The 57102-nt window shown below is 72.8% G+C and carries 49 protein-coding genes (1 of these 49 only partly in view); 30 read left to right on the forward strand and 19 right to left on the reverse strand.

Features of this window, described 5'->3' with window-relative positions:
• From ACFWI8_RS25085 to ACFWI8_RS25110, 6 genes are all read left to right on the forward strand, one after another.
• Positions 1-184 (forward strand): hypothetical protein (locus ACFWI8_RS25085; RefSeq protein ID WP_387095533.1); only part of this gene is annotated, 184 nt, incomplete at its 5' end.
• A gap of 335 nt (positions 185-519) precedes the next feature.
• Positions 520-1824, forward strand: a complete 1305-nt coding sequence (locus ACFWI8_RS25090; protein ID WP_387095536.1) for an extracellular solute-binding protein — start codon at positions 520-522, stop codon at positions 1822-1824.
• An 11-nt stretch (positions 1825-1835) separates the two neighbouring features.
• Positions 1836-2750: a carbohydrate ABC transporter permease gene (locus tag ACFWI8_RS25095; protein WP_387095539.1), complete on the forward strand. Its 915-nt coding sequence runs from the start codon at positions 1836-1838 to the stop codon at positions 2748-2750.
• Positions 2747-3658, forward strand: coding sequence for a carbohydrate ABC transporter permease (locus ACFWI8_RS25100; RefSeq protein ID WP_387095541.1), 912 nt, complete (start codon positions 2747-2749; stop codon positions 3656-3658). The genes ACFWI8_RS25095 and ACFWI8_RS25100 overlap by 4 nt, the downstream gene beginning before the upstream one ends.
• A gap of 49 nt (positions 3659-3707) precedes the next feature.
• Positions 3708-6080, forward strand: a complete 2373-nt coding sequence (locus tag ACFWI8_RS25105) for a glycoside hydrolase family 3 N-terminal domain-containing protein (RefSeq protein ID WP_387095544.1) — start codon at positions 3708-3710, stop codon at positions 6078-6080.
• A gap of 41 nt (positions 6081-6121) precedes the next feature.
• Positions 6122-7042: an oxidoreductase gene (locus ACFWI8_RS25110; protein WP_311602083.1), complete on the forward strand. Its 921-nt coding sequence runs from the start codon at positions 6122-6124 to the stop codon at positions 7040-7042.
• Positions 7043-7094: 52 nt separating this feature from the next.
• Here the strand turns inward: ACFWI8_RS25110 and ACFWI8_RS25115 are convergent, their stop codons facing one another.
• The 3 genes from ACFWI8_RS25115 to ACFWI8_RS25125 form a co-directional block, all read right to left on the reverse strand.
• Entirely contained in the window at positions 7095-7328 is a 234-nt protein-coding gene (locus tag ACFWI8_RS25115) for a hypothetical protein (RefSeq protein WP_387095547.1), read from the reverse strand.
• Positions 7283-7711: a hypothetical protein gene (locus ACFWI8_RS25120; protein WP_387095550.1), complete on the reverse strand. Its 429-nt coding sequence runs from the start codon at positions 7709-7711 to the stop codon at positions 7283-7285. The genes ACFWI8_RS25115 and ACFWI8_RS25120 overlap by 46 nt, the downstream gene beginning before the upstream one ends.
• Positions 7712-7915: 204 nt before the next feature.
• Positions 7916-8872, reverse strand: coding sequence for a Bug family tripartite tricarboxylate transporter substrate binding protein (locus ACFWI8_RS25125; protein WP_387095667.1), 957 nt, complete (start codon positions 8870-8872; stop codon positions 7916-7918).
• 113 nt (positions 8873-8985) lie between these two features.
• On the opposite strand from ACFWI8_RS25125, the gene ACFWI8_RS25130 reads away from it, so the two are divergent.
• Together ACFWI8_RS25130 and ACFWI8_RS25135 are read left to right on the forward strand one after the other, a co-directional pair.
• Positions 8986-10644 (forward strand): ATP-binding protein, encoded by a 1659-nt coding sequence (locus ACFWI8_RS25130; RefSeq protein ID WP_387095553.1) that lies wholly within the window; start codon positions 8986-8988, stop codon positions 10642-10644.
• The gene (locus ACFWI8_RS25135) at positions 10641-11342 is read left to right on the forward strand and encodes a response regulator (protein ID WP_387095556.1); all 702 of its coding nucleotides are present in this window, start codon (positions 10641-10643) and stop codon (positions 11340-11342) included. The genes ACFWI8_RS25130 and ACFWI8_RS25135 overlap by 4 nt, the downstream gene beginning before the upstream one ends.
• Before the next feature lie 10 nt (positions 11343-11352).
• Here ACFWI8_RS25135 and ACFWI8_RS25140 read toward each other — a convergent pair whose 3' ends face one another.
• Positions 11353-12318: an ArsR/SmtB family transcription factor gene (locus tag ACFWI8_RS25140; protein WP_387095558.1), complete on the reverse strand. Its 966-nt coding sequence runs from the start codon at positions 12316-12318 to the stop codon at positions 11353-11355.
• A gap of 459 nt (positions 12319-12777) precedes the next feature.
• Between ACFWI8_RS25140 and ACFWI8_RS25145 the strand changes: the two genes are divergently transcribed.
• The 6 genes from ACFWI8_RS25145 (at position 12778) to ACFWI8_RS25170 (ending at position 17195) form a co-directional block, all read left to right on the forward strand.
• A complete protein-coding gene (locus ACFWI8_RS25145) occupies positions 12778-13527 on the forward strand; it encodes a DUF4328 domain-containing protein (protein ID WP_387095561.1) in 750 nt (249 codons plus the stop codon).
• 68 nt (positions 13528-13595) lie between these two features.
• Positions 13596-14222 carry a DUF4178 domain-containing protein gene (locus ACFWI8_RS25150; protein ID WP_387095564.1) on the forward strand — a complete coding sequence of 209 codons (627 nt, stop codon included), beginning with the start codon at positions 13596-13598 and terminating at the stop codon, positions 14220-14222.
• Positions 14219-14725 (forward strand): DUF2617 family protein, encoded by a 507-nt coding sequence (locus ACFWI8_RS25155; RefSeq protein ID WP_387095567.1) that lies wholly within the window; start codon positions 14219-14221, stop codon positions 14723-14725. The genes ACFWI8_RS25150 and ACFWI8_RS25155 overlap by 4 nt, the downstream gene beginning before the upstream one ends.
• Positions 14722-15150 carry a DUF4247 domain-containing protein gene (locus ACFWI8_RS25160; RefSeq protein WP_387095569.1) on the forward strand — a complete coding sequence of 143 codons (429 nt, stop codon included), beginning with the start codon at positions 14722-14724 and terminating at the stop codon, positions 15148-15150. The genes ACFWI8_RS25155 and ACFWI8_RS25160 overlap by 4 nt, the downstream gene beginning before the upstream one ends.
• Before the next feature lie 63 nt (positions 15151-15213).
• On the forward strand, positions 15214-15651 hold the full coding sequence (locus ACFWI8_RS25165; RefSeq protein WP_387095572.1) for a DUF350 domain-containing protein: 438 nt from the start codon (positions 15214-15216) through the stop codon (positions 15649-15651).
• Positions 15648-17195, forward strand: a complete 1548-nt coding sequence (locus tag ACFWI8_RS25170) for a polyamine aminopropyltransferase (protein WP_387095575.1) — start codon at positions 15648-15650, stop codon at positions 17193-17195. Before ACFWI8_RS25165 ends, ACFWI8_RS25170 begins: the two co-directional genes overlap by 4 nt.
• Here the strand turns inward: ACFWI8_RS25170 and ACFWI8_RS25175 are convergent.
• Entirely contained in the window at positions 17192-17620 is a 429-nt protein-coding gene (locus tag ACFWI8_RS25175) for a winged helix-turn-helix transcriptional regulator (protein ID WP_387095578.1), read from the reverse strand. The genes ACFWI8_RS25170 and ACFWI8_RS25175 overlap by 4 nt on opposite strands.
• A gap of 101 nt (positions 17621-17721) precedes the next feature.
• Here ACFWI8_RS25175 and ACFWI8_RS25180 point away from each other — a divergent pair, with 101 nt between their 5' ends.
• From ACFWI8_RS25180 to ACFWI8_RS25190, 3 genes are all read left to right on the forward strand, one after another.
• The gene (locus ACFWI8_RS25180; RefSeq protein WP_387095581.1) at positions 17722-19170 is read left to right on the forward strand and encodes an MFS transporter; all 1449 of its coding nucleotides are present in this window, start codon (positions 17722-17724) and stop codon (positions 19168-19170) included.
• Positions 19171-19578: 408 nt separating this feature from the next.
• A complete protein-coding gene (locus ACFWI8_RS25185; protein ID WP_387095584.1) occupies positions 19579-20868 on the forward strand; it encodes an MFS transporter in 1290 nt (429 codons plus the stop codon).
• Entirely contained in the window at positions 20865-22001 is a 1137-nt protein-coding gene (locus ACFWI8_RS25190; RefSeq protein WP_387095587.1) for a mandelate racemase/muconate lactonizing enzyme family protein, read from the forward strand. The genes ACFWI8_RS25185 and ACFWI8_RS25190 overlap by 4 nt, the downstream gene beginning before the upstream one ends.
• Positions 22002-22074: 73 nt before the next feature.
• Here ACFWI8_RS25190 and ACFWI8_RS25195 read toward each other — a convergent pair whose 3' ends face one another.
• From ACFWI8_RS25195 to ACFWI8_RS25210, 4 genes are all read right to left on the reverse strand, one after another.
• Positions 22075-22329 carry a hypothetical protein gene (locus tag ACFWI8_RS25195; RefSeq protein WP_387095590.1) on the reverse strand — a complete coding sequence of 85 codons (255 nt, stop codon included), beginning with the start codon at positions 22327-22329 and terminating at the stop codon, positions 22075-22077.
• An 18-nt stretch (positions 22330-22347) separates the two neighbouring features.
• Positions 22348-26784 carry a DUF6531 domain-containing protein gene (locus ACFWI8_RS25200; RefSeq protein WP_387095593.1) on the reverse strand — a complete coding sequence of 1479 codons (4437 nt, stop codon included), beginning with the start codon at positions 26782-26784 and terminating at the stop codon, positions 22348-22350.
• A gap of 265 nt (positions 26785-27049) precedes the next feature.
• Positions 27050-29749 (reverse strand): pyruvate, phosphate dikinase, encoded by a 2700-nt coding sequence (gene ppdK, locus ACFWI8_RS25205; protein WP_387095671.1) that lies wholly within the window; start codon positions 29747-29749, stop codon positions 27050-27052.
• Between the two features lie 228 nt (positions 29750-29977).
• Positions 29978-31174: an ROK family protein gene (locus tag ACFWI8_RS25210; RefSeq protein ID WP_387095596.1), complete on the reverse strand. Its 1197-nt coding sequence runs from the start codon at positions 31172-31174 to the stop codon at positions 29978-29980.
• Between the two features lie 168 nt (positions 31175-31342).
• Between ACFWI8_RS25210 and ACFWI8_RS25215 the strand changes: the two genes are divergently transcribed.
• Complete coding sequence (locus ACFWI8_RS25215; RefSeq protein WP_387095599.1) at positions 31343-32713, forward strand: trehalase family glycosidase; 1371 nt, start codon at positions 31343-31345, stop codon at positions 32711-32713.
• 54 nt (positions 32714-32767) lie between these two features.
• On the forward strand, positions 32768-34717 hold the full coding sequence (locus ACFWI8_RS25220; protein ID WP_387095602.1) for a glycogen debranching N-terminal domain-containing protein: 1950 nt from the start codon (positions 32768-32770) through the stop codon (positions 34715-34717).
• 334 nt (positions 34718-35051) lie between these two features.
• Here ACFWI8_RS25220 and dusB read toward each other — a convergent pair whose 3' ends face one another.
• Both dusB and ACFWI8_RS25230 read right to left on the reverse strand, forming a co-directional pair.
• Positions 35052-36203, reverse strand: a complete 1152-nt coding sequence (gene dusB / locus ACFWI8_RS25225; protein WP_387095605.1) for a tRNA dihydrouridine synthase DusB — start codon at positions 36201-36203, stop codon at positions 35052-35054.
• Positions 36203-37105, reverse strand: coding sequence for a helix-turn-helix transcriptional regulator (locus tag ACFWI8_RS25230; RefSeq protein WP_387095608.1), 903 nt, complete (start codon positions 37103-37105; stop codon positions 36203-36205). The genes dusB and ACFWI8_RS25230 overlap by 1 nt, the downstream gene beginning before the upstream one ends.
• Positions 37106-37204: 99 nt before the next feature.
• Here ACFWI8_RS25230 and ACFWI8_RS25235 point away from each other — a divergent pair, with 99 nt between their 5' ends.
• The 4 genes from ACFWI8_RS25235 to ACFWI8_RS25250 are packed head-to-tail and all read left to right on the forward strand — an operon-like array spanning position 37205 to position 40988.
• Entirely contained in the window at positions 37205-38650 is a 1446-nt protein-coding gene (locus ACFWI8_RS25235; protein ID WP_387095611.1) for an MFS transporter, read from the forward strand.
• Between the two features lie 41 nt (positions 38651-38691).
• Positions 38692-39729, forward strand: coding sequence for an aldo/keto reductase (locus ACFWI8_RS25240; RefSeq protein ID WP_387095614.1), 1038 nt, complete (start codon positions 38692-38694; stop codon positions 39727-39729).
• Between the two features lie 35 nt (positions 39730-39764).
• A complete protein-coding gene (locus ACFWI8_RS25245; RefSeq protein ID WP_387095617.1) occupies positions 39765-40346 on the forward strand; it encodes a TetR family transcriptional regulator in 582 nt (193 codons plus the stop codon).
• Positions 40347-40397: 51 nt separating this feature from the next.
• The gene (locus tag ACFWI8_RS25250; protein WP_387095620.1) at positions 40398-40988 is read left to right on the forward strand and encodes a Uma2 family endonuclease; all 591 of its coding nucleotides are present in this window, start codon (positions 40398-40400) and stop codon (positions 40986-40988) included.
• Positions 40989-41045: 57 nt separating this feature from the next.
• Here the strand turns inward: ACFWI8_RS25250 and ACFWI8_RS25255 are convergent, their stop codons facing one another.
• Positions 41046-42428, reverse strand: coding sequence for a glycine--tRNA ligase (locus ACFWI8_RS25255; RefSeq protein ID WP_311602040.1), 1383 nt, complete (start codon positions 42426-42428; stop codon positions 41046-41048).
• Between the two features lie 179 nt (positions 42429-42607).
• Here ACFWI8_RS25255 and ACFWI8_RS25260 point away from each other — a divergent pair, with 179 nt between their 5' ends.
• The 4 genes from ACFWI8_RS25260 (at position 42608) to ACFWI8_RS25275 (ending at position 45803) form a co-directional block, all read left to right on the forward strand.
• A complete protein-coding gene (locus tag ACFWI8_RS25260; protein WP_387095624.1) occupies positions 42608-43621 on the forward strand; it encodes a metal ABC transporter substrate-binding protein in 1014 nt (337 codons plus the stop codon).
• A 14-nt stretch (positions 43622-43635) separates the two neighbouring features.
• On the forward strand, positions 43636-44409 hold the full coding sequence (locus tag ACFWI8_RS25265; RefSeq protein ID WP_387095627.1) for a metal ABC transporter ATP-binding protein: 774 nt from the start codon (positions 43636-43638) through the stop codon (positions 44407-44409).
• Positions 44409-45284, forward strand: a complete 876-nt coding sequence (locus ACFWI8_RS25270) for a metal ABC transporter permease (protein ID WP_387095630.1) — start codon at positions 44409-44411, stop codon at positions 45282-45284. The genes ACFWI8_RS25265 and ACFWI8_RS25270 overlap by 1 nt, the downstream gene beginning before the upstream one ends.
• Before the next feature lie 72 nt (positions 45285-45356).
• On the forward strand, positions 45357-45803 hold the full coding sequence (locus ACFWI8_RS25275; protein WP_311602035.1) for a Fur family transcriptional regulator: 447 nt from the start codon (positions 45357-45359) through the stop codon (positions 45801-45803).
• Between the two features lie 19 nt (positions 45804-45822).
• Here ACFWI8_RS25275 and ACFWI8_RS25280 read toward each other — a convergent pair whose 3' ends face one another.
• The 3 genes from ACFWI8_RS25280 to recO all read right to left on the reverse strand — a co-directional run bounded on the left by ACFWI8_RS25280 (position 45823) and on the right by recO (position 49115).
• Positions 45823-47355 carry a hypothetical protein gene (locus ACFWI8_RS25280; RefSeq protein ID WP_387095633.1) on the reverse strand — a complete coding sequence of 511 codons (1533 nt, stop codon included), beginning with the start codon at positions 47353-47355 and terminating at the stop codon, positions 45823-45825.
• A gap of 135 nt (positions 47356-47490) precedes the next feature.
• A complete protein-coding gene (locus ACFWI8_RS25285; protein ID WP_311602033.1) occupies positions 47491-48315 on the reverse strand; it encodes an isoprenyl transferase in 825 nt (274 codons plus the stop codon).
• A gap of 50 nt (positions 48316-48365) precedes the next feature.
• The gene (recO, locus tag ACFWI8_RS25290; RefSeq protein WP_387095636.1) at positions 48366-49115 is read right to left on the reverse strand and encodes a DNA repair protein RecO; all 750 of its coding nucleotides are present in this window, start codon (positions 49113-49115) and stop codon (positions 48366-48368) included.
• A 72-nt stretch (positions 49116-49187) separates the two neighbouring features.
• Between recO and ACFWI8_RS25295 the strand changes: the two genes are divergently transcribed.
• The 3 genes from ACFWI8_RS25295 to ACFWI8_RS25305 all read left to right on the forward strand — a co-directional run bounded on the left by ACFWI8_RS25295 (position 49188) and on the right by ACFWI8_RS25305 (position 53433).
• Complete coding sequence (locus ACFWI8_RS25295; protein WP_387095638.1) at positions 49188-50357, forward strand: PP2C family protein-serine/threonine phosphatase; 1170 nt, start codon at positions 49188-49190, stop codon at positions 50355-50357.
• 574 nt (positions 50358-50931) lie between these two features.
• Positions 50932-52692 (forward strand): 2-isopropylmalate synthase, encoded by a 1761-nt coding sequence (leuA, locus tag ACFWI8_RS25300; RefSeq protein WP_387095641.1) that lies wholly within the window; start codon positions 50932-50934, stop codon positions 52690-52692.
• Positions 52693-52821: 129 nt separating this feature from the next.
• Positions 52822-53433: a TerB family tellurite resistance protein gene (locus tag ACFWI8_RS25305; RefSeq protein ID WP_387095644.1), complete on the forward strand. Its 612-nt coding sequence runs from the start codon at positions 52822-52824 to the stop codon at positions 53431-53433.
• A 39-nt stretch (positions 53434-53472) separates the two neighbouring features.
• On the opposite strand, the gene era is transcribed toward ACFWI8_RS25305, so the two are convergent.
• From era to ACFWI8_RS25325, 4 genes are all read right to left on the reverse strand, one after another.
• The gene (era, locus tag ACFWI8_RS25310) at positions 53473-54441 is read right to left on the reverse strand and encodes a GTPase Era (RefSeq protein ID WP_387095647.1); all 969 of its coding nucleotides are present in this window, start codon (positions 54439-54441) and stop codon (positions 53473-53475) included.
• Positions 54438-54785 (reverse strand): cytidine deaminase, encoded by a 348-nt coding sequence (locus ACFWI8_RS25315; protein WP_387095650.1) that lies wholly within the window; start codon positions 54783-54785, stop codon positions 54438-54440. The genes era and ACFWI8_RS25315 overlap by 4 nt, the downstream gene beginning before the upstream one ends.
• Before the next feature lie 28 nt (positions 54786-54813).
• The gene (locus ACFWI8_RS25320) at positions 54814-55524 is read right to left on the reverse strand and encodes a hypothetical protein (RefSeq protein WP_387095653.1); all 711 of its coding nucleotides are present in this window, start codon (positions 55522-55524) and stop codon (positions 54814-54816) included.
• 527 nt (positions 55525-56051) lie between these two features.
• On the reverse strand, positions 56052-57102 hold the 3' portion of the coding sequence (locus ACFWI8_RS25325; protein WP_387095655.1) for a hemolysin family protein. It continues 284 nt past the right edge of the window; only the last 1051 of its 1335 coding nucleotides appear in the window; its start codon lies off the right edge, out of view — the gene reads right to left on this strand; it ends in the stop codon at positions 56052-56054.

Consider the following 57102-nt stretch of genomic DNA (forward strand, 5'->3'; position numbering starts at 1 on the left):
CCCGCCCTCCTGCGCGCTCCGCGCGGCGATGCCCGCCCGCGGTGGGTTCGCCACCGCGACGTGGCCGGCGGCTGCGCCGCCGGGCAAGTGCGGCGTGAGCTGTGCGCTGGCCGAGCGCGGCCCCGGCGGCTGCGCCGCCGGGTGGCGGCGCGGCCTGCCGGCGCGGCCGGGGGCGCGCGCCTGACGCTCCGCGGCGCGGCCGCCCAGCGCACCCACGCCCCACCGCGCCGCGCCGCGAGGCGCCCGGCCCCTTCGGGGCCCGCGCCCGCCAGGGCGCACACACCGCCCGAACCATCGGACACCCAACAAACAACCACCACAGGCTCCTTCGAGGCCTTCCGCCCGCCAGGGCGCACACACCGCCCGAACCGTCAGACACCCCACCAACAGCCACCACAGGCCCCTTCAGGGCGTTTCGCCCGCCAGGGCGCGAGGGCTTGACCGCATGCCCGGGGGGTCGTACGTTGCTTCGGCACTTGATCCGATAATTTTCGGCGAGTTTCCGGAAGGTGTGCGACGATGCAAAGCCTTAGCAGCCGGCGAATACGTCACCTCGCGGTCGTGGCGGCCGGCGTCCTGTCGATGAGCGCCCTGGCGGCCTGTGGGAGCAGTGGGCCGGCCGGGCGTGGTGGGGACGGTCTCGAGGTGTGGGTGTACCAGGACGGGTCGACCGTGATCCAGGAGGAGTTCGTCGAGCGCTTCAACGAGAGCTCCGACATCGACATCAACCTGACCCAGATCCCGGGTGAGAACTACCAGGACCGCATGCGCACCGCGATGGGCGGTTCCAACGCGCCGGACATCTTCTTCAACTGGGGCGGCGGCAGCATCTCCGACTTCGTCGAGCAGGACATGCTGGTCGACCTCACGGACATCATCGCCGAGGAGCCGGGGCTGAACGGCGCGTTCATCCCGTCGATCCTGGAGGCGGGCGGGATCGACGGGCGGATCTACGGGGTTCCGATGCGCGGCGTGCAGCCGGTGATCCTGTTCTACAACCAGACGCTGTTCGACGAGGCAGGCGTGGAGCCGCCCGCGTCCTGGGACGACCTGATGGGTCTGGTGGACACGTTCGCCGAGCGCGACGTCACCCCGGCCGTGCTGGCCGGCGGCGACCCGTGGACCGAGCTGATGTGGCTCGAGTACCTGCTGGACCGGGAGGGCGGCGCCGACGTGTTCGCGCGGATCCGTGGCGGCGACTCCGCAGCCTGGGGTGACCCGGCCGTGCTGGCGGCGGCCGAGCGGGTGACCGAGCTGGTGGACGCGGGGGCGTTCGGCAACAACTTCCGCTCGGTGCGGTACACCACGGACGGCGCCTCCACGTTCTTCGCCCAGGGCGAGGCGGCCATGCACCTGATGGGCTCCTGGGAGTACGCCAACCAGCTCGCGCAGCAGCCGGAGTTCACCGAGAACGACCTGGCCTTCGCCGCCTTCCCGGCCATCCCCGGTGGCGCCGGCGACCCCTCGGCCGTGGTCGGCAACCCGACGAACTACTGGTCGGTTCACTCCGACGTCGAGGGCGAACGCCTGGACGCGGCGGTCGAGTTCCTTTCGCTGATGGCCAGCGAGGAGTACGCGCAGGCGCTGATCGACAACGGCGACATCCCCACCACCGCCAACGCGGAGGCGCTGCTGGACAGCCACAGCAACCCGGAGTTCGCGCACTTCCAGTACGACATGGTCACCACTGCCTCGGACTTCACGCTCTCCTGGGACCAGGCGCTGCCGGCCTCGCAGTCCACGCCGATGATGGACAACATCGAGCAGCTCTTCGGCGGTGACCTGTCGGCGCAGGAGTTCGTCGACGCGATGCAGGACATCTAGGCGGTCGTCGAATGAGTCGCCAATCCGCGCGGGACTCCGCCGTCGTCCCGCACGCCGGTCGCCCAGGCCTCGCCTGGGCGATCCCGGGCGTGTTGTTCTTCCTCGTCTTCGCCGCCGCGCCCATGGTGCTGGTCGCCTACCTGTCGTTCACCGACTGGGACGGCCTGGCCAGCCCCTCGTGGATCGGCTTCGACAACTGGACCCGGCTGTGGAACGACGACGGCATGCGCAACGCCATCTGGCTGAGCGTGCTGCTGACCGTGTTCACCTGGGCCGTGCAGACCCCGATCGCGCTGCTGCTCGGCGTGTGGGCGGCCGGCCGGCAGCGCTACCGGGCCGTGCTGTCCGCGATCTTCTTCCTGCCGCTGCTGGCGTCCTCGGTGGCACTGGCGCTGCTGTGGCGCACGCTGTTCGACCCGAACCTCGGTCTGGCCGCGGACGTCGCCGAGTGGTTCGACCTGGAGACCGCCGACCTGCTCGGCTCGTCGCGCGGCGCGTTCATCGCCATCGTCTTCGTGGCCAGCTGGCAGTTCGTCCCGTTCCACACGCTGATCTACCAGGGCGGCGCCCGGCAGATCCCGCGTTCGCTCTACGACGCCGCGTCCATCGACGGAGCCGGCACCGTGCGGCAGTTCTTCTCCATCACGCTGCCGCAGCTGCGCAACACGATCATCACCTCGTCCGTGCTGATGGTGGTCGGCGCGCTGACCTACTTCGACACCGTGCTGATCCTCACCAACGGCGGTCCGGGCGACGCCACCAGGATCCTGCCCTTCCTGATGTACGAGGAGGGGTTCCGCACCTTCGAGCTGGGCTACGCCAGCGCCATCGCCGCCACCCTGGTGATCATCGCCACCGCCGTGTCGCTGCTGCTGGTGCGGCTGACCGGGTTCACCAGGATGCAGAGCACCAGGGAGGGGCTGTGACGCAGACCCACGCCGAGACCGTCGCCAAGCGGCGGCCCGAGCCGCACCGGGAGCCGCCCGCGGCGGGCCCGCGGCGCGCGCCGCGGCGGCGGCTGCCGAGGGCCAACTACCCGGCCGGCTTCGCCGCGTTGCTGTGGTTGGGCATCGTGGTGATCCCGCTGTACGTGCTGGTGATGTCCACCCTCCAGGACCGTGCCTCCTACCTGGAGAACGGGCCGCTCTCGCTGCCCACCAACCCGTCGCTGGACAGCTACCAGCGGGTCCTGGAGGGCGAGTTCCCGCGCTACCTCCTCAACACCCTGGTGGTGACGGTCTCCTGCGCCACGATCGCCGTCGTACTGTCGGTCACGGTCGCCTACACGGTGGTGCGCAACCGCTCCGCGATCTCCCGGCGGGCCTTCCAGCTCTTCCTGCTCGGTCTGGCCATCCCGTCCCAGGCCGTGATCATCCCGATCTACTGGATCATCACCAGGCTCGAGCTGTACGACACGCTGCTGGCCGTGATCCTGCCGACGGCCGCGTTCTCGCTGCCCGTCAGCGTGCTGATCCTGGTGGGCACGATGCGCGACATCGACGAGGAACTGTACGAGTCGATGGCACTGGACGGCGCCAGTCAGACCAGGATCCTGCTGCAGCTCGTGGTGCCGATGTCCCGGGCCGGGATCTCCACGGTCGGGGTGTTCTCGGCGCTCGGCGCGTGGAACGGCTTCCTGTTCCCGCTGATCCTCACCCAGTCCCAGGAGAACCGGGTGCTGACGCTCGGCCTCTACGACTACATCGGCGAGTACCGGGCGGACATCCCCGCCCTGCTCTCGGCCGTCGTGCTCTCCATCGTGCCGATCTTCACCGCGTACCTCTTCGCCCGACGGCAGTTGATCAACGGCCTGATGGGCGTCGGCGGCAAGTAACCCGCGCCGACCGCCGCCCAGCGGACCCGAGGGCTACAGAAGGAGCCTCATGCCCGAGCACAGCCACCACTCCGAACGCCCCTGGCAGGACCCGTCCCTGCCGGCCGAGGCCAGGGCGGCCGAGTTGCTCTCCCGAATGACCCTGGAGGAGAAACTCGCCCAACTGGTCGGCATCTGGCCCGACTCGGAGGAGACCACCGGAGAGGACGACGCCGACGTCGCCCCACGCCAGCACGAGATCAACTCCTCGACGCCCGACCCCCGTTCGGTCGTGGTGCACGGACTCGGGCACCTCACCCGGCCGTTCGGCACCGGCCCGGTCGACCCGACCGAGCGGGCGCGGACGTTGGCCGAGGACCAGCGCAGGATCGCGGCGAGCAACCGGTTCGGGGTACCGGCCATCGCGCACGAGGAGTGCCTGACCGGGTTCAACGCCTGGCAGGCCGCCATCTTCCCGACGCCCCTTGCCTGGGGCGCGTCGTTCGACCCCGAGTTGGTGGAGGAGGCGGCCCGGCTGATCGGGATCTCGATGCGGTCGGTCGGCGTCCATCAGGGGCTCTCCCCGGTGCTCGACGTGGTGCGCGACCCGCGCTGGGGCCGCACCGAGGAGTCGATCGGCGAGGACCCGTACCTGGTGGCCACCATCGGCGCCGGCTACGTGCGGGGCCTGGAGTCGAGTGGGATCGTCGCCACCCTCAAGCACTTCGCCGGCTACTCGGCCTCGCGCGGCGCCCGCAACCACGCGCCGGTCTCGATCGGGCCGCGCGAGCTGGCCGACGTGATCCTGCCGCCGTTCGAGATGGCGCTGCGCGAGGGCGGCGCCCGCTCCGTGATGGCCGCCTACAACGACCTGGACGGGGTGCCGGCGACCGCGGACCCGGAACTGCTGACCCGGCTGCTGCGCGAGGAGATGGGCTTCGACGGCGTCGTGGTCTCGGACTACTTCGGCGTCTCCTTCCTGGAGTTGAGCCACGGCGTGGCCGGCTCGTCGGCCGAGGCGGCGGCGTTGGCGCTGGCGGCCGGCGTCGACGTCGAGCTGCCCGCCGGGCGCTGCTACGGGGAACCGCTGTTGAAGGCGATCAGGTCGGGCGAGGTGGCCGAGGAGCTGGTGGACCGCTCGGTGCTGCGGGTGCTGACGCAGAAGGCGCAACTCGGCCTGCTCGACCACGACTGGTCGGGCGAGCCGTCCGCGCTCGCCGACGGCGCGGACCGGGTCGACCTGGACCCGCCGGCGATGCGGGCGGTGGCGCGGCGTCTCGCCGAGGAGTCGGTGGTGCTGCTGGCCAACGAGGGCGGCGCGCTGCCGCTGCCGCCCCGCGCGCGGATCGCGGTGCTCGGCCCGCTGGCCGACGACCCGGCGGCGATGCTCGGCTGCTACACCTTCCCCCGGCACGCCGGCGCCCAGCACCCCGGGCTGCCGCTGGGCGTCGAACTCCCCACGCTGCTCGACGGGTTGCGCGCGGAGCTGCCCGAGGCCGAGATCAGCCGCGTCGACTCGCCCGAGGAGGCGGCGGACGCCGAGGTGTGCGTGGTGGTGGTCGCCGACCGCTCGGGCCTCTTCGGGCGCGGCACGTCGGGCGAGGGCTGCGACGCCGCGGACCTCGAACTGCCGGACGGGCAGGGCGCCGTGGTGGACGCGGCGCTGGCCACCGGCGTGCCGGTGGTGCTGGTGCTGCTCACCGGCCGGCCGTACGCGCTCGGTCGCTGGGCCGACCGGCTCGCCGCCTGCGTCCAGGCGTTCTTCCCCGGCGAGGAGGGCGGCGGCGCGGTGGCCGGGGTGCTCTCGGGCCGGGTCGACCCGTCGGGCCGGCTGCCAGTGGGCGTGCCTGAGCACCCGGGCGGCCAGCCGTGGTCGTACCTGGCGCCGCCGCTCGGCCAGCCGGGCGAGGCGAGCTCCGTCGACCCGACACCCCGCTATCCCTTCGGGCACGGCCTGTCGTACACGGAGTTCGCGTGGGCCGACGCCACGGTCGACGCCGAGGCGGTGGCCACCGACGCCGGGGCCGAGGTGCGGCTGACCGTCACCAACACGGGCGAGCGCGCCGGCACCGAGGTCGTCCAGCTCTACCTGCACGACCCGGTGGCCAGGACCGCACGCCCGGTGAACCGGCTGATCGGCTACGCGCGGGTGGATCTCGCGCCGGGCCGGACGGCCGAGGTGCGGTTCGGCTTCCACCCCGACCTGGCCGCGTACACGGTGGCCCCCGGGCGGCGGATCGTGGACCCGGGGACGCTGGAACTGCGGCTGGCGGCGTCGAGCGCCGACATCAGGCACCGGCTGCCGTTGACGCTGACCGGTCCCGGTCGCGTCGTCGGCCGCGACCGGCGGCTGCGCTGCCCCGTCACCGTGACGCCGGTGGACGCGGGCGCGGACCCGAGCGGCCGGCCCGGCGGACAATCCGCGCACGTGACCGGGGGTTGACTCGTATCGCACGACACCGCGGCGCGGCCTACGCTTGACGCATGGGCTGGACCGTGCGCGACATCCCCGATCTCAAGGGCCGCACCGCGGTGGTCACCGGCGCCAACAGCGGGCTCGGCTTTGTCGTGGCGCGCGAGCTGGCGCGCCGCGGCGCCCGGGTGGTGCTGGCCTGCCGCAGCCAGCAGCGCGGCCAGGCGGCCCTGGAGCGACTGCTCGGCGAGGTCCCCGAGGCGCGGGCCGAACTGCGGCTGCTCGACCTGGCCGACCTCGCGTCGGTGCGGGCCTTCGCCGGCGACTGGGGCGAGCGGCGGCTCGACGTGCTGATCAACAACGCGGGCCTGATGGCCATCCCGTTCTCCCGGACGGCGGACGGCTTCGAGACCCAGTTCGGCGTCAACCACCTGGGCCACTTCGCGCTGACCGGGCTGCTGGCGCACCGGCTGCTCGAGACCCCGGGCGCGCGGGTCGTGGTCGTCTCCAGCCTGGCGCACCTGATGTCCAACATCGACCTGCGGGACCTCAACTCCGAGCGCCGGTACCGGCCCTGGATCGCGTACGCGCGGTCCAAGTCGGCCAACCTGCTGTTCACCCACGAGCTGGCGCGCCGGCTGCGCGGCCACGACGTGCTGGCGGCCGCCGTGCACCCCGGGTACGCGGCGACGGAGCTCCAGGCCAAGGGACCGCGGCTGGCCGGCAGCGCCTTCCAGGAGCGGGCGGCGGGGCTGCTCAACCGGCTGGTCGCGGCCCCGCCCGAGGTGGGCGCCACCCCGCTGCTGTACGCCGCGACCGCGCCGCGCGTCGCGCCGGACTCGTTCACCGGGCCGAGCGTCCTGGGCGCCCGCACCCTGCGCGGCGGCCCGGGCGGGCCCTGGCGGGCGGCCTGGACCAGGAACGACGCGATGGGCGAGCGGCTGTGGGCCGCCTCCGAGGAGCTGACGGGCATCCGTTTCGAGATCCCCTAGCGGGTTCGGAGATCCGGCCGTCAGTCGGGGACGACCTCCACGCGCTCGCCGTTCACGAGGTACGTCGGGAGGTACGGCTGCTTAGGGTCGACGGGGAACCCGCGCTCGTGGGCCAGGCTCGCCATCGCCAGCGGGCCGAGCGCCACCCGGCGCGGGGCGCCGCCGAACCGCCCCAGTAGGCGCCGTGATGCGCGAGCGCCTCGGCGAGCGCCGCGCCGAAGGCGACGTGGTCGCCGGTGATCAGCCGGCGGAAGAGCGCGGCCGGCTGGTAGTCGATCCGGTCCACGAACTCCCCAGGCGCCCCAGCGAGTGCAGCGGCACGCCACGCTCGACGGTCACCTCCCGGTGCTCGACGGGCACCCGCAGCAGGTTCGCGAAGCCGGCCTCGTCCAGTTCCCCGAGCCCGGCGCGCTCCACGTCCCGGTCGGTGAGGACGCGCACCGAGGTGGGTCCGTCGAGGGCGTGGATGAGGACCAGCCCGTCGGCCACCACGCGCGCGTAGCGCATCGCGTCCGCGAGCTCGGGGGTGAGGGCGTCGGCCGGCAGCAGCCGGGCGTGCGTGCCGCGCAGCAGTTCTTCGGCGCTCTCGCCGCCCTGGCCGGCCTCCCGCAGGGCGGCGAAGTGCGCCGCCACCAGCTCCGGCCAGCGGTCTCCGGTTCCCGGCGGCACAGGAACCCGAGGTTCCGCAGGGAGGTGACGCGGTCCGCGTCGAGCCGGGGCGCGGCCAGCGCCCGCAGGTACGCCGCCTGGGCGGCGGTCAGCATGGACAGTTCGTGGTCGGGGGAGTCCGGTGGTGCCGGAGCGCTGTCGTGGGTCATCACCCCGACCCTACGGGCCTGTTGATCGTCGTCATGCCCAGGGAGACCGGGGGCCTCACGCGGCGAAACGGTCGAGCAGCGCCCCGACCCGCCGGGTCTCCGAGGCGAGGAAGTCGCCGAACGCCGCGCCCGGGAGGTACGCGTCGCCCCACCCGTTCTCGCGCAGCGCGGACCGCCACTCGCGGCGCCCGTGGAGCCGCTCGATCAGGTCGCGGAGCCGGTTCAGCCGGTCCTGGGCGAGGCCCGGCGGGGCGAGCAGCCCGCGCCAGTTGGTCACCTCGACGTCGTAGCCGCACTCCCGCAGCGTCGGCGCGTCGAGGCCGGTCACCCGGCGCGGGCCGGTGACCGCGAGCACGCGGAGTTCGCCGGCCGCGACCGCGTGGCGGAGCTCGCCGAGGCCGCTGACGATCACGTCGGCCTGGCCGCTGAGCAGCGCGGCCAGCAGCCCGCCGCCGCCGTCGTACTGGTTGAAGGTGACCGCGTCGGGCGGCAGGCCCACGGCGTCGGCGGTCAGCATCAGCGCCAGGTAGTCGGGGCCGCCCGGCAGCGAGCCGATGCCGGCGGTGAGGTGGCCGCGCCGCCAGTCGACGAGCAGCTCGTCGAAGGTGCGGTACGGCGAGGATTCCGCGACCACGATGGTGCCCGGCTCGTCGACGAGCCTGGCCAGCGGCGTGGCGTCGCCGATCCGCACCGGCGCCGAGCCGGTGTGCAGGCTGCCGACCAGGCCGAGGCCCATCTGCAGCAGCAGCCCGTCGTTGCCCGACTCGTGGACCAGGCGGGTCAGGGCGACCGTGCCCATGCCGCCGGTGAGGTTGAACACCTCGACGTCGCCGGCGAGCCCGGACTCGCGCAGCGTGATCGCCAGCGTGCGGGCGGTGAAGTCGTAGCCGCCGCCTGCCACCGTGGGCACCATCACCCGCAGCCGTCTGTCGCTCGGCCCGGCCGCGCAGCCGGCGAGCAGCAGGCCCGGGACGGCCAGCAGCGCGGTGACCCGCGCCCGGTTTGGCAGCATCGCGGGGGATATCGGAACGGGCTTCACTCGGCGTAACGTACCTCGCGACGGGTCGGATGGACAGGGCCGCACGTAGGGTCCGGTCGAGAGCGGCGAGAGGAGGTGGTGTTCCGATGCGGTTCCGGCTGCCCAGCCTGGCCAGGCTGTCGTTGGCCCGCCAGTTCCTGACCCTGCAGCTCGGCCTGATCGTCGTCGTGCTCGTGGTGATCGCCGGGGTGTCGATCGCCCAGGCGAACGCCGACTTCCGCCGCACCGAGGGCAGCCGGCTGCTGAACGTGGCGGAGAACGTGGCCTCGCAGGAGGCCGTGCGGATCGGTCTGGCCGACCCCGAGCACCGGGGCATCCTGCAGGCGTCGGCGGAGAGCGCCCGCAGCGTCTCCAGCGTCTCGTACGTGGAGATCACCGACGCCTCGCGCCGCATCCTGACCGCAGCCGACCCGCGCCGCATCGGCGAGGAGCTGCCGCTGGCGGACAGCACGGTCCTACAGGGCCGGTCGTGGACGGGCTCGATCACCGACGGCTCGGGGAACGCGTCGCTGGTGGCGCACGTGCCGGTGTTCGGCGAGAGCGGCGAGCTGCTCGGCGTCGTGGCGGCGGGCCGGGACACCCGTGGCTTCGCGGAGCGGGTGCGTACCGCGACGCCCGAGCTGCTGCTCTACCTCGGCATCGCGATCGGGCTCGGCGCGGCCGGCTCCTTCCTGCTGGCCCGCCGCATCAAGCGGCAGACGCTCGGCCTCGAACCGGGCGAGATCACCGCGCTGGTCGAGCACCGCGAGGCGATGCTGCACGGGATCAAGGAGGGCGTGATCGGCCTGGACGCGCACGGCAGGCTGACGTTGGCCAACGACAGCGCACGGGAGCTGCTGCGGCTGCCGGCCGACGCGCCGGGGCGGACGCTGGCCGAGCTGCGGGTGACGGGCCGGCTGCACGACGTGCTGACCGGGCGGGCGAAGGGCCGGGACCAGGTGGTGTTCACCGGGGAGCGGGTGCTGACCGTGAACCGGATGCCGCTGGTGACGCGCGGGCAGCCGGCCGGCTCGGTGACCACGATGCGTGACCTGACGGAACTGACGGCGTTGCAGCAGCAGTTGGAGGCCACGCGGAGCGCGACCGACACGTTGCGGGCGCAGGCGCACGAGTTCTCCAACCACCTGCACGTGATCGCCGGCCTGGTGGAGCTGCGGGAGTATCCGGAGGTCGCGCGCTACGTGCGCGGCGTCAGCGGCACGCACGCGCAGCGCAGCGCGGACGTCAACGCGCACGTCGCCGACCCGTCGTTGGCGGCGCTGCTGATCGCGAAGGCGAGCCTGGCCGCCGAGCAGGGCAGCACGCTACGGCTGACGGCGGACAGCGACCTCGGCCCGGTGCCGGAGTCGCTCGCCTCGGACCTGGTGACGGTGGTGGGGAACCTGGTGGACAACGCGCTGGACGCGGTGCGGGGCAGGGCGGGCGGGGACCAGAGGGGCCGGGCGGGCGGGGAGCCGGCCGGCGAGGGCTGGGTCGAGGTGCGGCTGACGGAGACGCCGGAGGGCATCGACGTGCTGGTGCGGGACTCCGGTCCCGGGGTGGCGCCCGAGTTGGCGGAGGAGATCTTCCGGCACGGCTTCACCACCAAGGCGGCCGCCCGGGACTCCGGGCGCGGCCTCGGTCTCGCGCTGACCCGCCTGGTGTGCACCCGGCGGGGTGGCGAGGTGACGGTGCGCGGCGCCGAGTTCAGCGCGCGGCTGCCGCGCACGGTGCGGGAGAGGGCTTTCGAGGGGGCGGGTTCGTGATCCGGGTGCTGATCGTCGACGACGACTTCATGGTGGCCAGGCTGCACCGCAAGGTGGTGGAGCGGACGCCGGGGTTCGAGGTGGTCGGCGAGGCCAGGACGGGCGCGGAGGCGCTGGTCGCGGTGCGTGAACTCCGCCCGGACCTGGTGCTGTTGGACATCTACCTGCCGGACATCAGCGGTCTCGACGTGCTGCGTGAGCTGCGCGGCGGGGTGGCGGCCGACGTGGGGCACGAGCCGGACGTGCTGGTGATCACGGCGGCCCGTGAGGTGGAGACGGTGCGGGGGGCGCTGCGCGGCGGGGCGGTGCACTACGTCATCAAGCCGTTCGAGGTGCCGGTGTTGCAGGAGCGGTTGCGGGACTACGCGCGCCGCTCACGGGAGTTGGCGGCGATCGCGTCGTCGTTGCCCGGACAGGACGCCGTGGACCGGGTGTTCGGGGCCGCGGTGCCGCCGCCGCGGCTGCCGAAGGGTCTTTCCGAGGAGACGGCGGAGCTGGTGCGCAACACGCTGCTGGGGTGCGACGAGGACCTGTCGGCGGCGGAGTGCGCGGCGCGCAGCGGCCTGTCCCGGGTGAGCGCCCGCCGCTACCTGGAGCACTTCGCGGCCACCGGGCGGGTGGCGGTGACCCTTCGGTACGGCAGCACGGGCCGTCCTGAGCGCCGCTTCCGCTGGGCCGCCGCGCCCGACCAGCAGTAGGGCGCCGGGCCTAGTGGCGGCGGTCGGCGGGGAGCAGGCCGAGGCCGTGCGGGGTGAGGGTGTGCAGCACCTCGTTGCCGCGGCGCATCGACATCACGAGTCCCGCGTCCCGCAGCACCCTGGCGTGCTGGCTGGCGGAGGCGAGTGACACCCCGGCGCGCAGGGCGAGTTCGCCGGTGGTGGTGCCGTTCTCGATGCAGCGCAGCACGCGGGCCCTGGTGGTGCCGAGCAGCCGGCCGAGGGCCGCCGCGTTCTCGGGAGCGGCCTCGGCGTGCTCGATCGGGTAGACGAGGACCGGGGTGAGGTCGCCGTCGGCGTAGGTGACGGGCAGCCGCCAGCAGAAGAAGGAGGGGACGAGCAGCAGGCCGCGGCCGGCCGGGTGGATCTCGCGCTCGACGGGGTAGTCGGACTCCAGCACCGGTGGGTTCCAGCGCAGCACCGGGCGCAGTCCGGCGAGCAGCCCGTCGATGCCGCCGGCCAGCAGGTGGCGGACGCGCAGTGCCCGGTCGGCGTCGACCTCGGCCTGGACGCGGCGCCAGACGCCGTCGGCGTGGATCGCCCGCTGGTGGTAGCGCTGGAGGTCGGCGGCGAGTTGGTCGAGCGTGGCGCGGTCGCCGCGGGCCAGCGACCTGACCCAGGCGGGCAGCGGCTGTTTGGTGTCGAGCCGCTCGATCTCGGCGCCGAGCCTGCGCCGCGGGGTGGCCCGCAGCGCCTCGACGCCCTCGTCCCAACCGTGTGTGGACTCGGGCGGGTTGAGGAAGTCGGGGAAGTAGCCGGTGAGCGGGATCAGCGCGCGTAGGGTGGCGGGCAGGGCGCCGACGCGGCGGCGGGACTGCTCGCGCCAGTGTCCGTAGACGTGTGGTGCGCGGCGGTCGCGCAGCCGGTGCGAGCTGAGGATGGTCTCCCACATCGGGTCGGGCCGCTCCGCGATGCGGATCCGGGCAAGGTCGTCCCCGGTGAGGTGGATGCGCAGCACCCGGCAACCTCCTTTGCAGCAGCCCGTCGCGCTGACCACAGAGTTTCAGCCTACGCCGAAACCGCTCGCCCGATCGAGGCGTTGTCCGCCACTGTTGGTGGGTGTTCGGCAACCGCTCGGGGACGGGGGGATCAGTGGATCGCTCAGGCATGCGCTGTTGTCCATGCCGCGCCGCGGGTCTCGGTATCGCTGCCTCTTCCGCCCACGGCAAGGCCCCCCGAGCGGACGCCGGACGATCCTGAGCCGGCCGTTGTCGTCGCGCGCTGTTATCGTCTGGCCTTCCGCTTTCCGTAAGCGTTTCCGCACACACGACACGTCAACGGGCGGGCCACGTCGGCCCGTTCGCGTCAGGGGGGACCAGACATGGGCGCGCCACCGCCTCCGCCACCACCGCACAGTCCGTACGGCCAGCAGCCGCCGGGCCAGCCGTACTTCCCGCAACCGGGTCAGCCGTATCCCATGCCACCGGGGCAGCCGTACCCCCACGCGGCCGGCCAGCCGTACCCCTACCAGCCGGGACCGGTCGGGCCGGGCGCCGTCTTCGTCAGCCCTCGCGGGCTGGCGACGGCGCTCACGGTGCTGCTGACCGTCTGCGCCGGCCTCTACCTCCTGGTGGCCGCGGCGGCCAGCCGGATGCGGACGACGGTCAGCGACATTCAGGACGGCAACCTCCCGACGCTCCAGGAGGCCCAGGACGTCGACGACTTCTACAACGGCGCCATCGCGCTCCAGGCACTCGGCCTGCTGGCCACCGGCATCGTCTTCATCATCTGGTTCCACCGGATCCGGGTGAACGCGGAGGTCTTCGACCCGGCCGGGCAGCGGATGGGTCGGGGCTGGGCGATCGGCGCCTGGTTCGTCCCCGTGGTGAACTTCTGGTTCCCGAAGAAGATCGCCAACGACGCCTGGCGGGCCAGCACCCCGTGGGGGGTCGATCCGGCGCGGGGCGTGGTGAACGCCTGGTGGGTGCTGTGGCTCCTGTTGACGCTCGCCGACTTCTCGGCCCAGGTCCAGGACCTGGGCGGGGAGGGTCTCGGCAACGCCGAGGACCTGGACGCGCTGGGGAACCAGGCCAGCATCCTCACCCTGAGCGGCGTGCTCGGCGTGGCGGCGGCCGTGCTGGCGATCCTGTTCGTCCGGCGGCTGAGCCAGCGGCAGCAGACCAAGTTCGACCAGGGTCCGATTCCGCCCTTGACGCCCGCTACCTGAGCCGCTCGCACGGCGTGCGATAGTGTCCCCCGTTCACTGTGGTACCGAACGGGGGATCGCCGATGGGCATGGCCCTGGCAATAGCTGTCGTCATCGTGTTGGCGCTGGTCGTCATCGTGCTGCTGGCGCGCCGGTCGGGTACGCCGGCCGCGCCGCCGGCGCCTCGGGATCCGTTCGCCCCCGGGGGGTACACGGCGGGGGATCCCCGGTATCTGAAGGCCGGGGACATGGTCGACTACCTGGGCGAACGGCTCTTCGTCCGCGGCTCGTTGCGGCTGGCCGAGGGCGACTACCGGTGGTCGGAGCACTTCGTCGACGCCATGAACGGCACGAGCGCGGGCCGACGGTGGATCTCCGTGGAGGCCGAGGTCGACCTCGAGGTCGTGATGTGGCACGAGTACCGCGGCGCGATCCCGCTGCTGCCCGGCCAGCCGACCATCACCGTGGACGGCGTCACGTACCACCACAAGGAGCACGGCACCGCCGGCTACCTCTCCGAGGGGACCACGGGCCTCCCCCCGACCGGCCGCGTCGAGTACGTGGACTACGAGGGCCCTGACGGGCGCGGGCTCGCCTTCGAACACTTCCTGAACGAGCCGGGCCTGGACGCGCGGGGGCAGGGCCGTTGGGAGGCGTCGCTCGGCGAGCGGGTGCCCCCCGGCACCCTCACCATCTACCCGGGCGGCGGCGCGTGAGCGGCATAGCCGCCCTGGCCGCCCCCTATCTCGACACCAGCGCCGACCAGTTGTCCTACTCGCTGGGCGCACCCGCCCTGCCGGCGCTGGCCGTCGCCATGGTCGAACTCGACGGTCTCCTCGTGGAGTTGCGGTTGCTCGGCGCCTCGCACCAGGTGTTCGCCGGGCCGGTGCGGGAGACCCTGGCCTGTCTGCCTGGCCAGCCGGGCGGCGGCCCGCCGCCCTCCGTCGACCGGCGCCTGGACGGCTGGAGTTACCGCTTCACTTCGCGCGTCGAGAACTGCGCGCCGGCCGACCTCTCCGCGCGGGTGACCGCGCTGCGCGCCCGACTCGCCGACCGCGACGGGGCGTTGTGCGGCGTCTTCCCCGGCTCGCCGGACGCGGTCACCGCGCTGTGGGCCAGGCGCACCGCGGACGGCGCCGGCGTCGAGTGGCGCACCTGGCACGCCTATCCGCAGGCCGACCAACTCGTCACCACCAGAACCAGGCTGGAGACCCCATGAGGCGTACCGCCATCTCCGCCGCCGCGCTCCTCGCCCTCCTGCCCCTGGCCGGCTGCGGCAGCGGCGACGACGAGCCCGACGTGCCGCTCAGCTTCATATCCGCCACCTACGAGCGCACCGGCAGCAGTTACGAGAACCGTTTCCTCGACCGCGACGCCACCCCCGCCCTCGTGGCGGACGCCATCGAGCGCGAGCGGGCGGCCATGGACCGGATCGAGGACGACGGTTCGGTCTTCCTCCGCTACGACGACGACATCGTGGCGATCGCCCCCTTCGGTTCCGCCCTCGCCGGCAGCGAGATCGACGTCGACGACTACCGCTCCGGGCGCTCCCGCTACAGCGCGCACGTCGGCCACCGGTGGCCGGCCGCGCAGCGCGACAGCGGCGGCGACTTCCGGGGCGGCGGCCCCGGCAGCGGCAAGTAACACCGACCTCCACCACCCGACCTCAGCGAGCAGTACCGACCTCACCGAAAGGACAGCGACACCATGGGGGAGATCCTCGAATCGGCCGGCGAGACCCTGCTCTACGGGCTCGTCGGTTTCGCCGTGATGGCCGTGGCGTTCGTCGCCCTGGACCTGCTCACCCCCGGCCACCTGGCCAGGCAGGTCTGGAAGGAGCGCAACAAGGGCGCCTCGATACTGCTGGCCGGCCAGATGCTGGGCGTGGGCATCGTGCTCAGGGCCGCCATCGGCGCCAGCGAGTCGGAGGACGGACTCGACGACGGACTGCTGTCCACCGCCCTGTACGGCCTCGCCGGCGTGGTGCTGATGACGCTGGTCTTCTTCGTGGTCGCGGCCCTCACCCCGGGCCGGCGCGGCGCCTCCGTGATGGAGGACCGGGACGGCCACGCGCACCCCGCCGCCTGGGTGCACGGCGCGATGTACCTGGGCACCGCGCTGATGGTCGGGGCGGCGGTGTCGTGATCGCACGCCCCCGGCTGGCTCGTTTCCTGCTGCTGCTCACCGTCTTCCTGTGCGCGGCGTGCGGACTCGTCTACGAGCTGGCGCTGGTGGCGCTCGGTGGCTATCTGATCGGCAACACCGTCCTCCAGACCTCCCTGGTGCTGTCGATCATGGTCTTCGCCATGGGGGTCGGCTCGCTGGCCGCCAAGCCGCTGCAGCGCCGGGCGGTCGGCGCGTTCGCCCTGGTGGAGGGGGCGTTGGCGCTCATCGGCGGCTGTTCGGTGCTGATGCTCTACGTGCTGTTCGCGGTGCTCGGCGTCTACACGTCCGCGATGGTGGTGGTCGCCTTCGTCGTCGGTCTTCTGATCGGCGCCGAGATCCCGCTGCTGATGACGATGTTGCAGCGGATCCGCCGGCAGGAGGCGGGCGGCGCGGTCGCGGACATGTTCGCCGTCGACTACCTGGGCGCGCTGGTCGGCGGCCTGTGCTTCCCGCTCCTGCTGCTGCCCACCTTCGGGCAGTTGAGGGGCGCGCTGGTGGTCGGCATCGTGAACGCGGTGGCGGGCGTGGCGGTGGTGCTGTGGATCTTCCGCCGCCAGACCCGCCGCCTGGTGCGGGTCGGCCTGCTGGCCGGCATGGCCGCGATCGTGGCGGTGCTCTCCACCGCCTACTGGTTGGCCGACGACATCGAGGTCACCGCGCGGCAGCGTCTCTACCGCGACCCGATCGTGCGCGCGGAGCGCACCCCGTACCAGGAGATCGTGCTGACCCGGTCGTTGGCCTTCACCGGCGACACCGACCTGCGGCTCTTCCTCAACGGGGACCTCCAGTTCTCCTCCGTCGACGAGTACCGCTACCACGAGGCGCTGACGCATCCGGCGCTGGTCGGCGGGCGCTCCCGGGTGCTGATCCTGGGCGGCGGCGACGGCCTGGCGCTGCGCGAGGTGCTGCGCTACGACGACGTACGCCAGGTCACCCTGGTGGAGCTCGACCCGGCCATGACCGAACTGGCCGCCGAGTACGGGCCGTTGCGCGAGCTCAACGCCGACGCCCTGTCCGACCCGCGGGTCGACGTCGTCAACGACGACGCCTTCAACTGGCTGCGCGGTGCCTCGGGCCGCTACGACGCGGTGCTGATCGACTTCCCCGACCCCGAGGACACGGCGACGGCCAAGCTCTACTCGGTGGAGTTCTACGCGATGCTGGCCAACATCCTGGCGCCCGACGCGCGGGTGGTGGTCCAGTCGGGATCGCCGTTCTTCGCCCCGCGCACCTACTGGTCGATAGACGCCAGCATCCGGCAGGCCGGCTTCGCCACCACCCCCTACCAGGTGGACGTGCCGAGCTTCGGCAACTGGGGCTTCACCCTGGCCACGCTCTCCCCCGACGCCCCCGAGCTGCGCCTGCCCGCCGACGCCCCCGCCCTCCACTTCCTCGACGAGGACGTGCTCACCGCCGCCGGCGTCTTCCCCGTCGACCGCCGCGCGCGCGACGACGTCCGCGCCTCCACCCTGATGGACCCGGTGGTCGTGGAGTACGCGCGCGGCGAGTGGCGGTTCGACTAGGACCTGGGCCCCGTGGCGCGGGCGTCGTAGGCCGCCCGCGCCGCCGCGATCTCCTCCTGGTGGGACTCGGTCCACCGCACCAGCGCCTGGATGGTGTCGTGCAGCGTCGCGCCGAGCGGCGTGAGCTCGTAGTCCACCCGGGGCGGCACGACCGGGTGGACGGTGCGCCGGACGAGGCCGTCCCGCTCCAGGTTACGGAGTGTGACGGTGAGCATGCGCTGGCTGATCCCGTCGATCTCGCGCCGCAGCTCGGTGAACCGCCAGGAGCCCTGGTCGAGCAGGGCCACCACGAGCAGTGACCACTTGTCGGCCACCCGGTCGAGGATCTGCCGGACCTCGCAGTCCTCCCGGACGTCCCACTGGCGCACGGCGTCGTCCTCGGTGCCCTTGCAGTGACTCGGTGACTTGAAAGTGCCTTCTTCCACGCTCACCGAGGATGCCGCAGCATGGGGCTCGGTAACAAGAGGGAACCGACCCGCGTTCCCGTAACCGTCACCTCGCCGTGTCGTCGAGAGCTGGAGCCACCATGTCCGCGCCCGTGTCCTCCCCACCCCGCTCGTCCTGGGGACTGCTCCTCGTGCTCTGTGGAGCGATCTTCCTGGAGGGCATCGACATCGCCATGCTCAACATGGCGCTCCCCACCATCCGTGAGGACATGGGCATGTCGACCGGCTCCCTCCAGTGGGTGATGAGCGCCTACGTGCTGGGCTACGGCGGCTTCATGCTGCTGGGCGGCCGGGCCGCCGACGTCTTCGGGCGCCGCCGGATGTTCGTGGCCTGGCTGGTGGTCTTCCTGCTCTTCTCCGGGCTCGGCGGCCTCGCCACCGAGGGCTGGATGCTGATCGTGGCCCGCTTCGTCACCGGCGTCGCCGCCGCGTTCATGACGCCGGCCGGCCTCTCGATCATCACCACCACCTTCGAGGAGGGCCCGCGCCGCAACCGCGCGCTGCTGGTCTACTCGGGGACGGCGGCCGGCGGCTTCTCGTTGGGCCTGGTCCTCGGCGGCTTCCTCGCCGCCCTCGACTGGCGCTGGGTCTTCTTCGCCCCGGTCATCCTGTCCTTCTTCATCCTGCTCGGCGCCCTCGCCCTCATCCCCCGCGTCGACGAGCCGCGTACCGCGGACCGCCGCATGGACGTCGCCGGCGCGGTCACCGTCACCGCCGCGATCGTCCTGTTGGTCCTCGGCGTCGAGCGGGCCACCCACACGGCCGGCGGCTGGACCGCGCTCACCGTCGCCGCCAGCCTGGCCCTGTTCGCCGCCTTCGTCCTCGTCGAACGCCGCGCCGCCACCCCGCTGTTGCGGCTCGGCCTGCTGCGCTCGTGGCCCCTGCTGCGCGCCAACCTGGTCGCGCTGTTGCTCTTCGGCGCCTTCTACGGCTTCCAGTTCGTCGCCGTCCTCTACCTCCAGGAGCTGCGCGGCTGGTCCACGCTCCAGACCAGCTTCGCGATGCTGGTGCTGGGAGCGGACGCCGTCATCTCGCCCACCGTCGTCCCCCGACTCGTCGACCGCTTCGGCAACGCCCGGGTGATCCTCGCCGGCATGGCCACGGCCGCCCTGGCCTACCTGCTCTTCCTGCCCGTCGGCGCCGACTGGACCTATCTCGCGATGCTCCCCAGCTTCGCCCTCCTCGGCCTGTCCTTCGCCCTCGCCTACGGCCCGCTGACCATCGCCGCCACCGAGGGCGTCGCCGAGGAGGACCAGGGCGTGGCCGGCGGTCTGCTCTACACGTCCTTCCAGTTCGGCGCGGCGCTCGGCCTGTCGGCCGTCACCGCCGTCAACGTGGCCGCCACCGGCGACGGGGGTTCCCCGGCCGCGCTGCTCGACGGCTACCGCGCCGCCCTGCTGGTGCCGCTGGGCTGCGCGCTGCTCGCCACCGCGGTGAGCGCCTTCGGCGCCTTCGCCCGCCGCCGCCCGGCACCGACGGCGCCGGCCGAGGCCGCGCCCCCGCTCTCCGCCGAGGCGCCGGCGCGCTGACGCACCGCCCGGCCAAGGACCCAGGCCCCGCCCGCACTTGTCGGGCGGGGCCCGTTTTTGTCAGAAGCGTTGACGAATGCTGTGGCCGCTCCTACCGTCATCGCGTCGCACATCGTACGTCATATATGAGGGTCCGTTATGTCTGGTCAGGGCGCCCCCACAGCCCTTCGCAACGTCGGCCGCCCCGCTCACTCCCCCACGCCGTCGAACCGGTCGACGACGGCCGGCCGGCCACTCACCGCTCACTGATCCGAGAACTGCGGCCCGTTCACCGCCAAGATCCCGGGCCGCAACCGAGGACGAACTACCACTCCCTCTTCGGGGGAGCCTACCCAACTCCCTGGAGCCACGGTGTCCCTTTCCCCTGCCCGAAACCCCGTCCCCACCCCCGCCCTGCAACGCAGCCGCATGCGCTGGACGATCGTCGGCTTCTCGGCACTCGGCCTCACGATCGCCTACCTCGACCGCGCCGCGCTGAGCGTGGCCATGCCCTACATGTCGGACGAGTTCCACATCAGCGACGCCATGCAGGGCGTCATGCTCTCCGCCTTCTTCTGGACGTACGCCCTGTTCCAGATCCCCTCCGGGTGGCTGCTCGACCGCTTCGGCCCCCGGGTCGTCTACCCGATCGCGGTCGGCTGGTGGTCGATCTGGACGGCGCTGACTGCGCTGGCCCGGGGCGTCGGGTCCGTCATGGTGTTCCGCCTCGGCCTCGGCATCGGCGAGGCGCCGGTGCAGCCGGCCAACGTGAAGGTCGTCTCCCGCTGGTTCCCCCGCAAGGAACGCGCCTTCGCGTCAAGCCTGTTCGACATGGGCCAGCAGATCGGCACCACCCTGTCGATCCCGGTCGTGACCGGCCTCGCGTTCATCGGCGGCTGGCGCCTCGCCTTCGTCGTGATCGGCCTGGCCGGCCTGCTGTGGATCGTCGGCTGGCTGGCCGTCTACCGCGAACCCGAGGAGCACCCCCGGGTCTCCGCCGCCGAACTCGCCCACATCCACTCCGACCGGGAGGACGAACCGACCACCGCGGCCACCACCAGCGGCCCCACCGAGGTCCCCTGGCGGAACCTGGTCAGCGACAACCAGGTCTGGGCGCTGACCATCGGCTATGTGTTCCGCTCGCTCTCCGGCGCCTTCTTCCTCACCTGGTACCCCAGTTACCTGCTCGACGACCGCGGCTTCTCCGAGGCCGACTTCGGCATGGTCGGCTGGATACCCTCGCTCATCGCCATCGGTTCCACCGTCCTCGGCGGCGTCGTCTCCGACCGGCTGCTGGCCGCCGGCCACTCCCCGAACCTGGCCCGCAAGATCCCCATCGTCACCGGGCTCGGCATCAGCGCCTGCATCGGCTTCGCCCCGTTCATCGACAGCAACCTCAACCTGATGATCCTGCTCACCGTCAGCAGCGCCGCCCACTCCTTCGCCGGCGCCGCCGTCCTGAGCCTGCCGGCCGAGGTCGCCAGCTCCTCCGACCACGTCGGCGCGGTGGCGGGCTTCCAGAACTTCGGCTCCCAGGTCGGCAACCTGATCAGCCCCATCGCCATCGGCATCTTCCTGACCACCAGCGGTGGTTCCTACGTCGGCCCGCTCGTCGGGTCGGCCGCCTGCTGCCTCGTCAGCGCCGCCATCTACCTGTTCTGGGTGCGCATCAAGCCCGTCGTCACCGCCCCCGAGACCGTCCAGGAGCCAGCAGCGTGAAGATCGACTCCCTCACCACCTACCGGCAGCGCGTCGGCGACCGGCCGCGGGTCCTGGTCAGGATCCGCACCGACGACGGCCTCGACGGCTGGTCCGAGGTCTACAACCACGGCCCGGACCTCGCCTACCCGCCGCTCCTCGACTACCTCTTCGAGCAGATCAGGGGCATGGACGCCGACTCCCCCAGCCGCGTCAACCAGTTCCTCCTCCAGTCCAGCCGCTTCCCCCAGGGCGCCCTCGGCCTGGCCGCCATCGCCGCCATCGACCACGCGCTGTGGGACATCGCGGCCAAGGCCGTCGGCGTGCCGGTCTACCAACTCCTCGGCGGCGCCGTCCGCGACCGCGTCAAGGTCTACGCCGGCCTCTACAACGCCCCGGACGTCGCCGAACTCCGCGACACCACAGCCGCGTTGCACGAGCGCCTCGGCGTCACCGCCTTCAAACTCAGCCCGTACCGCAGCGACCCGCACCGCACCCGCTTCGGCCTGCTCGCCCGCGAACTCGGCGACTACTTCGGCGCGGTCCGCGCCGCCCACCCGGCCGACTGGGACTTCGCCTTCGACGCCCACGCCGTCCTGTGGGAACCCCGCCAGGCCGTCGACCTCGGCGCCGCGCTCGCCCCTCACCAGCCGCTGTTCCTCGAGGAACCCATCCGCCCCGAGCACATCCCCGCCTGGTCCCGGATCCGCTCCGAGATCACCGTCCCGCTGGCCACCGGCGAATGCCTGTACTCCCCCCACGAGTTCCTCGCCCTCCTCACCGCGGGCGGCGCCGACCTCGTCCAACCCGACATCTGCGTCGTCGGCGGCCTCACCCAGATGACGAAGATCGCCACCATCGCCGACGCCCACTACGTCCCCGTCGCCCCCCACAACCCCCTCGGCCCCCTCGCCACCGCCGCCAACCTCCACTTCGCGGCCGCCACCACCAACTTCGCGATCCTCGAGTACAAACCCGACGACGTCTCCTGGTGCCCCGACCCCTACCTCCCGGTCGACGGCCACCTCCCCCTCCGCCCCGACCACCCCGGCTGGGGCATCGAGATCGACGAGTCCGCCCTCGAATCCGACGACTGGACCGACTGGCACCGCAGGGTCCCGGTACGCCCGGACGGCTCGACGGCCTGGATGTGACGGCGCGGGCGTCGCGTTCAGCGTGAACGCGACGCCCGGTGGTCACGGACGCTGTCGGCCGGTCGACGCGACCTCACCGAAGTCGACGGGCGATCTCCAGGTCCGCGGGGAGTGCGCTGACCCGGACGGGGTCCCGGGTGTCGTCCAGGACGACGACGTGCACCGTGTCCCCGATCTCGGGGAACGGCTCGTCGTCGAGCCAGGCCGGCAGTTTCGTGTTGTCGATGAGCCCCGCCGTTCGCCCCGCGAGATCGACCAGCACGCCCCAGGGGGCGATCTCGGTGACGATCGCGTCGAGTTCCTGATGGAGGGAAACCGCCCCGTTCACTGCACTCCTCGTTGCGCCTTACATCGGGATGAACGTCCTTCGTCCACCGGTGAGTTCGTTGAAGCGTTCCAGTCGGTCGGCCGGGATGCACCACTCGATGCGCGGTGCGCCGTTCGGTCCCGCCCAGTCGTAGCGGTGCATGCAGTCCATGAACTCGTTGACGAAGGCCGGATCCATATCGTAACGAACCATCCCGTTCGCGTATCCGCGCCGGCCCTGGTACTCGGCCGCCACGCTCATCTCGCCGAAGTACGCGCCGGACTGCCGCGTGACGGGCGGGAAGTTCGCCGGGTCGGGCCCGTTCGCCAGTTCGTCCGCCAGGTCGTCCCGCCGCGGGGTGCGGTAGATCGAGAAGTACTCGTCGCAGCCGGAGAGGCCCAGCGGGTCGGTCCACAGGAACGGGTTGTGGACATAGGAGTGGTGGTCGAGCGCCGGCAGCAGACCGAGCGGGTCGGGCGACTGGTAGCGCGCCGTCTCGGGCGCGTAGTAGCGCTGGTAGTTGTAGTTCAGGCCGGACTCGGCGTCGTGGTACTGGCCGGGGAAGCGGAGCGGGCAGTCGACACCGCCCGGGGCCTGCCCGACGGCGACGCCCCATACCGTCGTCTCCCGCTGGCGGACGACGTGCCCCGTGTCGTCCACGAGCTCCGTCGGGGTGCCGACGAGATCGGTGATGATGGCGTAGAACCGCTCGTCGACCCCCTGCTTGTCCAACTGGGCCACGGGGCGGTGCTGGCCGGGTTGCCACTCCCAGGTGGTGGTGCGCCCCTCATCGTCCGTCTGTTCGACGACCCGGGTGCCGTCCCAGACGAAGTCGGTGCGTTCCGCGACGCCACCGTCTTCGGCCATACGCAGTTTGGCGATCCGTCGGCCGAGCGGGTCGTAGAGATAACGCCAACGGGTTCCGTCCGGCGTCTCCAACTCCGCCAGCCGGTCGTCCGCGTCCCAGACGTACCGCCAGACGCGGGAGCCCCCGGACAGCAGCTTCCGCGACTGTCGGACGACGCGGCCCTGTCCGTCGTACTCGTAGGCGACGTGGCCGGCGCGGCGCACCAGGGTGCCGGCGTAGTCGCGCTCGCCCTGCGTGCCCCGGTCCTCGTCGGGCCAGGAGGCGCGGGTCACGTTGCCCACGGCATCGTAGGCGTAGGACTCCGGCCGAACCGCCGAGTCCACGCTGGTTATTCGGCCCGCGGCGTCCAGGGCGAAGCGGCGGTCGCCGGCTGGCCCGTCCGTGATCGCCGTCAGGTAGCCGTCGGCCCGGTAGGCGTATCCGCGCCGCAGCAGCGGGGAGTCCGCGTCCGGCACGGCGAGGGTCTGCGCCGTGAGCCGGTGCGCGGCGTTCCACTCCTGGCTGAGGCGTACGGTCCCGGGCAGTTCTCGCTCGACCTCCCGGCCGGCCCCGTCATGGGTGAAGCCGACGACGTGACCCGCGACGTCCAGGGCGCGCGGTCGGTGCGCCGCGTCGTACCGCCACGTGCTGCGCGTCCCCGACGGCGTGCGCCGGGAGGTCCGCCGGCCCGCCTCGTCGTACTCCACGACCAGTGTTCGGCCGTTGCAGGTCTCGGCGAGGACGCGGCCGAGCGGGTCGCGTTCGAGGACGAGTTCCGCGTCGGCGTTGCGGGCGCGGACGACGCGGCGCAGCGCGTCGCGTTCGAAGTGGGTGACGGCGTCGCCGGCGCGGCGCGTCACGACCTCGCCCAGGGCGTCACGGGTGAAGTGGACGGTCTGGCCCGCGCCGTTGGTCTGCGCCACGAGGCGCCCGGCGGCGTCGTAGCGGTAGCGGATCGTCCGGCCGTCGAAGTCGGTCTCGCTGACGACGCGGCCCGCGGCGTCGTGCGCGTAGCTCCACACCAGGCCCCGGGGATCGGTGACCGAGGTCGTGTTGCCCTCGGTGTCGTAGCCGTACTCGGTGCGGGCGCCATCCGGGCCGATCCGGGCGGCGGGCAGGTCGAAGTGGGTCAGTTCGTAGGCCGTCACTCCGCCGGCCGGGTCGGTGTGGGCCGTGAGGTTGTTCTCGGCGTCGTACGACCAGGAGTCGGCGCTGCCGTCGGGCAGGGTCCTGCGCAGCGGCTTGCCCTCCACCGACCAGTCGACCCGGGTGACGCGGCCCAGGGGATCGATCGTCTCGGCCACGTGGCCGAGCGCATCGCGCACGCAACGGGTCACGGAGCCGTCGGCTTCGGTGACCTGGACCGGCAGGCCCGCCGCGTCGTTCTCCAGCAGCCGAACGCCGCCCAACGGGTCGGTGGCCCGGGTGAGATGGCCGCGATCGGTGTAGGTGTAGGTGGACGTGGCACCGAGCGGATCGGTGATGCCGGTGAGGTTCCCGCGCTCGTCGTACGCCTGCTCCCACCGCTGGCCGCCGGGCTCGACGATGACGACGGGCTGCCGCTTGTCGTTGTACTCGGCGCTGGCCTCGCCGCCGTCGGCGCGCCGGATCCGGATCAGGTTGCCTTCGCCGTCGTAGGTGAACTCGCTGACCCCGCCCAGGGGATCCGTGACGCTCAGCAGGCGGTCGTAGCGGTCGTGGGTGCGGTGGGTGTGGTGACCGAGGGGGTCGGTCTCGGTGACCAACTGGTAGCTGTCGTTGAACTGGTAGACCGTGGTGTTGCCGAGGGAGTCTGTGAAGAGGGTTCGGCGGGTGGCCTCGTCGTAGGCGATCCGGCTGCTGAGGAACCCGTCGACGCCTTCCGTGGCGACGCAACGCCCCTGCTCGTCGTAGACGTACCGGTACCAGGCTCCGTTGCGGTCCACCCAGCCGGTGACGCGGCGCGTGTCGTCGTAGCTCAACCTCAGGGGCAGGCCGGAGGAGTTGTGGATCGAGGAGAGGTTGCCGCGCTCGTCGTAGCCGTAGCGCCGGAGCACGGGCCGGGTCGGGGCGGAGAGCAGCCGGAGTTCGGTGATGCGGCCCTCGGCGGTGGTGACGCCGAGGTGGTAGCCGCCGCTGTGCACGACGTCGGTGGGGGCGCCGGTCTCGTCGTAGCGGAGGTCGACGCGGTTGTCGTTGCGGTCGGTGATGGCGGTGAGGGGGAGTTCGCCGCCGCGCCGCCCGGGGACGGGCGCGAAGTGGAGGGTGTGGCCGGTCTCCGGCTGGTGGATGGTCACCGGCGCACCGGGGCCACCGTCCCAGGCCAGGCCCCAGCGTGGGCCCTCGACGGGCAGCATCGGCTCGTCGGCCAGCGGGCGGGGGTAGTCCAGGATCATGCCGTCGGCGGTGACGAACCGCAGGCCGGCCTCGTCGAGCACCAGGCGTTGGTCGAGGGTGGAGGCCCAGGAGGGGCCGAACCAGGTGCCCTCGCGCAGGCTGGTGCGGTGGTGGCGGCGGATGACCAGCGGAAGGACGCCGGGGAGTTTGACGTCGACGGCGTCCATGACCATCTCCCCGGTGGCCATGTCGATCGGGTCGGTGCGACAGACCAGGTTGTCCCCGCCGCGGCCCATCCGGCGGATACTCTGCCCGAGCCCGCGCACACCCTGACGCAGTCCGCGAAGGCCCGTCGTCGCCAGCGCCCGCATGCCCATCGCCAGCCCGCCGAGGGTGGTGAGGCCCTTCATGCCGGGGATGCAGTCGAGGGCTGCGAAGGCGACGTCCCACAGCGACGCCCGGCCGTTGGCGTAGTCGTAGAGGGTGTCGGCCAACACCACCAGCGCCGCCGCCAGGACCACCCAGGCCAGCGGGCCACCGATGATCATCACGACGATGCCCAGCACCGCGACGACGACCTTGCACACCTCGACGATGGTGTCCCAGTTCTCCGACACCCAGTGAACGGCGTCCTCCCACCACCGCCGGTTCTGGATACCGGCATCCGAGGCCGCGTCGATCTCGGACGCACAGGCACGGGCGGCCTCCTCCCGCATCTCCCTGGCGTCCAAGGCGAGTTGACGCGCGGCGGACAGGGCTTCCTCGGCGCTGTCGACGCGGGACTGGGCGGAACTCGCGGCCTCGTTGGCGGCCGTCGCGTCCCGGGTCGCCGCCCGGACCTCCGCCTCGGACGGCGGCTCGACGTTCTCGCGTTCCCCCTCGCGCTCCAGGCGCTCGGCCTCGTCACCGGCCCGCGACACCCAGTCCTGCGCGTCGGAGAGCGCCGCCTGCGCTGAGGAGAGATCGGCCTGCGCCGCGATCGCCCGGTCCAGGGCACGGTCCGCCATGCCCTGCGCCGTCTCCAGCTTCGGCCAGTACGTCTGCAAAGCCTGCGCCGCCATGTCGTACGACGTCTGCAGCTTCTCCAGATTGCCCGGCACCCCGTCGAACTCCGACCGGAACGCCTCCGCCGACAGACCCGCCCAGTCCAGCACCGCCCGATCCTCGGCCAGGCCCCGCACCCGGCCGAGCGCCTCGCCCACGTCGTCCGCGAAGGTCTGGAGGTCGTCGGCGAGGGTACGCACCTCGTCCGGGTCGCCGGGCGTCGGGTCCGAGTCCATGTCCACCGGCGACCAGTCAGACGGACGCGCCACGATCTCTACCCCCCGTGGTGATCAAACAGAGTGCCGTGCCCGCAAGTAACGGCAGACGCCAAGTCCGGTCCGACTCCATGGCGTTGCAGCTGGCTTGCGGCTATCGCAGGAGCATACGCAAAGGCACGGACACCAGATGTTCACGGGGGACACGTCGGGCCGGGCCGGGTCGCCCGCGCACGAAGCGGGGGCGGCGCCTCCGCACAGGCGCCGCCCCCGAGGGTTCCCCGCCCGCCAGGGCGGGGGCTTCCACCGGTGAGGGTTGTCAGGGTGTGGTGGTCGCCCCCGCCGTGGCCGCCCGGCCGGCTTCGAGCCGGGCGACGGGGATGCGGAACGGTGAGCAGGACACGTAGTCCAGGCCCACCTCATGGAAGAAGTGCACCGACTCGGGGTCGCCGCCGTGTTCGCCGCAGACGCCGAGCTTGAGGTCGGGGCGTGCTGCCCGGCCAGCGGTCACGGCGGCCCTGACCAGCGAGCCGACTCCGTCGGCGTCGATGGTCTCGAACGGGGAGACTCCGAAGATGCCCTTCTCCAAGTAGGCGGTGAAGAAGCTCGCCTCGACGTCGTCGCGGGAGAATCCCCAGACCGTCTGGGTGAGGTCGTTGGTGCCGAAGGAGAAGAAGTCGGCGGACTCGGCGATCTGACCGGCCGTCAGGGCGGCGCGCGGCAGCTCGATCATCGTGCCGAGGGGGATGGAAAGGGACACGTCGTGGGCGCGCTCGACCTCGGCGATCACCGCCTCGGCCTCGTCGCGGACGATCTCCAGCTCCTGCACGGTGCCGACCAGCGGGATCATGATCTCGGGGCGCGGGGTGCCGCCGGCGGCCCGGCGCCGGGCGGCGGCCTCGGCGATGGCGCGGACCTGCATGGTGAACAGTCCCGGCACGACCAGGCCGAGGCGTACGCCGCGCAGGCCGAGCATCGGGTTCTGCTCGTGCAGCCGCCGCACGGCGGTCAGCAGGCGGGTGTCGCGCTCGTCGTGGTCAAGGGCGACGCGGACCGAGAGCTCGGTGAGGTCGGGGAGGAACTCGTGGAGCGGCGGGTCGAGCAGCCGGACGGTGACGGGCAGGCCGTCCATCGCCTCGAACAGCTCGGTGAAGTCGCCGCGTTGGAGGGGAAGGAGCGCGTCCAGCGCGGCGGAGCGCTCGCCTTCGCTCTCGGCGAGGATCAACCGCTCGACGAGCTCACGGCGTTCGCCGAGGAACATGTGCTCGGTGCGGCACAGGCCGACGCCCTCGGCGCCGAACCGGCGTGCGCGGGCGGCGTCTTCCGCGGTGTCGGCGTTGGCGCGCACGCCCAGGTGGCGTTCCCGGTCGGCGAGGGTCATCAGCCGGTGGACGGCGGACACCAGGTCGTCGGCGTCGGGGGCCGTGGTGCCTTCGAAGTACTCGACGACGGTGGAGGGCACGACGGCGACCTCGCCGGCGTAGACGCGGCCGACCGAGCCGTCGACGGAGATCACGTCGCCCTCGGTGACGACCGTGCCGTCGGCGGTGGTGAGGCGGCGGGCCGCCACGTCGACGGTGAGTTCCTCGGCGCCGCAGACGCAGGTCTTGCCCATGCCGCGGGCGACGACGGCGGCGTGCGAGGTCTTGCCGCCGCGTGAGGTGAGGATGCCCTGGGCGGCGATCATGCCGTCGAGGTCGTCGGGGTTGGTCTCGCGGCGCACCAGGATGACGCGCTCGCCGGCCGCGGCGCGGGCGACGGCGGTGGCGGAGTCGAAGACGGCGGCGCCGACGGCGGCGCCCGGGGAGGCGGCGATGCCGGTGGCGATGGGCTCGGGCGCGGACTCGGTGGTGAACCGGGGGAACATCAGCTGCGCCAACTGCCCGCCGCTGACGCGGCGCAGCGCCTCGCGCTCGTCGATCAGGCCCTGGTCGAGGAGTTGGACGGCGATGCGGAACGCGGCGGCCGCGGTCCGCTTGCCGACGCGGGTCTGCAGCATCCACAGCCGGCCGCGCTCGATGGTGAACTCGATGTCGCAGAGGTCGAGGTAGTGGTTCTCCAACACCTCCATGATGCGGAGGAGTTCCGCGTAGGAGGCGGGGTCGAGGCGTTCGAGTTCGGCGAGTGGCACGGTGTTGCGGATGCCGGCGACGACGTCCTCGCCCTGCGCGTTGGGCAGGTAGTCGCCGTACACGCCCTGGTGGCCGCTGGCCGGGTCGCGGGTGAAGGCGACGCCGGTGCCGGAGTCGGGGCCGAGGTTGCCGAAGACCATGGCGCAGACGCTGACGGCGGTGCCGAGGTCGTGCGGGATGCGCTCCTGGCGGCGGTAGAGGCGGGCGCGTTCACCGTTCCACGACTCGAAGACGGCGCGGATGGCGAGGTCCATCTGCTCGCGCGGGTCCTGGGGGAAGGCGCGGCCGGTGGCGGCGACCACGATCTCCTTGAAGTCCCGGACGAGGTCCTTGAGTTGGTCGGCGGTGAGTTCGACGTCGGTGGCCACCCCGGCGGCGGCGCGGGCGGTGTCGATGCGCTCCTCGAACCGGTCGCCCTCGATGCCGAGCACGGTCCTGCCGAACATCTGGATGAGCCGGCGGTAGGAGTCCCAGGCGAACCGCTCGTCACCGGCCTGGGCGGCCAGGGCGCTCACCGACTCGTCGGAGAGGCCGATGTTGAGGACGGTGTCCATCATGCCGGGCATGGAGAACTTGGCCCCCGAGCGTACGGAGACCAGCAGCGGGTCGTCCCCCCGCCCGAGCCGCCTGCCCATGCGGCGCTCCAGGGCGTCGAGGTGCGCACTCACCTCGTCGCGGAGCGTGGCCGGCTCGCTGCCGGTGAGGAGGTAGGCCCGGCAGGCGTCGGTGGTGATGGTGAAGCCGGGTGGTACGGGGAGGCCGAGCCTGGTCATCTCGGCGAGGTTGGCGCCCTTGCCGCCGAGCAGGCCCTTGAGGTCCTTGTTGCCCTCGGTGAAGTCGTAGACGTACTTCGCCGTGGTGGCGGGGGCTATGGGGGGAGGGTTGATGAGGGATGGGGTTCGCGTATCCGGCACGGGACTCGACTCCTCGTGAACGGCTGCCCTGACAGCGGGAGGTTACCCCGCCAACCGCTCATCTGAGCGTTCCATTCATCATTCGTGGCAGGCATCACGCGCACGAACGGGCTATTTCCACCCTAAGCCGCCCAACGTGCCGGGGCGCGGGGAAGCGTCAGCGCCCCGGGTAGGGGAAGCAGAGAGGGCCGCGGCCCCGGATCAGCAGTCGGCCGCCAGCCGGCGGTCGGCCTCGGCCGGCGCGTACAGCGACTCGACGACCATGGCCGCCGCGCCCACCAGACCCGCGCGGTCGCCGAGCCGGGAGGTCACCACCCGCAGGTCGGCGGTGGTGCGCGGCATCGCGCGCTGGTAGAGGAGCTCGCGTACCCCGGTCAGGAACGGCGGGCCCGCCAGGTCGCCCGCGATCATCAGGACCCCCGGGTTGAGCAGCGTCACCACCGTGGCCAGCACCTCGCCGACCAGCCGGCCCGCCTCGCGGGCCAGCCGCACCGCGTCGGGCTGGCCGATGGAGAGCTGGTCACGGACGCCGGACCCGGAGGCCGTGGGTATGCCGGCCGCCGTCAACTGCTCCGCCAGGGCGCGACCGCTGGCCACGGCGGCCAGGCAGCCGTAGGAGCCGCAGCGGCACAGCGCGTGCGCGTACTCGCTGAGCCTGATGTGGCCTATGTCACCCGCGGCGCCGTCTATCCCCCGGTACATCTCGCCGCCGGCCACCACCCCGGCGCCGATGCCCGTGGAGACCTTGACCAACAGGAACGCCGAGCAGTCCGGATAGCCGTGGCGCTGCTCGGCGTACGCCATCAGGTTGGCGTCGTTCTCCATCAGCACGGGTATCCCGGGGTCGCCCCCGCAGTGCTCGGCGAAGGCGCGCCGCATCCGCTCCCGGATCGGGTAGCGGTCCCAGCCCGGCATGATCGGGGGCTGGACGACCAGGCCGGCGGCCGCGTCGACCGGGCCCGGCACCGAAAGGCCGACGCCGCACACCGCCGAGGCCGGCGTCCCCGTCTTCTCCAGCAGCACCGCGAACCAGTGGCCGAGCCGGTCGAGCACCTCGTCGGGGCCCTGGTTGATCAGCAGCGAACCCGAGTGCTCGGCGAGCAGCCCGCCCGCCAGGTCCAGCACGGCGACCCGCGCGTGCCGCGTCTCCAGATCGGCGCAGAGCACCACCGCGTGCGAGGCGTCGAACTCGATGCGCACCGCGGGGCGCCCACCGGTCGGGGCCTCCACGGGATCGCCAGCGGTCTCCCTGATCCAGCCGGCGCCGAAGAGCTGGTCGAGCCGATGGCCGACCGTCGATCGGGAAAGGCCGGTGATCCGCTGGAGCTCGCCGCGGGTCGTCGCCTGCCCACCGCGGATCAACCCCAGCAGGTGCCCGGCGCTCGCCTGGTTCGTCACACCGCTCTGCCTTCCCCGTGACTGATTTCTCACCCCCCTTTAGCTTGTGAAGTAGATATTACAGCGGTACTTTTGCGTGTTAAGTAGACGTAACTCTGCGGTACCTTCGACAAAACAAGTGGTGCGGCCGCGCTGCGGCAGCAAAAGCGAGAGTCCTTCGGAGCCCACGTGGAACGCGCTGATCTGCCCCCCGGCCTCCCCTCGATCGCATACAACGGCGCGCGCGGCGTTCTCTCCCGCAACTGGACAGGCTCGTCCACGGTGCCCTCGCGAGCGCTCTACCCGCACCAGTGGAGCTGGGACTCAGCGTTCATCGCCATCGGCCTGCGCCACCTCTCCCCCACCCGCGCCCAGCGCGAGCTCGAGACGCTGCTGTCCGCGCAGTGGGCCGACGGCCGCGTCCCGCACATCGTGTTCAACCCGGCCGTCCCCCTCACGGCCTACTTCCCCAGCCCCGACTTCTGGCGCTCGTCCACCGCCGGGGACAAGGCGGGGGCGCCGGCGGCCGTCGAGACCTCCGGCATCGTGCAGCCGCCCGTCCACGCCCTCGCCGCCTGGCTGGTCCACCAGGCCGATCCCGCCGCGTCCGCGCGGCGGGGTTTCCTGCACCGCGTCTACCCCCGGCTCGTCGCCTGGCAGCGCTACCTCACCGACCGCCGCGACCTGGGCGGCCGGGGCCTCGCGTCAATCGTCCACCCCTGGGAGTCCGGCATGGACAACAGTCCGTGTTGGGACCCGCCGCTCGCCAGGATCGCGCCCGTCGCCGCCGACACGTTCCACCGCGCCGACCTCGACCACGGCTGCCGCGCCGACCGCCCCACCGACCTCGACTACGGCCGCTACGTGCGGCTCGCCGAGACCTACCGCGACCGCGGCTACGCGGACGACGCCGACGCGCACCCGTTCGCCGTCGAGGACCCCGCGCTCAACGCCCTGCTGATCGTCTCCGAGCACGCGCTGGCCCGGATCGCCACCGCCGTCGGCGCCGACCCGGCCGACCACCTGGTCCGCGCCGAGGAGCTCACCACCAGCATGCTGAAGCGCCTGTGGAACCCGGACGCCGGCATGTTCCTCTGCCACGACGTGATCGCCGGCGAGCCCATCCCCGAGCGCGGCGTCAGCGGCCTCATCCCGCTGATCCTCCCCGAGCTGCCGGAGGACATCGCCGACACGCTGGTGCGCACCGCCACCGGTGAGCACTTCGGCCTCGGCGGTGCCTGCCGCCTCGCACCGAGCTACGACCTGACGGGCGCCTCGTTCGACCCCGCGCGCTACTGGCGCGGCCCCGCCTGGTTCAACATCAACTGGCTGCTGGAGCGCGGCCTGCGCCAGCACGGCGCCACGGAGCGGGCCGACGCGTTGCGGGCCGAGGCGCTGAGCGCCGCCACCGCCACCGGCTTCGCCGAGTACGTCGACCCGTTCACCGGCGAGGCACGCGGCAGCCAGGACTTCAGCTGGACGGCCGCCCTCACCGTCGATCTGCTCATGGAACCGCTCACCGAACCGCTCGTGGCCCAGGAGGCGTCGTCGCATGGGTGACGTCCCTCCCGCCCGGGGACACCGAAGACATCCCACAGACCTCAGGGGATCGCAGTGCTCACAACGCACCACTGCCTGCTCGTCCGGGACGGCACCTTCGCCGCGGTCGGGCCGTCCGGGGACATCACCGGCGAACGCGGCGCCCGGCCGGACGGCCTCTTCGCCCGCGACGCACGCCACCTGAGCCGCTGGCAGCTCACCGTCGACGGCGGCACCCCGACCGTCCTGGTGCCCGCGACCGCCGGCCGGGGCGCCACGGCCAGCTCCGTCTCGACGCCGCCCGGCGGCCGGGCCGACGCGCCCGCGCTGACGGTCTTCCGCGAGCAGACCGTGCGGGCCGGCGGGCTCAGCGAGCGGATCAGGATCGGCAGCAACCGCGGCGAGCCCACGACCGCCGTGCTGGCGCTGACCGTCGACGCCGACTTCGCCGACCAGTTCGAGCTGCGCTCCGACCACCGCTGGTACGAGAAGCCACACGCCGTGCGCACCAGGGAACTCCACCCGGACGGCGTCGAGTTCGGCTACCGGCGGCGCGAGTGGCACGCCCGCACCGTCGTCACCGCGTCGCCCGCGCCCGACGCGGTGGAGGAAACCGGCAGCGGAGCCCGGCGGCTACGCTGGCGGATCGAACTGCCGGCCCACGGCAGCACCGAGTTGGCGCTCCGGGTGGACGCCCACCCGCACGGCGCGCCCGAGCCCGACCCCGTCCTCCCCACGCCAGCCGGGGAGTTGGGCACCGGCGGCACCGCCGGCGTGCCGATCCCCGAAGACTGGCCCGAGTTGGCGACCGCCTGCGAGCAGGGCCTCGCCGACCTGGCCTGCCTCCTCGTCCCGGCCACAGGACCGGACGGCGAGGCGCTGCGGGTGCCGGCGGCCGGCGTGCCGTGGTTCCTGACCCTGCTCGGCCGGCACGCGCTCGTCACCTCGCTGTTCACCCTGCACGCCAGGCCGGAACTGGCCGTCGCCACCCTGCTGGCGCTGGCCGCCACCCAGGCGACCGGCGCGGACCCGGAACGGATCGCCGAGCCCGGCAAGATCGTCCACGAACTGCGCCACGGGGAACTCGCCCACTTCGAACAGGTGCCGTACGGCCGCTACTTCGGCGCGGTCGACTCGACACCGCTGTTCCTCATGCTGCTCGGCGCGCACGCGGAGACCACGGGCGAGGAGAAACTGGCCCGCCGCCTCGAACGGCACGCCAGGGCCGCCGTCGAGTGGATGTTCCAGCACGGCGGGCTCGCCGACGGCGGCTACCTCGTCTACCACGCCGACCAGGGCGGGCTCGCCAACCAGAGCTGGAAGGACTCCCCTGGCTCCATCTGCCACGCGGACGGCACCCCGGCCAAGGGCGAGATCACGGCCGCCGTCGCCCAGGGCTACGCCTACGCGGCGCTCCGCGGGACGGCCGGGCTCGCCCGCACCGCCTGGGACGACGCGCCCTACGCCGACCTGCTCGACGACGCGGCCGAGGGGCTGCGGGCCCGCTTCGCCCGCGACTTCTGGCTGCCGGACCGGGACTTCCCCGCCCTGGCACTGGACGGCGCCGGCCGACGCGTCGACGCGCTCGCCTCGGACGCCGGCCACCTGCTCTGGACCGGCATCCTCGACCGGGAACGCGGCCGCGCCGTGGGCCGCCGCCTGCTGGCCCCCGACTTCTTCACCGGCTGGGGCATCCGCACGCTGGCCGCCGACCAGGCGGCGTACCACCCGCTCTCCTACCACCGGGGCTGCGTCTGGCCCCACGACAGCGCGATCGCGGCGCTCGGCCTCGCACGGTACGGACTGCGGGTGGAGGCGGAGACCGTCGCCCGCGGCGTGCTCGACCTGGCCGCGGCCACGTCCTTCCACCTCCCGGAGGCGGTCGCCGGCTACCCGCGCGACCTGCATCCGGCGCCGATCCCCTACCCCCACGCGTGCACACCACAGGCGTGGGCGGCGGCGACGCCGTTCGCACTGACCTCAGCGCTGCGGCCTGCCGGCCTGAGCGGTCCGAAGGTCCCGTAACCCACGCGGCGCGCCCCTCGCGCTCCGCGCGGGGTGGGGTGCGGGGGCGCGCCGTGCGGCGCGCGGCCTGCGGCGGCCCGGCCGCCGGGTGCCGCCGTGGCGCTGCGCGCCGGGTTTTGCCCCACCCACCCGCCCTTTCCCACGCTGCGCGCGGGGTGGGGCGGGGTGGCCGCTCCGCGCGGGGCGGGCCGAACCGCGCTGCGCGCGGTGAGCGGTACGGCGGGGCCGGGTCCCGCGGCGGCTGCGCCGCCGGGCCACGCGACCCTGCCGCGCGAGGCCACCTGCCCAGGGGCAGGTGGGCACGCGCGGCCAACGCCGAGCGCGCAGCGGAACCTCAACCGCCCGAGGTCGCGGATTCCGCCTCGCAGCTCACGGCCGACGCGTCCCACGGGTCGGCGAGCCAGCCGTCCGGCAGTGCGACGCGGTTCTTCGCCGAGGTGCGGCCGCGTGGGCCGTCCGCGCCGGCGGGCCACGGCTGGTCGAGGTCCAACTCTCCCAGCAGGTCGGAGAGTTCCGCGAGCGAGGCCGTGACGGCCAGCCGGTTGCGCAGGGTCGCACCGACGGAGAAGCCCTTGGTGTACCAGGCGACGTGCTTACGGAAGTCGATGACGCCACGCGACTCGTCGCCCAACCACTCGCCCAGCAGCCGCGCGTGCCGCAGCATCACGTCGGCGACCTCACGGAGCGCGGGGCGCGCCGGCGGGCCGCCCGTGCCGTCGGCCGCGAGCGCCCCGACGAGGTCGGCGAAGAGCCACGGCCGGCCCAGGCAGCCGCGGCCGACGACCACGCCGTCGCAGCCGGTCTCGCGCATCATCCGCACCGCGTCGTCCGCCGACCAGATGTCGCCGTTGCCCAGCACCGGGATCTCCGGCACCGCCTCCTTGAGCCTGGCGATCGCCGGCCAATCGGCCGTGCCGCCGTAGTGCTGGGCGGCCGTCCTGCCGTGCAGGGCGATGGCGGTCACGCCCTCCTCGACCGCGATCCGGCCCGCGTCCAGGTAGGTGAGGTGGTCGTCGTCGATGCCCTTGCGCATCTTCATCGTGACCGGGAGGCCGCCCGCGTTGCCGACGGCGGCGCGCAGGATGGCCCGCAGCAACGGGCGCTTGTACGGCAGCGCGGAACCGCCGCCGCGCCGGGTGACCTTGGGAACGGGGCAGCCGAAGTTGAGGTCGACGTGGTCGGCCAGGTCCTCGTCGGCGATCATGCGCACCGCCCGGCCGACCGTCTCGGGGTCGACGCCGTAGAGCTGGATGGAGCGCGGCTTCTCCGAGTCGTCGAAGTGGATGAGCCGCATGGTCTTGTCGTTGCGCTCCACCAGCGCCCGGCTGGTGATCATCTCGCTGACGAAAAGACCGCGCCCGCCGGCGAACTCGCGGCACAGCGAACGGAAGGGCGCGTTGGTGATCCCGGCCATGGGCGCGAGCACCACGGGCGGGTCCACCGTGTGCGGGCCGATCTGGAGCGTCATCCCACCATTCTCCCGCATCAGCGGACCGCCTCCTCGCCGGTGACCAGGGCGTGGAGGCGGTACAGGCGCTCGCGGGACTCCTCGTCGGCGGGGACGTAGGCGACGAGCCGGGCGCCGCTCTGCGGGGCCAGCCACAGCCGGGTGCCGTTCAGGTGGAGCAGCCCGACGTGGTCGTTGCGGAACCGCTTGACCTTGGGGCTCACGCCCTGCAGCACCTCATGCCGCTCCCACAGCTCACGGAACTCGGGCGACTCGCGCTGGAGCCGCCTGAGCATGGTCTTCCAGGCGGGTTCCGCGATGTGCTCTGCCATGGCGGCCCGGAAGTTGGCGGCCATCAGCCGGATCGTCTCGTCCCGGTCGACCAGCGCCGAGTACCAGCCGGGGTTGGTGAACGCCAGCCACATGCAGTTGTGGTCCTCCGGCGGGAGGGCGTCCAGGTCGCACAGCAGCCGGCCGTAGACGCGGTTGTACGCGAGGAGGTCGTAGCGGCCGTTCTGCACGCAGGCCGGGATGGGCTCGAGTTGGCGCAGCATCTCACGGAGCGCGGGCGGGACGGTGTCGGGCTCGGTGCCCGGCATGGGGTCGGGGACGCCGGCGAGGGTGTAGAGGTGGGCGCGCTCGTTGGCGTCGAGCAGCAGGGTGCGGGCGATGGCGTCCAGCACGCTGGCCGAGACCTGGATGTCGCGGGCCTGTTCGAGCCAGGTGTACCAGGTGACGCCGACGCTGGAGAGCTGGGCGACCTCCTCGCGGCGCAGCCCGGGCGTGCGGCGGCGCCTGCCCCGGGAAAGCCCGACCCGCTCGGGGGCGATCCGCTCGCGGCGGCTGCGCAGGAAGGCGGCGAGCTCACGGCGGCGGACGCTGGAGTCGTTCGCCGCCGCCGCGGGGACGGGGGCCTGCGTGGTGTCCTGGGCGGTGGCCATGGTCCCAGGATGCCACCGGCCGAGACCGTTTCCAGTTAGTGCTGATACCAGGATAAGAACGCTCTGGTACCCGTCTGGGGGCGGGCGCAGCCTGGAGTCGTGACGCAATCCACGGCAACACGACGACCCCCGGCACGCCCCGCGGCGACCCCGACGGCGGTGCGGGCGGGCTCGCTCAGCACGCTCGGCCTCCTCACCGTGCTGCTCGGCACCGCCCTGCCGCAGCTCGACTTCTTCATCGTCAACGTCGCCCTGCCGACGATCGACCGCGACCTGGACGCGGGCCCGGCGCTGCTGGAACTGGTGGTGGCCGGCTACGGCGTCGGGTACGCCGTGCTGCTGGTGCTCGGCGGCCGGCTCGGGGACACCTTCGGCCGGCGCCGGCTCTTCATGGTCGGGCTGGCCGGCTTCGGCCTGACCTCGCTGGCCTGCGGGCTGGCGCCCGACGCCTGGTCCCTGGTGGCGGCGCGGGTCGCGCAGGCGGCGACGGCGGCGCTGATGGCTCCGCAGACGCTGGCCACCATCCAGGCCACCATGACGGGCGAGCGGCGGGCCCGGGCGTTGAGCGTCTTCGGCGCCGCGGCCGGGCTCGCCATGGTGTCCGGCCAGATCCTGGGCGGTCTGCTGGTCTGGGCCGACCTGGCCGGCACAGGATGGCGGCTGATCTTCCTGGTCAACGTGCCGGTGGTGGTGGTCGGCCTCTGGCTCGCGCGGCGGCTGCCGGAGACCAGGTCACCGCGACCGGCGTCGCTGGACGTGCCGGGCACGCTGCTGCTCGCCGTGGCGCTGCTTGCGCTACTGCTGCCGTTGACCGAGGGGCGGGCCACCGGGTGGCCGCTGTGGACCTGGGTGTCACTGGCGCTGGCGCCCGCCGCGGCGGTGGCGTTCTACGGGGTGGAGCGGCGGGCCGAACGGTCGGGGACCCGGGTGCCGCTGCTGCCGCCGAGCCTGCTGCGCATGGTGGGGATGCGGCGCGCGCTGCCGCCGCTGGCGCTGTGCGTGGGCGGCTTCTGCGGCTTCTTGTACGCGACGGCGGTGGCCTTCCAGGACGGTCTGGCCTTCAGCCCGGTGCGTGCGGGGCTGACGCTGGCGCCGTACGCGACGGCGTTCCTGGTGGCCTCGCTGCTGGGGCCGCGGCTGGCGGCGCGGCACGGCGGCCCGCGCCTGGTGGCGACGGGGGCCGCGGTCCAGGCGGTGGGCATCGGCGCGCTGGCGCTGACCGTGTGGACCGGCTGGCCGGAGCTCGGCTTCCTCGTGCTGGCGCCCGGGCTGCTGGTGTCCGGCTTCGGGCAGGGGCTGCAGATGCCCACGCTGATGCGGCTCGTGCTGACCGATGTGCCGGCCGAGCGGGTGGGCGTCGCGGGTGGGGTGCTGACGACGGCCTCGCAGGCCGGGGGCGCGCTCGGCGTGGCGCTGCTCGGCGCGTTGTTCCTGGCGCTGGTGGACTCGGCGGGGATGGGCGACGCGCTGGCCGTGACGCTGTGCGCCCAGTTGGCGGCGGCGCTGGCGGTGCTCGTACTCAGCCCGCGACTGCCGAACGGGTGACAGATATTGAAATCTGTCACCCAATAGGTCATCCTCGCCCTATGACACCTCCTCCTTCTCCCTCCGCTTCGACGCTTCCGGTCCGCCGTCTCGGGACGGCGGGCCCGGAGGTCTCCGCGCTCGGCCTCGGCTGCATGGGCATGTCCGCGCTCTACGGGCCCGCCGACCGGGACGAGTCGATCGCCACCATCCACGCCGCCCTCGACGCCGGCATCACCCTGCTGGACACCGGCGACTTCTACGGCATGGGCCACAACGAGCTGCTGATCGGCGAGGCGCTGCGCACCGCGCCGGCCGCGGCCCGCGAGCGGGCGCTGACCAGCGTCAAGTTCGGCGCGCTGCGCGCGGTCGAGGGCGACTTCCTCGGCTACGACGGCCGGCCGGCGGCGGTGAAGAACTTCGCCGCCTACTCGCTCCAGCGGCTCGGCCTCGACCACATCGACGTCTACCGGATCGCCCGCGTCGACCCGGCCGTGCCCATCGAGGAGACGGTGGGCGCGATCAGCGAGCTGGTGGACGCGGGGCACGTGCGGTACATCGGCCTGTCGGAGGCCGGCGCCGACACCGTCCGCCGGGCCGCCGCCACCGCGCCCATCTCCGACCTACAGATCGAGTACTCGCTGATCTCGCGCGGCATCGAGCGCGAGATCCTGCCGACGCTCAGGGAGCTCGGCATCGGCGTCACCGCCTACGGCGTGCTGTCCCGCGGGCTCATCAGCGGGCACTGGACGGCGGACCGCGGCACGGCCGCCGACGACTTCCGCAGCCGCAGCCCGCGCTTCAGCGGCGAGAACCTGAAGCACAACCTCGGCCTGGTGGAGACGCTACGGGAGATCGCGAACGACCACGGGGTGAGCGTGGCGCAGTTGGCCATCGCCTGGGTGCTGGCGCGCGGCGAGGACATCGTGCCGCTGGTCGGGGCCCGCACCAGGGAGCGGCTCGGTGAGGCGCTGGGCGCGCCTGCCGTTACCCTCGACGCGGACGATCTGGCCGCGATCGAGCGTGCCGTGCCGGCGGACGCCGCCCGCGGCGAGCGGTACGACGCGGCGCAGATGGCCATGTTGGACAGCGAGAAGTAGCGGGCGAGGGCCATGCGGATGCGGGGGACGACGGGATGACCGAGGCGCTGACCCCCGAGCGCATCCTGGCGGCGACCGAGGACGTGCTGCGGCGCTACGGGCCGGCGAAGGCCACCGTGGTGGACGTGGCGCGGGCCCTCGGGGTCAGCCACGGCTCGGTCTACCGGCACTTCCGCACCAAGACGGCGCTGCGCGAGGCGGTCACCAAGCGCTGGCTCGACCACACCACGACCCTGCTGGAGCCGCTGGCCGCCGGCCCCGGTCCTGCGGCGCGGCGGATGGCCGACTGGCTCACCGTGCTGTTCCACGCCAAGCGGCGGAAGGCGTTCGACGATCCCGAGCTGTTCGCCACCTACCAGGTGCTGGTCACCGAGGTGAGCGGGGTGGTGGCCGAGCACGTGGCGGAGCTGGTCGGTCAGCTCACGCGGATCGTCGAGGACGGCAGGTCCGAGGGCGCCTTCGCGCCGGGCCCGCCGGACGCCCGCACGCTGGCCCGCGCCGTCTTCCAGGCCACGTACCCCTTCCACAAGCCCTCCTACGCCGCCGACTGGGCCCGCCCGAGCGCCGAGGCGGACTTCACGGCCCTCCGCGATCTCGTCGTCCGGGGCTGTCAGTAGTCACCCACACACTGTGCGTACTACTGGATAAGCCGCCGAAGGAGGCGCATCATGACATTGATGATGGAGCGACCAAAGACCATACGGCCCACTCGCCGCACCCAGTTCGAGGAACTGTGCGGCGTGCTGGAGGGGTTGGATGTGCCCGATGGCTACCGGGCGGAAATCGTCGGGGAAGGCATCTTCGTGTCGCCGTGGTCCAAGGGCACCTACCGCCCCATCATGCGGAGCATCGTTCGGCAGCTGACGGGGCACGAGCCCGAGGGACACGTGGTCGACACGGCTCCCTTTCTGTTCGAGTTCCCGGGACAGAGCCGGGCGTTCGGGCCCGATGTCCACGTGTCGGATGAGCAGGCGACCAACATCGACAGCACCAGGCTGCCGGGAGATGCGCTGTCGCTGGTGGCCGAGCTGACCTCGACGGCCACCGCGTCCGTGGACCGCGCGGACAAGGTCGAGCGCTACGGCAAGGCCGGCGTGCCGGTCTACGTGCTGGTGGACATGCTCGAGGCGACCGTCACCGTGTACTCCTCGCCCGGCGAGAAGGGCTACGAGCGGCACACCGAGATCAAGTTCGGCGACAGGGTCGACATCCCCGCCCCGTTCGAGTGTGAGCTCGACACCGCCGACTGGGAGGCGTGACGCACGCGTTGGGGGCGCGGGCCAGGCCCGCGCCCCCAACGGCGGCAGAGGAGAAGGTCAGCAGCCGATGAGGCGGCCGGCCAGGTAGGACTCGACCTGGTCGAGGGAGACGCGCTCCTGCTTCATGGAGTCACGCTCCCGCACCGTGACGGCGTTGTCCTCGAGGGTGTCGAAGTCGACGGTGACGCAGAAGGGGGTGCCGATCTCGTCCTGGCGGCGGTAGCGGCGGCCGATCGCGCCGGCGTCGTCGAACTCGATGTTCCAGTGCCTGCGCAGCGCCGTGGCCAGGTCCTTGGCCTTCGGGGAGAGCTGCGGGTTGCGGGAGAGCGGGAGGACCGCGACCTTGACGGGGGCGAGGCGGGGGTCGAGGGCCATGACGACCCGCTTCTCCATCTTGCCCTTGGCGTTGGGCGCCTCGTCCTCGCGGTAGGCGTCGAGCATGAAGGCCAGCATGGTGCGGCCGACGCCGGCGGCCGGCTCGATGACGTAGGGGGTCCAGCGCTCGCCGGCCTCCTGGTCGAAGTAGCTCAGGTCCTGGCCGGAGGCCTTGGAGTGGGAGGTGAGGTCGTAGTCGGTGCGGTTGGCGACGCCCTCCAGCTCACCCCACTCGGAGCCGCCGAACTGGAAGCGGTACTCGATGTCGGCGGTGCGCTTGGAGTAGTGGGAGAGCTTCTCCTTGGGGTGCTCGTACCAGCGCATGTTCTCCTCGGAGAGGCCGAGGTCGCGGTACCAGTTCCAGCGCTGCTCCATCCAGTAGCCGTGCCAGTGCTCGTCCTCGCCGGGCTTGACGAAGAACTCCATCTCCATCTGCTCGAACTCGCGGGTGCGGAAGATGAAGTTGCCGGGGGTGATCTCGTTCCGGAAGGACTTGCCCATCTGCGCGATGCCGAACGGCGGCTTGCGGCGCGAGGTCTGCTGCACCTGGGCGAAGTTGGTGAAGATGCCCTGGGCGGTCTCGGGGCGCAGGTAGGCGACCGAGCCGGTGTCCTGGGTGGGGCCGAGGTGGGTGGCGAGCAGTCCGGAGAACTGCTTGGGCTCGGTGAAGCCGCCCTTGTTACCGCAGTTGGGGCAGTTGATGTCGGCCAGGCCGTTGGCCGGAACGTGCCCGTGCTTCTCCTCGTACGCCTCTTCCAGGTGGTCGGCGCGGAAGCGCTTGTGGCAGGAGGTGCACTCGGTCAGCGGGTCGGTGAAGGTGGCGACGTGGCCCGACGCCTCCCAGACCTCGGTGGCGAGGATGACCGAGGAGTCGATGCCCACGACGTCGTCGCGCGAGGTGACCATGGCCCGCCACCACTGCCGCTTGACGTTCTCCTTCAGTTCGACGCCCAGGGGTCCGTAGTCCCAGGCGGCGCGCTGACCGCCGTAGATCTCGCTGCAGGGATAGACGAAGCCACGGCGCTTGCTGAGGCTGACGATGGTGTCGATCTTGTCGGCGGCCACGGTGCTCTCTTCGGGACGAAGGACGAGATGGAATTGCCTCAGGTTACCGGCCGTCGAGGGGGCGGCAGCAAATCGGTAAGGGGCTGGGGAAGGAGGGTGGCTCGGGCCCGGCGGTGCGGGCGAGGCGACGGTCACATCCCGGCATCTTCAGTTGACAATGGTTTCCATATAACTTGAAAATGGCTGTCATGACCGCAAGTCCTGGCGCCCGCCGTTCCCGTTCCCGAATATCCCGAATGCCGCTCGCCGGCGTCGCGACCCTGGGCCTGCTGGCGTTGTCCGCCTGCGGCTCGGGTGACGAGGGCGGGGGCGGGGGCGGTGAGGGCGGCGGCCTCGACGTGGTCGCGTCGTTCTATCCCATGGAGTTCCTGGCCGAGCGCATCGGCGGCGAGCACGTCTCCGTCTCCACCCTCACCGAGCCGGGCGTCGAGCCGCACGATCTCGACCTGAGCCCCCGGGAGACCGCGCGGCTCAGCGAGGCGGACCTGGTGGTCTACCTCCAGGGTCTCCAGCCGGCCGTCGACGAGGCCGTCGAGCAGTCGGGCGTCGAGCACGTCGCCGAGGCCACCTCCTTCACCACGCTGGAGACCCACGGGGACGAGGTGGACGGCGAGGACCACGCCGACGAGGGGCACGCCGAGGAGGGCGACGGGCACGACCACGACCACGAGGGCGGCGACCCGCACATCTGGCTCGACCCGGTGCGCTACGCCGAGGTGGCCGAGGGCGTCGGCGACGCGCTGGCCGAGGCCGACCCGGACCACGCCGCCGACTACGCCCGGAACACGGAGCAGCTCGTCGGGGAACTGCAGGCGCTGGACGAGGAGTTCGCCGCCGGTCTGCTGGACGCGCCGTCCCGGACCTTCATCACCACGCACGCCGCCTTCGGCTACCTCGCCGAGCGCTACGAGCTGCACGAGGAGGCCATCACCGGGATCGACCCCGAGTCCGAGCCCAGCGCCGCCCGGATGCGCGACCTGCAGGAGATCGCCCGCGAGGACGGTGTGACCACGGTGTTCTTCGAGACGCTGGTCAGCGACGAGACGGCACGCACCCTCGCCGACGACCTCGGGCTCGAAACGGCCGTGCTGGATCCGGTCGAGGGAATCACCGACGACTCCCCCGGCGCTGACTACCTCGAGGTGATGCGCGCCAACCTCGCGGCCCTCCAACAGGCACTGGGCGCGCGCTAGGAGACGTGAAGGCCATGGAGCCCGTCATATCCCTGACCGGCGTGACCGCCGAGCTCGGCGGTCGGCCCGTGCTGCGCGGCGTCGACCTGACCGTGCGGCCCGGCGAGGTGGTGGCGCTGCTCGGTGCCAACGGCTCGGGCAAGTCCACCGCCGTGCGGGCCACCGTGGGGCAGGTGCCGGTCACCGGCGGCGAGCTGACCCTGTTCGGCACCCCCGTGCACCGCTTCCGCGACTGGCGGCGCCTCGGCTATGTGCCGCAGCGCTCCACGGCCGCCGGCGGGGTGCCCGCCACCGTGCGGGAGGTCGTCTCGTCCGGCCGGCTCGCCAGGCGCGGGCTGCGTCCGCTCGGCCGGGCCGACCGGGCCGCCGTCGACCGGGCCATCGACCTGGTGGGGCTCGCCGACCACGCCGGGGACTCGGTGGACGCGCTCTCCGGTGGCCAGCACCAGCGGGTCCTCATCGCCCGCGCGCTGGCCGGCGAGCCCGAGCTGCTGGTGATGGACGAGCCGCTGGCCGGCGTCGACCTGGCCAGCCAGGCGGTGCTGGCCGAGACGCTGCGCGGCCAGTTGGCCGGCGGGGCCGCGGTGCTGCTGGTGCTGCACGAGCTCGGACCGCTGCGGCCGCTGATCGACCGGGCGGTGGTGCTGGCGCACGGCCGGGTCGAGCGCACGGTGGACCGACCCGGTGGCGGCGGGGCGGACGGGGCGCTGCCCGAGGAGCCGGCCTGCCACCCCCACGACGCCATCGACGCGCGCGGGACGTCCGCGCTGCAGACCGGGATCCTGTGATGTTCGAAGTCCTCGACTACCCCTTCATGCAGCGGGCGCTGCTCGCCGCCCTGCTGATCGGCGCGGCCGCGCCCGCCGTCGGGATCTATCTGGTGCAGCGCCGGCAGGCGCTGATGGGCGACGGCATCGGGCACGTGGCGCTGACCGGTGTGGCGCTCGGTTTCCTGTTCAACGCCAACCCGGTGTGGATGGCGGTGGCCGTCTCGGCTGTCGGCGCGGTCGGCATGGAGCTGCTGCGCTCGTCGGGGCGGGCGCGCGGGGACGTCGCGCTCGCCATGCTCTTCTACGGCGGCATGGCCGGAGGCGTCATGATCATCAACCTGGCGCCCGGCGGCTCGACCGCCAACCTCACCTCCTACCTGTGGGGCTCGGTCACCACCGTCTCGCCCGAGGACATCACCGCCATCCTGTGGCTCTCCGCCTTCGTGCTGCTGATCTCGCTGGGGCTGCGCCGCCAGCTGTTCGCGGTCTGCCAGGACGAGGAGTTCGCGCGGGTGACCGGGCTGCCGGTGCGGGCGCTCAACCTGCTGCTGGCCGTGACCGCGGCCGCCACCGTGACGGTGGCCATGCGGGTGGTGGGGCTGCTGCTGGTCAGCGCGTTGATGGTGATCCCGGTGGTGGCCGCCCAGCAGGCCACCAGGGGCTTCGCGGTGACGCTCGCGGCGGCGATCTGCTTCGGCGTGCTGGTGTCGGTGTCCGGCACGGTCACCTCGTACTACGCCGACGTGCCGCCCGGCGCCACCATCGTGCTGATCGCGCTCGGCCTGTTCGCGCTGGCCTCGCTGCTCGCGTTGCCGCTGGCCAGGCGGCGCGCCCGGCGCGCACTCCCCGCGCAGGCGCCGGCGCCGGCGACCGTGCCGGCCGCCCGTCCGTGAGCCCCGGGAAAGCGGCTACCCTGGCCACGCAGGACCGGTGAGGGCAGCAGCACGCCGACCCAGGGAGGACTCGTGGAGACGTCAGGACCGCCGGTGCGTGGCCGTTCGACGCGTCAGCGGGCGGCCGTCGCCGCCGCGCTCGCGGAGGTCGACGAGTTCCGCAGCGCCCAGGAGCTGCACGACATGCTCAAGCACCGGGGCGCCTCCGTCGGTCTCACCACCGTCTACCGCACCCTCCAGTCGCTCGCCGACGCGGGCGAGGTCGATGTCCTGCGCACCAGCGACGGCGAGTCCGTCTACCGCCGGTGCAGCACCGACGACCACCACCACCATCTGGTGTGCAGGTCCTGCGGCAAGGCCGTGGAGGTGGAGGGCCCGGCGGTGGAGAAGTGGGCGGACACCGTCGCGCAGGAGCACGGCTTCGTCGACGTCCGCCACACCGTGGAGATCTTCGGCACCTGCGGCGACTGCGCCGCCGCGCGGTCGCGCGGCGGCGCCTCCCAGGCGGCTCGCGGGTAGCGAGTCCGGCCGGGAGCCGTCAGGGCTGGGCCCCGACGGCGTCGAGTCGATGCGCGTAGAGCACGCGCCCGCAGGGAGTGCTGTTGCGGCACGAGGGGTCGTCGATGTCGGCGCGGTGCTCGGAGACCGACCACAGGCGGGGCGGGTTCCCGGTGGTCGCGCCGTGTTCGAGGTAGAGGTCCTCCGGGCCGACGGCGGTGCGGATCTCGCCGCCCGCCAGGCCGAGCCGGCCGCTGGTGACGGTGGCCCGCCACAGGCTGCCGTTGCTGTAGCGGTGGCTCTGGTTGACGTAGTACCGACCCTCGTACCGTGCCACCCCCTGCGCCTGGTGCACGGGCAGGAACCAGGTCGAGCCGGCCGTGGCCGGCACGGTGCCCGAGCGGCGTTCGAGTTCGGCGATCGGCCAGGCGCCCACGCGTCCGGTCGACGGCTGGGCGGAGGTGGTCGAGCAGTACTCCCCCACCACCAGGTGGTCGACGCCGCTGCGGTCGAGGGAGAGGTACGACGCCTTGGGGGCGCCGACGTCGTAGCAGGCCGAGCCGTCGTTGTACTGGGTGGCGGTGTACCGCCAGGTGGCGACCTGCGGCATCACGTAGCGGTAGCCGTGGCCGTACCAGACGTTGTTCTGCCGCCCGACCCGCCGGCCGTCCCCCACGTCGCTGCTGAGGCCGTCCGGGGTGGGGTCGTCGGTGGCGGCGTCCTGGTCGGGGTTGAGGTCGAAGACGTACCGCATGTCGAAGACGCGGATGCCGTTGTAGGTGTCGGCGACGTAGAGGTAGTTGCCGTACCAGACGATGCCGCCGGCGTGGATGCCGGTCTGTCCGCCGCTGGAGTGGATGGGCTCGTAGGTGATGTTCCCGCCGGAGTTGTAGTACGGCCACACCAGCAGAACGTGCCGGTAGGTGCCGGCGGCGGGGTCCGCGAAGGTGACCCGGACGCCCTTCTCGAAGCAGAGCCCGGAGGTCGAGGCCGAGCAGTTGCCCGCCGCGTCGCGCCCGGGGTTGTAGTTGTCGTACCAGCCGGTCAGGAGCGTTCCGGTGGCTGTTCCCCACGCCTCGTCCTGCTGGGCGTCGGAGACCCCGGTCAGCCCCTGGGGTATCCACTCCTGGCCGAGCGAGTCGTCCTCGTCGAAGCAGCGGACGGTGTCCGGCTCCAGCGGCGGCTTGGGGGTCGGGTCGCTCGGCGAGGTCGCGTCCCCGCCGCCGAACGGGTCGGCGCACTCCCCGCCGCCGCCCAGGTCGCGGTTGGCCTGGGCCAGCAGGTTCTGCACGCCCTGCCGGGGCAGCGAGGCGGTCAGGTCGGCTATGCGCCCGCTGAGGTCGCTGCCCGCGGTGAGCGTGAACTCGCCGGCGGGCGCCGGGGCGCCCGCGCCGGGGAAGGCCTGCGCGGCCAGCTCACGCTGGCGTGGGTCGAGAGTGCCGGCCTCGGCCAGTGGCTCCTGGGTCTGCCACCGCTCGCCACCGGGCGCCGGCTCGTGTGTCGGCGCCGCGGCGGCGGGCGCCGGGCCCGTGAGGAGCACGCCGAGCGGCAGGATCAGGCTCGCGGTCAGCACGACCCCCGCGCCGCGCAGCCCTCGTCTTCGTAACCATCGTCGCGTCAAGGTTCGCCTCTCGAAGGCATCGTCGAGTAAGGACGACCTCAGCGTGACATGTACACAATAGAAACAGAAGGCCCACCGGGCCCGGCGTCACCGCGCCTGGGCGGGGACCTCGTTGGGCAGCGCGCCACCGAACCGCCGGTCCCGCGAGGCGTACTCGACGCACGCGTCCCACAGGTTGCGCCGGTCGAAGTCCGGCCAGAGCACGTCCTGGTAGACCATCTCCGCGTAGGCGCTCTGCCAGATCAGGTAGTTCGACGTGCGCTGCTCGCCCGACGGCCGCAGGAACAGGTCCACGTCCGGCATGTCGGGGAAGTACAGGTACTGGCCGAGCGTGCGCTCGTTGACCTTCTCCGGCGATATCCGGCCGGCCCGCACGTCCTCCGCGAGCCGGGCGGCCGCGTCCGCGATCTCGGCGCGCCCGCCGTAGTTGACGCACATGTAGAGCGTCATCGCGTCGTTGTCCCTGGTGCGCTCCTCGGCGTCCTGGAGCTTGCGGACCACCGACTTCCACAGCCGCGGCTCGCGCCCCGCCCACCTGATGCGCACGCCGAGCGCGTCGAGCTCCTCGGTGCGGCGGTCGATGACGTCCCGGTTGAAGCCCATCAGGAACCGCACCTCCTCCGGGGAGCGCTTCCAGTTCTCCGTGGAGAAGGCGTACAGCGACAGGTTGCGGACACCCAGCTCCAGGCAGCCCTTGACCACGTCGAGGACGACCGCCTCGCCCCGCTTGTGCCCCTCGGTACGAGGCAGACCGCGCTGCTTCGCCCAACGGCCGTTCCCGTCCATCACCACGGCGACGTGCCGCGGGATCAGCTCGCCCGGCAGCTTGGGCGGCTGGGCGCCGGACGGGTGCGGGTCGGGGGCGCGGTACTCGCGACGCCGCCTGGACGACAGGATTCCGCGGGCAGCCATAGGGGACTCCGTAACGTCGGTGCGTTCCTGGCAGCCGAGGGTATCGCCGCTCAGCCCTTCTCCACGAATCTCAGCGAGCGCAGTCCCCGCTCCAGATGCCAGTGCAGATAGGCCGAGACGAGCCCGCTGCCCTCCCGCACGTGGCGGGCCTCGGCGCGGTCGGCCGTCTCCCAGTCCCCGGTGAGCAGCGCCCCGAGCAGCCGCAGCGCCTCGGGCGACGGCACCACGCTGCCCGGCACCCGGCAGTCGCCGCACACCGAGCCCCCGGCGGCGAGCGAGAAGAACCGATTCGGCCCGGGGAGGCCGCACTTGGCGCAGTCCTCGAAGCTCGGCGCGTAACCGCCGACCGCCAGCGAGCGGAGCAGGAAGGCGTCGAGCACGAGCCCGGGGGCGTGCGCCCCGGCGGCCAGCGTACGCAGGCCACCGACCAGCAGCAGGTACTGCTGGACGTTGGGCTCACCCTCGTGGTCGGTGAACCGCTCCGCCGTCTCCAGCATCGCCGTGCCCGCCGTGTAGCGGGCGTAGTCGGACACGATGTGCCGGCCGTAGGGGGCGATGGTCTCGGCCTGGGTGCACAGCGGCAGCGAGCGGCCGACCAGCGCACTACCCCGCGCGTAGAACTGCACGTCGACGTGCGAGAAGGGCTCCAGGCGCGCCCCGAACTTCGACTTGGTACGGCGCACGCCCCGCGCGACCGCGCGCACCCGGCCCTGCCCCCGGGTGAGCAGGGTGATGATCCGGTCCGCCTCGCCCAGCTTCTGGGTGCGCAGCACGATGCCGTCGTCGCGGAACAGGCTCATGCCGCCATTCTGGCCCACCGGCCGGGCGCCGCCGCCGTGCGGGGGCGACCGGGTTCCCGGATCGTGGGAGCTGTGAAACCCGACGGGCCCGGCTCTTCCTCCCGGTGGCGTGGCCGGTCCCTGTTCACCGACGAACCGGCGCTGCGGATCGGGCGCCGGGACGTGTCCTGGCTGCTGCCCGCGGCGCTGCTGGTGATCATCGCGGCCGCCGACTGGAACGCCTCCGGCGACTTCCGGGTGGTGTCCTGGCTCGCGATCGTGCCGATCGTGGCGTCGGCCACCGGCGGGATGACGGCCACGGTGATCTTCGCGGTGCTCGCCCCGACGGCCTATGTGCTGCTCGACCTGTCCTGGGAGCACCAGAACCAGATGGGCCCGGGCGACTTCGCGCTGGTGGTGGCGGGTGGCGCGCTCGGCGTGGGCTCCCGCTGGCTGCGGGGCCGCGCCTACCGGCATCTGACGAGCGTGGAGAACGCGGCCGAGGCGACGCGGCTCGCGGTGCTGCGGCCGATCCCGCCGACGGCCGGCGGGCTGCGGACGGCCAGCGCCTACCTCGCGGCCGACAGCGCCGCTCAGGTCGGCGGCGACTTCTTCGACGTCCAGCCGTCGCCCTACGGCGCCCGGGTGCTGCTGGGCGACGTGCAGGGCAAGGGCACCTCGGCGGTGGACGCGGCGGCGGCGCTGCTCGGCACCTTCCGGGAGGCCGGGTACCAGGAGCGGCTGCTGGCCACGGTGGCGGAGCGTCTTGAGGACCGGATGCGGCGGGAGAACGCGTACGCGGCGGGGTTCGGCCAGCGGGAGGACCGGTTCGCCACGGCGGTGCTCGTGGGGTTCCCCGCGGTCGACACGGGCTGGGTGGAGCTGGTGAACTTCGGCCACGCCGGGCCGCTGGCCATCGGCGGGGACGGCGTCCGGCAGCTGCCCGAGGGCAGTGGCGCGCCGCTCGGCCTGACCGCGCTCGCCGACACGGGCGGCGCGGAAGCGCCGTCGGTCGGGCTGCCGCCGGTGCTGCGGGTGCCGTTCGAGCGGAGCGAGACGTTGCTGCTGGTCACGGACGGGGTGACGGAGGCCCGCGACAGGTCCGGCGAGTTCCTGCCACTGGCGGACCACCTGGCGGCGCGGATCACCGAGGCGGCGTCGTCGCCGGACCACCTGGTGGCGCTCGTGGAACGGGCGGTGCGGAGGCACACGGGCGGGACGCTGGCCGACGACACCGCCGTCCTGGCGGTCCGCCGCGCCTGACCCACGAACCGGGGCCTTCTCCCCCACCCACCCGCGACTTTCCGCTTCGCGGGGGGCCGTGACCGCGCTGCGCGCGGCGGGGTTCCCCCACCCGCCCGCCCTTGTCCGCTTCGCGGGGGTGGTGCCGTAGCAGCACGGTGCGCGGCCCGGCGCTCCGCGCCGGGGTTTCCCCGCCCACCCGCCCCTTTGGCGCGCTTCGCGCGGGGCGGTGGCGGCCGCGCCGCCACCGCACTGCGCGCCGGACCACGCGGCCCGTGCCGCGCGAGGCCACCCACCAAGGGTTGGGTGGGTGGGCGCGACACGGCCGCAGGCCGACCTCGGCGACTGCGCCGCCCGGTCGGGCCGGCGGCCAAGGCCGAGCGCCAGCGGGATCGTCTCGGATGGTGATACGGGCGTGGCCAGCCTCGCCGCGCGAGTTACGCTGGGCGGGCGATGCGTTTCGGGATCCTTCTCCTTAGCCGCCGCGGCGAGGGTCTGTAGTCACCAGGCCGACCCCCTCCCCGCGGAGTTCGGCGCTGCCCGTCGGCCGTTTCCCAGCGATCAGCCGTCATCCCGCGCAGGAGACCCGAACGACATGAGTGTCACCGGTAAGCCCACCCCCCTGACCAACGCGACCGTGCGCCAGCGGCCCTCCGGTATGCCCGTCCACCGGTACCGCCCGTTCGAGGCCGTGGACATCCCCGACCGCACCTGGCCGAACAACCGGATCACCGCCGCGCCGCGCTGGCTCTCCACCGACCTGCGGGACGGCAACCAGGCCCTGATCGACCCGATGTCGCCCACCCGCAAGCGCACCATGTTCGACCTGCTGGTACGCATGGGCTACAAGGAGATCGAGGTCGGCTTCCCCTCCTCAGGACAGACCGACTTCGACTTCGTGCGGTCGATCATCGAAGAGGACGCCATCCCCGAGGACGTCACCATCTCCGTGCTGACCCAGGCGCGCGAGGAGCTGATCGAGCGGACCGTCGAGTCGCTGGTGGGCGCCCACCGGGCGACCGTGCACCTGTACAACGCCACCGCCCCCACCTTCCGCCGCGTGGTGTTCCGCGGCGGCCGGGACGAGGTGCGGGGCATCGCGGTGGACGGCACCCGGCTGGTGCTGAAGTGCGCCGAGAAGCTGTTGGACGACCGGACCGTCTTCGGTTACCAGTACAGCCCGGAGATCTTCACCGACACCGAGCTGGACTTCGCGCTGGAGGTCTGCGAGTCGGTGATGGACGTGTGGCAGCCGGAGGAGGGTCGCGAGATCATCCTCAACCTGCCGGCCACCGTCGAGCGCTCGACGCCGTCCACACACGCCGACCGCTTCGAGTGGATGTCGCGGAACCTGTCACGCCGCGAGTTCGTCTGCCTCTCCACGCACCCGCACAACGACCGCGGCACCGCCGTCGCCGCCGCCGAGCTGGCGCTGATGGCCGGCGCCGACCGGGTGGAGGGCTGTCTGTTCGGGCAGGGCGAGCGCACCGGCAACGTCGACCTGGTGACGCTGGGCATGAACCTGTTCTCGCAGGGCATCGACCCGCAGATCGACTTCTCGGACATCGACGAGATCCGTCGCACCTGGGAGTACTGCAACCAGATGGAGATCGCGCCGCGCCACCCCTACGTGGGCGACCTCGTCTACACCGCCTTCTCCGGCTCCCACCAGGACGCCATCAAGAAGGGCTTCGAGGCGATGGCCGACCAGGCCGCCGCCGAGGGCGTCGGCGTCGACCAGCTGTCATGGGACGTGCCGTACCTGCCGATCGACCCGATGGACGTGGGCCGCTCCTACGAGGCGGTGATCCGGGTCAACTCGCAGTCCGGCAAGGGCGGCGTGGCCTACGTGCTGAAGAACGACCACAAGCTGGACCTGCCGCGCCGCATGCAGGTGGAGTTCTCGCGGATCATCCAGGAGAAGACGGACGCGGAGGGCGGCGAGGTCACCCCGGCGCAGATCTGGGAGACCTTCTCCGACGAGTACCTGCCGGGCGTCTCGGGTTGGGGCCGGATCGCGCTGCGCGACGCGCAGGCGTCGACCTCCTCCGAGGGCGCGGACGCGCTCACCGTGGAGGCCGTGGTGGACGGCGTCGACACGGTGCTCACGGGCACGGGCAACGGGCCGCTGGCCGCCTTCTTCGACGCGCTGTCCTCGGCGGGCGTGGTGGCGGAGGACGTCAGGCTGCTGGACTACGTGGAGCACACGATGAGCGAGGGCGCCGGCGCCAAGGCGGCTGCGTACATCGAGTGCGCGATCGGCGACCGGGTGCTGTGGGGCGTCGGCATCGACGCCAACATCGTGCGCGCCTCGCTGAAGGCCGTGGTCTCGGCCGTCAACCGCGCGGCGCGCTAGGGGCCTCGGACTCGGTTTCGGTCGTTCGTACTGCTGACTCCCGACCCCGTGTGTGGTTAACATCACGTCGGCGATGTTGCCGGCGGGTGATGGAGGTACGGCGTGGTGCGCTCCAGGGTGGGGCTCAGGGTGGCTGGCGTCCGGACGGCGTGGCGGATCGCCGACGACGGCGACTTCTTCTGCGCGGGGTGCGGGGGCGACCGCTGCTACCGGTTGTTGACCGGCCGGCGGCGGCTGACGGTGCTCGGCCTCCCGGTGCTGCCGCGCGGCGCGGCCGAGCCGGTCGTGGAGTGCGTCTCGTGCCGGGGTCACTTCCCGCCGGACTCGCTCGGTCAGCCGACCACGACCAGACTGGCCGGGCTGCTGCGGGACGCGGTGTACGCGATCGCGCTGGCGATGCTGGGGGCGGGCGGCGGCGAGGAGGCCGCCGCCCGGCGGGCCGCGGTCGCCGTGATCCGCGACGCGGGCTACCCGGAGTGCACCGAGGACGGGCTGCTGACGCTCAGGGCCGCGACGGGCCGCCGCCGGCTGCCGCCGCTGGACCACGAGGTGCGGGCGGCCGTCGGGGCCCTCACCCCGCACCTGGCGGCCCCGGGTCGGGAGAGCCTGCTGCTGCTCGGCGCCCGGGTCGCGCTGGCCGACGGGCCGTGCACGGACGCCGAGCGGCAGACGCTCTCGACCATCGCCGAGGCGCTGTCCCTGCCGGTCGCCGCCACCGAGCGCCTGCTCGGCAGCCGTTAGGCACCGCCGGCCGCCTCGCCCTCAGAAGCCTCAGAAGGCTCAGAAGCCGAGGCGGCGGAGCTGCTTGGGGTCGCGCTGCCAGTCCTTGGCGACCTTCACGTGCAGGTCGAGGAAGACGGGCGTGCCGAGCAGCGCCTCGATCTGCTTGCGGGACTTGGTGCCGACCTCCCGCAGCCGCTGGCCCTTGGGGCCGATCACGATGCCCTTCTGGCTGGACCGCTCGATGTACAGGTTGGCGTGGATGTCGAGCAGCGGACGGTCCTCGGGACGGTCCTCGCGGGGCAGCATCTCCTCGACCACCACGGCGATCGAGTGGGGCAGTTCGTCCCGCACGCCCTCGAGCGCGGCCTCCCTGATCAGCTCGGCGATCATGACCTGCTCGGGCTCGTCCGTCAGGTCGCCCTCCGGGTAGAGCGGCGGGCCCTCGGGCAGCAGCGGCACCAGCAGGTCGGCGAGGAGCGACACCTGCTGGCCCGCGACGGCCGAGACCGGCACGATCTCGGCCCACTCGAGGCCGATCTCCTTGCCCAGCAGGTCGACGGCGATGAGCTGTTCGGCCAGCGCCTCGGGGGTCACCAGGTCGGTCTTGGTGACGACCGCGATCTTCGGGGTGCGGCGGATGTTGGCCAGTTCCTTGGCGATGAAGCGGTCGCCGGGGCCGATCTTCTCGTTGGCGGGCAGGCAGAAGCCGATGACGTCGACCTCCGCCCAGGTGGTGCGGACGACGTCGTTGAGCCGCTGCCCGAGCAGGGTGCGCGGCTTGTGCAGGCCCGGGGTGTCGACCAGCACCAGCTGGGCGTCGGGGCGGTGCACGATGCCGCGGACGCTGTGCCGGGTGGTCTGCGGACGGTTGGAGGTGATCGCGACCTTGGTGCCGACCAGCGCGTTGGTCAGCGTCGACTTACCGGCGTTGGGGCGGCCGACGAAGCAGGCGAAGCCGGAGCGGTGGTCGTCCGGGTACTCCGGGAACTCCGGGAAGGCGCCGCTGAAGGAATCTGGGGTGCTCATGACGCGGGGATCGTCGCACGAAGGGCACCGTCCGGGCCAGCCAGCAGGACGGGGGTGCCGGTCCCGCCGAGGTCGCGGACGGCGGCGAGGTCCTCGGCCGGCAGCGCCTCGGCAGCGCTGACGACGGCGGCGGCCTCCAGCGACGCCGCGCCGCTGGACGCGGCCAGCACGACGGCGGCGCGCAGCGCGCTCAGCCGCAGCGAGTCGAGCGCGACGGTGGTGGCCACGTAGGTGCGGCCGGTCTCGTCCCTGACCGCCGCTCCCTCGGGCACGCCGTTGCGGGCACGGGCGCTGCGCGCCAGCGTGATGATCTTGGTGTCCTCGGGGTCAACGGCGTCTGTCATGGCCCCGAGCTTAACGGGGCGTGGCGGCTCAGAGATCCGTGGTGCCGGGCTGGTCCCGGCGGGGCGCGGGCGAGCGTCCCTCGCAGACGTCCTCCAGCTTCCTGACGGCCGTCTCGGCGATGTCGGAGACGTCGCCGGTGCCCTTGTCGTCGCGCCCGGCCTGCGCCACCCGCACCAGGTGGGCGCCGACGCGGGCGACCACGAGGTCGGCGACGACGCCGGTGTCGCCGCTCTCGCCCTCCTGGGCCCGCCGGTTGAAGCGGACGGCGGTGCTCTCCTCGCCGAGCCGGTCGACGTCGAGCGTGGACGCCTCGTAGGCGACCGTGGCAGAGCTCGAGGTGCCCTCGCGGGTGTGGATGGTGCCGCACTCGGCGGTGGCCTCGCGCAGCCCTTCGAGCGCGCGGCGGGCCGCGGCCTCGTCCTCGTGCGCGGCGACGACCGTGGTGACGAAGGGGCCGCTGCGGGTCTTGGCGAAGCCGGCGCTCGCCTTCGTCTCCTCGGCGCTGTCGAACAGCTCACGGCAGTCGCGCTCGGTGGGCTCGGGAACGCCGAAGCCGCGCTCGCGGGCCGAGCGGGCGCTGTCGCTGGCCCAGCCCTCGGGGAAGTCGACGGCGTCCAGGAGCGCGACGCGCAGCTCCTTCTCGGAGAGCGCGTCGGCGGCCACCGGCCGCCCGGGCACGAGCGCGGTGGCGGCCAGGACGACGCCGGCGACGACGGCTGTCCGCAGATGCGAGTACATAGCCCCCATGGCGCCACCGGACCGCTGCGCTGGCCACCGCCGCACCGCCGTTCGGGTGACGGCCCCCGCGGGTCCGCCCTGGCGGGCGGCCGGCCCTCCCGCGGCGCTCCGCGCCGGGCACCTTCGGTCGCCCCCCGGCGCTCCGCGCGGGGATGTCCCCACCCACCCGCCCCTCCTCGCGCTCCGCGCGGGCAGGCGCTACCGCGTCGCGGGGCCGGGCCGGGGAGACCGCGGCGGCGCGTTCGAGCGGTTCGCCGCTCGGGGCCCTGGCCCAGGCGGCGCAGCCGCCGAGGGCCCACGGCCCGGCGCGCCCCCGCGCGAAGCGCGAAAAAGGGCGGGTGGGCGGGGAAACCGCCAAAGCGGCCCGGCACCCGCCGACCGGCGCGTCAGCGCCCTCCCCCGCGCGAAGCGCGGAAGAGGGCGGGCGAGCGGGGCAACACCACCGGCCCCGAAGCGCCCGGGCGCCGAACCCGGCGGCGGAGCCGCCGCGCACAGCAGCGCCGCGTAACGGCTTCCCGCGCGGAGCGCTAAGACGGTTCCGGGGCGTCCGACGGCGGCGCGGGGACCGGTTCGACCAGGATGCGGTCGATGCGGTTGCGGCGCCCGACGGGCGCCTCCGCGGTGAGCCGCAGCGCGGCCAGCGGCGGCCGCTCCTCGTCGCGCGCCGTGGACTGCTCGGGCGTGAGCGGGACCTGCGCGCTCGCGCCGGCGATCGGGACCCGGCCGAGTGCCTTGGCCAGCAGGCCGCCCACCGTCTCCACGTCCTCGTCGTCGAGCCGCAGCCCGTACAGTTCGCCGAGCGCGCCGATGTCGAGCCTGGCGGTGACCCGGCGGGTGTCCTCGCCGAGGTCCTCGACGGGCGGCAGCTCGGTGTCGTACTCGTCGGTGATCTCGCCGACGATCTCCTCCAGGATGTCCTCGATGGTGACGAGGCCCGCCGTGCCGCCGTACTCGTCGATGACGACCGCGACGTGGATGTGGTCCCGCTGCATCTCGCGCAGCAGGTCGCCCGCGTTCTTGGTGTCGGGCACGAAGGTCGCGGGCCGCGCCACCGACTCCAGCGGGTCGGCCTCGGCCTCGTGCTTGATGTGCACGGCGCGGGCCAGGTCCTTGAGGTAGACGACGCCGACGATGTCGTCGTCGCTCTCGCCGGTGACCGGGATCCGGGAGAAGCCGGACCGCAGCGCCAGGGCGAGGCCCTGGCGGATGGTCTTGTGGCGGTCGATGGAGACGAGGTCGGTGCGCGGCACCATCACCTCGCGCACCAGGGTGTCGCCGAGCTCGAAGACGGAGTGCACCATGCGGCGCTCCTCGTCCTCGATGAGGGACTCGCGCTCGGCCAGGTCGACCATGGCGCGCAGTTCGGCCTCGGAGGCGAAGGGGCCGCGGCGGAAGCCCTTGCCCGGGGTGAGGGCGTTGCCCAGCAGGATCAGCAGCTGGGTGACGGGCCCGAGCACGCGGCCCAGCGGCACCAGCACGTAGGCGGCGACGGTGGTGGTGGCCAGCGGATGCTGGCGGCCGATGGTGCGGGGCGAGACGCCGATGGCGACGAAGGACAGCAGCACCATGACGCCGAAG

The organism is Streptomyces sp. NPDC127098 (assembly GCF_042722465.1).
In the GTDB taxonomy this organism is placed as follows: domain Bacteria; phylum Actinomycetota; class Actinomycetes; order Streptomycetales; family Streptomycetaceae; genus Streptomyces; species Streptomyces millisiae.

Excerpts from the sequence above, each read along its gene's own strand:
- ACFWI8_RS25090 (WP_387095536.1), top strand. The coding sequence starts at position 520 with ATGCAAAGCCTTAGCAGCCGGCGAATACGTCACCTCGCGGTCGTGGCG.
- ACFWI8_RS25095 (WP_387095539.1), top strand. The coding sequence starts at position 1,836 with ATGAGTCGCCAATCCGCGCGGGACTCCGCCGTCGTCCCGCACGCCGGT.
- ACFWI8_RS25105 (WP_387095544.1), top strand. The coding sequence starts at position 3,708 with ATGCCCGAGCACAGCCACCACTCCGAACGCCCCTGGCAGGACCCGTCC.
- ACFWI8_RS25110 (WP_311602083.1), top strand. The coding sequence starts at position 6,122 with ATGGGCTGGACCGTGCGCGACATCCCCGATCTCAAGGGCCGCACCGCG.
- ACFWI8_RS25125 (WP_387095667.1), bottom strand. The coding sequence starts at position 8,872 with ATGCTGCCAAACCGGGCGCGGGTCACCGCGCTGCTGGCCGTCCCGGGC.
- ACFWI8_RS25130 (WP_387095553.1), top strand. The coding sequence starts at position 8,986 with ATGCGGTTCCGGCTGCCCAGCCTGGCCAGGCTGTCGTTGGCCCGCCAG.
- ACFWI8_RS25145 (WP_387095561.1), top strand. The coding sequence starts at position 12,778 with ATGCCACCGGGGCAGCCGTACCCCCACGCGGCCGGCCAGCCGTACCCC.
- ACFWI8_RS25150 (WP_387095564.1), top strand. The coding sequence starts at position 13,596 with ATGGCCCTGGCAATAGCTGTCGTCATCGTGTTGGCGCTGGTCGTCATC.
- ACFWI8_RS25160 (WP_387095569.1), top strand. The coding sequence starts at position 14,722 with ATGAGGCGTACCGCCATCTCCGCCGCCGCGCTCCTCGCCCTCCTGCCC.
- ACFWI8_RS25165 (WP_387095572.1), top strand. The coding sequence starts at position 15,214 with ATGGGGGAGATCCTCGAATCGGCCGGCGAGACCCTGCTCTACGGGCTC.
- ACFWI8_RS25180 (WP_387095581.1), top strand. The coding sequence starts at position 17,722 with ATGTCCGCGCCCGTGTCCTCCCCACCCCGCTCGTCCTGGGGACTGCTC.
- ACFWI8_RS25185 (WP_387095584.1), top strand. The coding sequence starts at position 19,579 with ATGCGCTGGACGATCGTCGGCTTCTCGGCACTCGGCCTCACGATCGCC.
- dusB (WP_387095605.1), bottom strand. The coding sequence starts at position 36,203 with ATGCGGGAGAATGGTGGGATGACGCTCCAGATCGGCCCGCACACGGTG.
- ACFWI8_RS25230 (WP_387095608.1), bottom strand. The coding sequence starts at position 37,105 with ATGGCCACCGCCCAGGACACCACGCAGGCCCCCGTCCCCGCGGCGGCG.
- ACFWI8_RS25240 (WP_387095614.1), top strand. The coding sequence starts at position 38,692 with ATGACACCTCCTCCTTCTCCCTCCGCTTCGACGCTTCCGGTCCGCCGT.
- ACFWI8_RS25245 (WP_387095617.1), top strand. The coding sequence starts at position 39,765 with ATGACCGAGGCGCTGACCCCCGAGCGCATCCTGGCGGCGACCGAGGAC.
- ACFWI8_RS25250 (WP_387095620.1), top strand. The coding sequence starts at position 40,398 with ATGACATTGATGATGGAGCGACCAAAGACCATACGGCCCACTCGCCGC.
- ACFWI8_RS25260 (WP_387095624.1), top strand. The coding sequence starts at position 42,608 with ATGGCTGTCATGACCGCAAGTCCTGGCGCCCGCCGTTCCCGTTCCCGA.
- ACFWI8_RS25265 (WP_387095627.1), top strand. The coding sequence starts at position 43,636 with ATGGAGCCCGTCATATCCCTGACCGGCGTGACCGCCGAGCTCGGCGGT.
- ACFWI8_RS25270 (WP_387095630.1), top strand. The coding sequence starts at position 44,409 with ATGTTCGAAGTCCTCGACTACCCCTTCATGCAGCGGGCGCTGCTCGCC.
- ACFWI8_RS25285 (WP_311602033.1), bottom strand. The coding sequence starts at position 48,315 with ATGGCTGCCCGCGGAATCCTGTCGTCCAGGCGGCGTCGCGAGTACCGC.
- recO (WP_387095636.1), bottom strand. The coding sequence starts at position 49,115 with ATGAGCCTGTTCCGCGACGACGGCATCGTGCTGCGCACCCAGAAGCTG.
- leuA (WP_387095641.1), top strand. The coding sequence starts at position 50,932 with ATGAGTGTCACCGGTAAGCCCACCCCCCTGACCAACGCGACCGTGCGC.
- era (WP_387095647.1), bottom strand. The coding sequence starts at position 54,441 with ATGAGCACCCCAGATTCCTTCAGCGGCGCCTTCCCGGAGTTCCCGGAG.
- ACFWI8_RS25315 (WP_387095650.1), bottom strand. The coding sequence starts at position 54,785 with ATGACAGACGCCGTTGACCCCGAGGACACCAAGATCATCACGCTGGCG.
- ACFWI8_RS25320 (WP_387095653.1), bottom strand. The coding sequence starts at position 55,524 with ATGTACTCGCATCTGCGGACAGCCGTCGTCGCCGGCGTCGTCCTGGCC.